We start from the raw sequence: 56,127 nt of genomic DNA on the forward strand, positions 1-56,127 counted from the left end.
GACAACCCTGGACCCCCCCCCACCCCCCACCTCCCCCCTGTCCCCCCCATCCCCGCAGCCCCCCACCCCCCGATTCCCGGGCCACGAGCCCGCCACCGACCACCTCCCCCAGTACGCGGCGCCCGGCCCGCCGGGACCGGGATACGACCCGTACGTCCCGGAGCACACGGCGCCCGGCCTGCTGCAGAGCCAGGCCGCGTACGCCCCGCGGCCCGCGGTGATCCGCACCCCGGGCGACGAAGGCGCATACGACCCCCAGCCCGACGCGTCACCCGGCGGCTGCTCCCCCCGACGCGCCCGGCGCAGGTCGCGACGGCGCCGCTCGCGCGGCGGGCGTGCCCTGCGGGCCGTCGGCTTCCTGCTCTCACTGGGCGTGCTCGGCGGGGCCGGTGCCTACGCCTGGGCGGACTCCCGGCTCGACGACGCGGTCGACCTGTCCGCGCTGCCGGGCCGGGCCACCCCCGGCAAGGGCACCAACTACCTGATCGTGGGCTCCGACAGCCGCGCGGGCCTCAGCGAGGAGCAGGCGCAGAAGCTGCACACCGGCTCCGGGATCGACGCCGAGGGCCGCCGCACCGACTCGATGATGGTGCTGCACACCGGCACCCACGGCACCACCATGACCAGCCTCCCGCGCGACTCCTGGGTCACCGTCCCCGCCTACGTCGACCCGAAGACCGGCATCCACTACAAGGCCGCCAGGAACAAGCTCAACGCGGCGTTCTCCCTCGGCGGCCCCGGACTCCTGGTCCGTACCGTCGAGTCGAGCACAGGGCTGCACATCGACCACTACACCGAGATCGGCTTCGCCGGGTTCGTCGGCATCGTGGACGCGGTCGGCGGCGTACGCATGTGCGTGGACCGGCACATCTCCGACGAGAAGTCCGGCCTCGACCTCACCCGGGGCTGCCACGTCCTCGACGGGCGGGAGGCACTGGCCTTCGTGCGCCAGCGCCACCAGGAGAAGGAGGGCGACCTCGGCCGCTCCCGCAACCAGCAGAAGTTCCTCTCCGCCCTGGCCGCCAAGGCGGCGTCCCCGGATGTCTGGCTCAGCCCGTCCGCCGTGTTCAGCACGGCCGGGGCGGGCCTGGACACCCTGATCGTCGACGCGTCCACCGGACTGCCCGAGCTGACCCGCCTCTTCAAGGCGCTGCGCCAGGTGTCGTCCGGCAACGGCAAACAGCTCAACGTCCCGGTCTCCGCCGTCGGTCTGGGCACCTCGAAGGGCAGCGTCGTCGTCTGGGACCGGGAGCTGTCACGCCGCCTCTTCGCCGAACTGCGGGCGGACCGCCCGGTCACCGTCGGCGGCTGAGGCGACCCCCGACGCCGGGCGGGCGGTCCGTACGGGCCGCCCGCTCAGGCGTCGGCCCGCTTGAGCCGGCGGCTCGCAGAAGCGCCCTGTCACCGGCCGCGGCTGGTGACAGGGCGCTGTCTTCGGCGCCGAAGGAGAGACGGCCAGCGCCGGTTCAGGTGCTGATCACCGCACGAGGACCACGGAGTTGATCGGCGTCATGTTGTACGGCGCGGATTCGCCCCGACCACGCACCACGTCGGAGCAGTTCGCACCGTTGTACCCGTAGCAGACCTGGAAGCCCGCGCCGCCGGTCTGGTTGTTGACCAGCACCCGCTCGCCGGTGACGTTCGACAGGTTGTGGGCGCCGTAGCTGTAGAAGATGTTCTTGCTCAGGATGTTGCCGTTCGTCTCACGGATACAGACCGCTCCGGACGGACAGGGCGTCGCCGCACCGGCGCTGGGCGCTGCGGCGAATCCGAGTCCCACGGCGAGGGCCAGACCTGCGGCGGATAACGCGATCTTGCGCATACCTTCCACCCCTTTTATCTCGATGTCTCCGGTATGGAGCACCTTGCATGTGAAAGTAGCTCATATCGATGAGTGGCATGAGGAAATCACCAAAAGTCGCCAATGCCCGTCCAGTTATGGGTCTGGACGCCCCGAGCGGCCGCTCCCTCCCCCGCTCCGTCGTGGAACAGATCGAGCGGTACGGAGTCCCGGCGAACTGCGGCGGCGCCTCGCCTCGGCGATTGCCAACCGGGATCGACACCGACAGCAACACAGCCCAGGCCATGCTCAAGATGATCACCGGGCAGGACCAATAGCCGATCTGCTCCAAGGAGTTCAGTGGTTCACGCGTCGAGCGTGGGTGCCGCTCCCCCACGGTCAGGCGCTGTCCGGTGCTGCGGATGCCAGTCGTGCCGCTGGTGGCAGCGGTGCGTGCTGCGGGCAGGCTTCGAACGCCTGGATCGCCAACCCTGCGAAGCGTCGGGAGGCGATGACCTGGGTGGCGACCGATCCGGTATGGATCCCCTTGTTGGCCATGAGGATGAGAATGAGGTCGTCCAGGACGAAATCGGACCGCAGATGCCCTGCGTCCTTGGCTCGCCGGGCCAGTCCGGCGACTGATCTCAGCGTGTATGCACGGCCCGCGACATCCAGCGCCCCCGGGAAGGTCGACATGAAGGCTTCGGTGAAACCCCGGTCCCGCGCGTGCAACTCACAGATCTTCTCGATCACCAGGCAAAAGCCACGCCACGGATCGGGATCGGCGCACCCCTCGTCGACGATGGCGCGGCACGCCCGCAACAGGTCCGCGAAGGCTTCGGCGACCAGCACCTGCTTGGTCGGGAAGCGACGGTACAAGGTGGCAGGCCCCACCCCTGCGCGCCGCGCGATCTCCCGCATCGGCACGTCCAATCCGTCGGCGGAAAACAGTGCTCGGGCCGCGTCGAGGATGCGCTCGCGGTTGTCCAGCGCGTCGGAGCGCAGGGTGTGAGGCAAACGGTCGGTCACGCTCTTACTTTACCTAAACGGACGGGGGCGTCCGTTACTGTTCAGGACGTAGCAGCTCACCGAGATCATCGGGGCGCGCAGCACCGGGACCGAACCCCGGCCGCGCCGTGAACCCCCCTCCCGCCGTCGACGGCGACCGGCGGCGGGTACTGAGCGCGACCGACTTTGATCGGCCCGAGAACGTGGGAGACGACATTGAAGGCAATCGCGATCCAGACGTACGGAGGTCCTGAAGGTCTGGCTGCTGTCGACCTGCCGGCTCCCGCACCTGCTGCCGGACAAGTGCTGGTCACCACCGAGGCCATAGGCGTCGGCGGGGTCGACACCACGATCCGAAGCGGGGCCCTGGCCGCCTACGGCTTCAAGGAAGGCCACATCCCGGGCGGCGAGGTGGCGGGCATCGTGACCGCGGTCGGTGACGGCGTCGACGCCTCGTGGATCGGCCGGCGGGTCTGGGCCTTCACCGGCAGAGGCGGTGGCTACGTCGAACAGGCCGTCGCGCCGGTCGAAGAGATCTTTCCCCTGCCCACGAAGCTTTCCGCAGTCGACGCGGTGACGCTCGGCGGTTCCGGCGTGGTGGCCCACTTCGGGCTCCGCCACGCTCACTTCGCTCCCGGGGAGACGGTCCTGGTACGTGGCGCGGCCGGCAGCATCGGCATCATGACAGTGCAACTCGCCGCTCGCGGCGGCGCCGCCGCAGTCGCGGTCACCACCTCCTCGGCCGAGCGCGGCGAGCAGCTGCGACGGCTCGGGGCGACTCACGTCCTGGACCGCTCCGGCGATGGAGGGGAACAAGCTCCCGCAGGCTATGACGTCATCATCGACGTGGTGTCCGGCAAGGACATGCCGTCGTTCTTCGACCGGCTCAACCCGAACGGCCGCATGGTGGCCGTGGGCGCCGTCGCGGGCCGGCCACCGGCGGACTTCGGCACGAAGATCATGGCGGCGTTCCAGAAGTCGATGTCCTTCGCCGCTTTCAGCGCAGCCACCGTCAACGGAGCCGACCGGCATGCCGTGCGCAGCGAGCAGTTCGCCGCAGCGAGCCGCGGAGAGATCGCAACAGTGGTGCACGAGGTGCTGCCACTGGACGCAGCCATGCTGGCGCACCAGAAGATGGACGCGGGCGAGGTCTTCGGCAGAATCGTGCTGACACCGTAGTCGAAGGCATCCACACCGAGCTTGCCGATTCCCTGCGCCGTCGGGGCGAGGGAGCCCAACGCCGGTGCGTGAAGGCAGAGTTGGACTCCCGCACGACCGCGCTCCACGTGAAGACCGAAGATCTACCGAAGGGGTCGGCGCGGTTCGGGCCATGGCAGCCGGCCGTGGCGCCCACCCGACGCAACAGCCGGGCCTTCAACGTGCCCCACCTCCGAGAAGACCGCACCTCACCAGCACAAACATCCGATGGGGCTGGAAGGAAGCCGCGCTGCTCAGCCCAGCTGACCAGCGGGAACGAAGAGTGTTTCTTCACAGGAGCGCCGAGTTGGTGCAGAACGACTTTGCGTCCTCGGCCGAACCAGAGTGGCGGTCTCGTCGACCTCCCGCGCCTGCACCCGCTCGGCCATGCCGAACAGTCTGGACCGAACGCGCCGGGTTCAGCCCAACTCGTGCTCGGGTGAGGACAACGGCGCGCCGGCCCATCGGTGCAGGGCGGCTTCGAGGGAGGTGACGGCGGCGATGTCGGTGGTGTCGGAGGCCCAGGCGACCACCCCGTCCGGGCGCACCAACACCCCGGCCGGCGTCGCGTGGCCGTCGGTCACGCTGCTCACGCGCCCGGCCCAGGCCGCGGCGAGGCGGACGAACGCGCCGTCCGCAGTGCGGTCGAGCAGCAGGAACCCGCCGCCGTGACCGTGGTCGACCAGACGGGAGCCGTCCCTCAGCCACAGGTCGGGGACGAACCGGCCGACCAGCGGATGGTCGCCGGGCAGGTCGATGCGCTGCGTGACGCCGGAGATCTTCTTGACCGCGTACGTCGTACCGTCACGGGTACTCAGCAGATCGGCGACGAACTCCCGGAGCGCGGCCGACTTCGCGTCCCCGCGCAGCACCCCGATCTGGGCCCGCGTCCAGTCCAGCACCCAGGCGCCAAGGGGACGACGCTCGGCGTCGTAGGTGTCGAGCAGCCCTTCGGGTGCCCACCCGGCGACCACCGCACCGAGCTTCCAGCCGAGGTTCATCGCGTCGCCGACCCCGAGATTGAGCCCCTGACCGCCGAACGGCGAGTGCACGTGCGCGGCGTCGCCGGCCAGCAGCACCCGCTCCGACCGGTAGGCCGCGGCCTGGCGGGCGTTGTCGGTCCAGCGGGTCGCGGCGCCGCGCAGCGCGGTCAGCGTGACGTCGGTGCCCGAGACCCGGCGCAGGCTGGTCTGCACCTCCTCAAGGGTGACCGGCGCCGAGCGGTCGGCGCGAGCACCGTCGAACTCCACGGTGACCACCCGTCCGGGCTGTGGCCCGCAGCGGTACGCCCCCCGGGTCGACCACGCCCATCCGTTCGCAAGCTTCTCCGGGTCGGCGATGTCAACGACCGCCAGGTGTCCGGTGAGTTCGGGGTCGGTGCCGGGGAAGTCGATGCCCGCGAGGCGGCGCACGGCGCTGCGCCCGCCGTCGCATCCGACCAGCCACCCGGTGCGCACCGTGCCGGCAGAAGTGCCGACGAGCACGCCGTCGCCGGTGTCTTCGAGCGCGGTGACCTCCACCCCGCGACGCACCGGTACGCCGAGTCGCGCGGCATGGCCGGCCAGCAACTCCTCCAGCTCACGCTGCGGCACCATTCTCGCTCCGGCGACCGCGGCGTGCGTGGCGAGGTCGGGATCGGACCAGTCCACGAGGCTGGCGTCGAGGACCATTCCCGCGAAATGCCCGGTGAACCGCGCCCCGCGCGCTCGCCGGCCGCCACCGGGCGGTTGATCGTCGGCCATGCGAGAGAACGGCCCCACCCGCTCGATCATCTCTCGCTGCACCTGTTCAGCGGCCGGCAGCAGGCCACGGCGGTCGAGTGCCTCGGCCGTCGGCACGTTGATCGCCCCCGCCTTCATCGCCTCGTCCGGCTCGGCCCGTCGCTCAAGTACCTGCACCGTCGCCCCGGAGAGCGCCAGCTCCGCGGCGAGCACGAGGCCCACCGGCCCGGCTCCGACCACGGTCACGTCCACATCCTGGTTCACACTCACATTCACGAACAGTGTTCTATTTACGAACGGCGTTCGTGTCAAGTTATAGTGGCCGGGTGAACCCGAGAGAACGACGCGCGGCGCGCCACCAGCCGCCGCCCCCCGACGCCGAAGCCGACCCCAGGCCGCGGCGCCGCAAGGCCCCGATCACCGTGCAGCAGGTCATCGACACCGCGCTGGACGTCATCGCCACAGAGGGCTACGAGGCACTGACCATGCGCCGCCTGGCCGGCGCACTCGGCACCGGACCCGCCTCGCTCTACGCCCACGTGGTCAACAAGGCCGACCTCGACGAGCTGCTCATCGGGCGGCTGTGCGCCGAGCTCGTCCTACCTGAGCCCGACCCCGCGGCCTGGCGGGAGCAGATCCGCGGCGTGTGCACCCAGATACGCGACCAGTACCTGAAATACCCCGGAATCTCCCGCGCCGCGCTCGCCATGGCCCCCACCGACCTCGAAACTCTGCGCGTCGCCGAAGGAATGCTGGCCATCCTGCTCGCCGGCGGCATCGCCCCGCAGACCGCCGCCTGGGCCATCGACACCCTCTTGCTGTACGTGGCCGCCTACTGCCTTGAGACATCGCTCGTGCGCCGTCGATCAGCACACGACGATGCTGCTTGGGTCCTCGACCGCGACGAACTGCTACGCCGGTTCACCGCCCTGCCTGCCGAGAGCTTTCCCCACACCACCCGCCACGCCGCCGAACTCACCGCCGGCGAGGGCCACGACCGGTTCGACTTCACCCTCACCCTGATGATCGACGGCCTCGCACACCGCTAGGCATTTTCGTTGGGGTCCGCGGGCCGTCGGTCTGAGGTGCCGTTGCCTGACGCACAGTGGGCGCGGATCGAGCCGCTGCTCCCGGGCCGGGCGCCGAAGCAGGGTGGCCGCTGGCGTGATCACCATGAGGTGAGCGACGTGATCGCCTTCAAGTTCCAGACCGGAACGCAGTGGGTTCACCTGCCGGAGAAGTACAGCAGTCGGCGAGGGCCTGAACTGGGCCGTGTCGATGGGCTCCACGACCGTGCGCGCTCACCAGCACGCGGCGGGGGCAGGCCACCGGCCTTAACGAAGAGTCGTTCGATCTGCTCCCACCGTGGACGACGGTGACCGCGAGGTCCTGAGTACATGTACTCAAGCCGGCACGTACGTATCCCACTCGTCATGATCTGAACGAGGGTCCCCAGCGATCCGCCCGCGGTCGTCCGTCGTCAGGTCCTGTTGCGAACCCTCCCGGGCTGATGAGGACAACAGGCCCTGGACTTGCCCGCGTTCGGGCGGGCTCAAGGTGTGCTATCGCCGGGTGACCGAGTGGATCCAGGCGAGTTGCTGGGAGATCTCCCCGGCCTCGGCGGTCTTCTCCCGGTCGGAGCCGTCGAAGACGCCGAGGAGGGTTTCGGTGCCGTGCGGGGCGATGCTCATCACCGGGCCTCCGGAGTCGCCGCCGGCGGGAATCCCGGACACCTTTTCCATGCAGAAATCCGAGCCGCCCGGTGCGGTGTGGCCGTCGCACCGGGGGTCGTCCGGCCGTACGACCCGCAGGTCCGACTGCTTGAGCACAGGAGACTGGCAAGTGTTTTCGTCACCGGTGCAGGTGGCGCCCCACCCGTACTGCCGTACGGCCTGGCCGGGTTGGACAGGGGCCGTGGCCAAGCGCGCCGTGCGGACCTTCATCGGCGGGACCTTGATGAGCATCATGTCGGCGTGCGCGCTTCCGGCGCGTCGGCCGGGCACCGGGTGGACCGTGGCGCCCTTCCGCATGTCGAGGTTGCCGACCCGGAACGAGATCCGCTTGTCGGCGACCGGCTGTCCCTGCTCGAAGAAGCAGTGCGAGGCGCTGATGATCCACTGGCGCGTGACCGCCGTCCCGGTGCACGCCGGTTTGCCGTCGACGAGCATGCGCACCGCCCACGGGCCGTAGGTGCTCTTCGATCCGCCGATGACGGCGGAGGCCGGCGCGGCCGACATCACCGCGCCCATCACCAGCAGTAAGGCGGTCAGCAGCAGGACACGAACTCGACGCACCATCCTGAACAGCTCCTCTCGTCGGGGCCTGGGCCGTACTGGTGGTGAGACACCGCGCCGGGCCAAAAAGTTCCGAAAGATACCGACGCGGGGCCGGCACCTGCTTCACCTGTGCCGTGCACAAGTACGCCCGCCCCAGCAGGGGACGACGCAAGACGTCGCCTGCCGGTCCAGCCCTTGGGCGAGAGCGGCTCACTACGTGCGCTTGCTGTCCTCGTTGGAGATGACGGCTCGAAGCGTTGGCGACGTGTCCCTGACCGCTCGGGCCTCAACTCTCATCCGGTCATGTCGAATCGGCCTCACCGAGCTGCGGTAAGTCCTGCTCCCGGCGTCGGGCAGCCTTTTCCTCTTCGGTCAGTCTTTTGTGCGGGCGCGGGAAATACCATCGCATTGGGCGCTTCACTCCCGAGGTTCCAGGACCTTGCCCATCAGGTCCCGATGAACCCTGTGGTCTTCCGCCGGTAATTCCCCGGCGGCCGGCCGAGCCGGAGGAGATCTCCGAGGCAATCGCCTACCTGGCCGGCGACGCGGCGAGCTTCGTCCACGGCGCCGTGCTGCCTGTGGATGGCGGCCGTACAACCGTCCGACTCACGCGGCCTGTCGGGCATCCCGGCCGCACAACGGCGGCCCGGGGCGTCCGGCGGGGCACCGTAAGTCAGGGGCTTCACATCCGTCCGTGCGGCAGGCAGCTACCCGTGTCTTCAACTGCCGCACTACAGCAGGGAATTGATCCATAGTCATTCTGCACGGAGGTCGTTCCGCCGGAAGATCTCCACTGAGCTACCGGGCTCGACCGTGGTGTTCTTGCGCGTCGGTCCGCGGCTCGTCTTGCCGGTAGCGGTCAAGTTCATCCGGATCATGGGCGGAGAAGATTTCGATCTGATCGCCATGGTCTTGGGCCAGTTCGCGCAGCCGGGCCTGATTGCGGTGGCGGGCCGGGCCATCGGCTTGGACCAGGGTCTGGAAGAGGGACAATCCTGGTGTGGAGCGTGGCGTGAGTGGATCGATCTCGCTCTGGGAGAAGTAGGCGTCCCCGGCGTGCAACAGCCAGTGGGGGCTGGTTGTGCTTTCCGTTTTCTCGTGGCGGCGCACGGCCACACCGGCGTGGCCGTGGGTGTGGCCAGGTAGCGGTATCAGCGCGATGTCGGCTGAGATTCCCCGGAGTTGCCGTACGGCCTCGAAGCCGAACCAGTGGTCTCCGTGGGTCGGGTGGTAGGTGACCCAGTCGGGACCATGGGCCCATTGGCCGGCTCGGTATCGGAAACGTTCCGTCCGTGTGGAGGCTCTTGTCGCGCTTTGGTGCTCGGTCGCGTGGAGGTGAACCTTTGCCTTGGGGAAGTCGGGCAGCCCGCCTGCGTGGTCGAGGTCCAGGTGGGTCAGGACGATGTGCCGGACGTCGTCGGCTGCGTATCCCAGCCCGGTCACCTGGCGCACCGCTGTCTCGGCGAGATCCAGGCGAGGACGGTTGAGGAGCAGGAATTCGCGGCCCAGGGATTTCCCGGGGTTGGCGATGTCGCGCAACCCGACCCCGGTGTCCACCAGCACCAATCCCTGGTCGGTCTCGATCAGTAGGCAGTGGCAGATCAGCCGAGCGGTCTGGAACGGCAGCCGGTTGCCGTTGATGAGCCGGCCGCCGACCGGCTGCATCGTGCCGCAGTTCAGGTGATGGATCCGCATCATGCGCCCCCTCCAGGTATGCGTGCGACGTCAGTGACGTATCGTCAATTCGCGTTGTGATGGGCAACTTGGTCCACCGGATGGCCATGCGTGGTCGGGCGAGCGAGTGCACCGCGGTGGTGTCGGCGTCGAGCTGGACAGCGACGCTTCACGTTAAACAGTGGAGTACGCTCCAAGGTCAAGCCATGATCCGACGGAGGGGCATGCGTATCGGCGAGCTGGCCGCACAAGCGGGCATCACGAAGGACGCCATCCGGTTCTACGAGAAACTCGGCCTCGTCACAGGTCGACGGTTGTCCAACGGCTATCGCGACTTCCCGCCCGGGACAGTGATCTGGCTGCATTACATCCGCACCGCGCAGACGCTCGGATTCTCACTGGCGGAGATCGCACGGCACGGCGAGGAACTGCGCGACGCGCCGAATGCCGCGGAGGCGCTGTCTGCGTTGTTCAAGGAAAAGATCCAAGTCATCGACGCACGTATGGCCGAACTCGCCGCCCTGCGAGCCGACCTTGAGGTGCGAGTCGGCACCGGATGCCCGTTGCAGGCGACTGATTGAGAAAACCTCGTAGAAGCAGTGCTGGTGACCGTGACGACTTGAACCTCACGCGGCGTGAGGATGCATCGTTGTTCCATGACTGTTTCTGCCACCTGGAAAGTGGGGCCGCTTGCCAAGGCCATTGGGCTGACGGTGCGCACGCTGCACCACTGGGACACCATCGGTCTGCTCAGCCCCTCCCAACGCACCGCGGGCGGGCACCGGGAGTACACCGAGGACGACCTCGTCCGCCTGTATCAGGTGCTGGCCCTGCGCGGTCTGGGGCTGAGCCTGGAGACCATCGCCGCCTGTCTGGACGCCGGAATCGACCCTGACCGCCTGGTCCGGGACCACTTGGCGGGCGTCGAGGCTTCCCTCGCCGCTCTCGACACGCTGCGGCAACGACTCCTGCGGCTCGGCGGAGAGTTGGCGGCTGACCGGGCCCCGTCGGCGACGGACTTGCTCGATGCCCTGCGGGCGATCGGCGGCACCGGTCCGGAGGGCGAGCACACGCTGCGCCGTCACCTGGACGCCGACCGGATGGAGGCGCTGACGAACCGTGCTGCGGCCCTGGGGCCCGCGAGGCATTACCTGTTGGAGATCGAATGGCCGGAGCTCTATCGCAGGGCCGACCGGCTCCGCACGGCCGGAACTCCTCCCACCGACCCGAAAGTCCGGCGGCTGGTTGCTCGCATGGATGAGCTGAGCACGTTGTTCACCGGCGGCGACGCCGGTATTTCCGCCGGAGTACGCGATGCCTGGCATGACGACCCGGCCGCCATGTCCGGAGCCCCGGTTTCCGCTGCCGACGACTGGCGGGAGCTGGCCGCATACCTGGACCGCGCCCGCGACAGCGCAGCCTGACAAGCCTCCGCCGTTGTCAACATGCCATCCACACGCACCGCAGGAGTCCCGCCCATGAGCCGTCAGACCCGTATCCGTATCCGTATCGCCCTGACCTCGACGTTCCCCACCCTCCGCACCGTTCCGCTCTGCTGCCTCCTTGCTGCGGTCAGCCTGATCCCGTGGGACATGCTTCTCGCCCTGCCGGTCGCACTCGCCGTGCACGCCGCCGTCAATTTCGCCCGCCTGCGACCGGGGCTCTCGGTCGTCAATTCCGGCCGCCCGGACTGAGGTTCCCCCGAGACACGGAGGAACCTCCCTGTGCCTACGGATCCGGGTGGGCACAGCGCCCGCCGACTGCGTTGGGCCGGCATCTGGGGCGACGGTGGCGAGGGCAGCCAACGGTGGCGACGAGACGGTGCCGACCGTCGTGGTGGCGGGCCGACCGCACGTCAACCCCGATCCAGAATGGGTACGCGGACAGCTGCCCCCCTCCACGTGATGGGGCGCGGTTCACCAGTTCCCGGGCCTGCGTTCCCGATGCCGGACACCCAGGGTGAGACGGCAATCGCCGTCGCTTCGCCGTCGAGGACGGACGCTGTCACGGTGCGATCGATCGCTGCGATGAGCGGCCGGATGGGGTCACTGGTGCCGACCGTCCCTGACGGCTTGAAGGACTGCACTCCGCCGAACAACACCGAGTACAGGTGGCTGTGTTCGCGACCCCATCGCCGGTATGCGGCGGCCAGTTCGTAGATGCCGGCGAGAGGATCCTCGGAGGCCGGCACCGCCGTCAGGGCCTGGAACAAGCCGGCGACGGCTCTGTCGCGTACCGCTCCGATCAGTCCTTCCTTGCCGCCGAACAGGGAGTACACCGCCGCCATTGACGTCTTGGCAGCCGTGGCCACGGCGCGGACCGTGACCGACTCCTGCGGACGGGTGGCGAGCAGCTCGGTCGTGCACTCCACGAGTCGCTCCGCGGCTGGTCGCTGGGCCGCACATCCCTCTTTTCACCCTCGCGCAGGGCAACGTTCGCCAGGACGCCAGCGTCTACAGTGACGTAGTCGGTCTACATTGCTGTAGACGATCCAGGTCGCGAACAGAGGACGAAGCCCCGGTGACAACCGCAGTACTGCATGCGGGCAGTGGACAGCGCCTGCTCGCTCAAGCCCAGCAACATCTCACCTGGGCCATGCCGGTCGCCTATGCGGCCGCGGCGGTGGTGCCGCAGGCCGGGCGATGGGCGCGGCACCTCACCTGTGGCACGCCGGCATTGCCGGGCGGTCAGGTGGCCCTGACGCCGCAGATACTGCTGCTGGCCTATGTGCTGTTCACCGCGGCACTGCAGGTGCGCGTACGGGAGCTGACGGTCCTTCTGCGAAGGCCGGGATTGCTGGTGGCCGGAACGGCGGCGAACACCGCCCTTCCGCTGGTGATCCTGGTTCTCCTGGCCGGGGCCTTCCTGCTCCTCCCGGATGCCGACGGTGGAAGCGGGCTCCTTACGGGACTTGCGCTGATCGCGGCGATGCCGGTCGCCGGCGGGGCCACCGTCTGGGGGAGCCGGGCCGGGGGCAATCAGACCCTGGTTGTGGGGCTGGTGATGTCCTCGACCCTGCTCAGTCCGGTCACCATCCCGCTCACGCTGGCCGGTGCCTCCGCCGTGACCAGCGGCGACTACTCGGCAGCGCTGGCCCGGATGGCGCATGTGGCGGGCGGGGCGCTCGCCGCGGCCGGCGTGGTGGCGCCGTGTGTGGCGGGGCTGGCCGTCCGCAGTGTGCTGCCCGAGCGCTGGGCCGGCGTGGCCATGCCCTGGCTGAAACTGCTCGCCCTGGCTGCCGCGCTCACCCTCACGTACGTCAACGCCTCCGGCGCCTTCACCGACCTCATCGCCCGCCCCAGGCCGGCGCTGCTCGCGCTCGCCACGCTGGCAGCGGCCGCGATGTGCGCGGCGTCCTTCCTCCTGGGCTGGTGCCTGGCGCGGGCCCTGAAGGCCGCTCACGCGGATACCGTCGCCCTGACGTTCACCTCGGGGATGAACAACAGCAGCGCCAGTGCGGTGCTGGCCACCACCAGGTTCCCTGACCATCCGCATGTGCTGCTGCCGATCCTGGCGTACAGCCTGCTGCAGAAAGTGCTCGCCGGGTTCGCGGACAGCACCCTGGCCGGGCGCGGCGGGCGGCGGACGGGCGGTCAGGAGGCGACCAGCAGGAAGCGACCGGGAATCGGGCAGAAAGCTCTCAGGTGAGGGACGTCGACGCGATCCGGCCGTTCCGGATCGGCGATGTCCTGCCCCGGCGGCTCGGCGGCTCGCCGCCCTGCGACCACCTCTCCCATGCTGTCCGTCGGCGGCGGGCCGGGACCGGGCGATGCCCTCCCCCGCCTACAGCTCGTCGAGCACGTCATGACAACCCCGCGCTGACCTGCCCGTCCACACCTGCCTCACCGTCGGAGAACCGGCACCGCACCAGCTCCCCATGTCAGCACCAAAAAGACCCGCCGGTAGGCTCATGTGCCGGTGTCGGCTGAGGGGGGCGGCCTTGGAAGGGCTGTGGCAGGAGGATCCGTCGCGGATCGGGGAGTTCGTCACGCTTGCGCGGCTGGATGGTGCGGCTGGGGCGCAGGTGGTGCCGGAGCGGCGTTATGTGGCGCGCAGTGCGGACGGGGCGCGGACCGTGCTGGTGAGTCTGCCTGCGGCGGGGGCCGATCCCGGGCGTTGGGCGGTCGAGGCGCAGGGGGCCGGGCGGCTGGTGCAGCCGGGGTTCTGGCCGGTGGCTCAGCTCGGTGGCACGGCGGCTTTTCCGTGGCATGCCTCGCCGTACCGTCCGGTGCTGCCGCTGCCGGCGGCGCTGGCCGCGTACGGCGGTCCGCTGCCCGAGGATGCGGTGCGGGCGATGGGCGCGGCGCTGGCCGAGACGCTGGCGTCGGCGCGTGTCCTGGGTGTCGTCCACGGTGGTGTCTGTCCTGCGTCGGTCTGGCTGACCGCGTACGGGCCGTTGCTGACCTGTTTCGGGGCGGTGCGGGCCGCGGCGCCCGAGGGTGTGCCGCGGGCCGGTCTGCCCGGTGTCGACGCGGGGTGTCTGGCGCCTGAACAGGCGGCGGGCGGGCCGGTCGGTGCGCCGGGTGAGGTGTATGCGCTGGGTGCGGTGCTGGCGTATGCGGCGACGGGGCACACGGTGCCGGAGCGGGCGGAGATCCCGGCCGGGTTGCGGGCGCTGGTCTCGGCGTGCCTGTCCCGTGACCCGGCCGCGCGGCCCGAACCGGCGCGGGTGTTCGCGGAGTTGGCGCCCGGCGCCGCGTACGGCACCCAGGCCGCGGGGGCGGAGCCGGTGGCGCTGCCCGGCCGGGTGGTCGCGGCGCTGTCCGAGCAGGCGGCGGGTGTGCTCGCCATGGAACTTTCCGCAGAGGTGCGTTGAAGCGATGCTGTCCGCTCTGGTTCACGACGATCCGCAGACCGTGGGGCCCTACCGGTTGCTGGCCCGGCTGGGTGGCGGTGGCATGGGCACCGTCCACCTGGCCCGGACGGCGGGCGGGCGCACCGTGGCGGTCAAGGTGCTGCACGGGCGTCTGGCGTCGGATACGGCGCTGCGGGCCCGTTTTCAGCTGGAGGCGGATGCGGCGCGGGTGATCGGCGGGCGGTTCGGTGCCGCGGTCCACGATGCCGATCCGTCTGCGGTCCGGCCCTGGCTGGCGACGGAGTACGTGATCGGTCCGCCGTTGGAGGACGTGGTGCAGGCCGGGGGTGCGCTGGGTGAGTCCGCCGTCCGGGCGCTGGGGGCGGGCCTGGCGGACGGGCTGGGGCAGTTGCACCGTTCGGAGGTGGTGCACCGTGACCTCAAGCCGTCCAATGTGATGGTGACGGCGGCGGGCCCGAAGATCATCGATTTCGGGATCGCGTGGGCGGTCGGCGAGGAGCGGCTCACCCATGCCGGCGGTGCGGTGGGCACCCCGGCCTTCATGTCGCCCGAGCAGGCTGCGGGGCTCGAACACGCGGCGGCGGGCGATGTGTTCGCGCTCGGCGGGCTGCTCGTCTTCGCCGCGTCGGGGCACGGGCCGTTCGGTGGTGGGCAGCCCGCTGATCTGCTCTACCGCGTCCGGTATGCCGAACCGGATCTCGGCGGGGTGCCGCCGGAGCTGGTGGGGGTGCTGGGCCGCTGCCTGGCGAAGGATCCGGCGGACCGTCCGGGGACGGGCGAACTGGCCGCCGCGCTCGCCGGGGGCGGCGGCCGTCGGCCGTTCGCCGAGGTGCTGCCGGATGCTGTGCTGCGGGAGATCGCGCGGCGCGGCGAGGAGGTGTGGCGGCAACCGCCGCCCCGGATGGTGCCGCCGCCTCCCGAAGCGCCGCCGGAGGCCGGCGTGGTGGGGCCCGGGGTGTCGCGGCGCCGGATGCTGGCGCTGGCCGGCGGCGGGATGGTTGTCGGGGCCGGTCTGGGAGGCGGCGGGGTGTGGGCCTGGCTCGGTACGCGGCCCGGCGCGTCCGGCGGGGGCGGTGCGGCGGCGGAGCCGGTGAAGGCGCCGTCCCGGCTGTGGACGTTCGCGTCGCGCCGTCCGGACAGTGGCGGGGATGTGCTGCTGACGGCGCACGGGCTGGCGATGCCGGCGGGCATCGTGCTGGCCGGCGTCAACCCCGAGAGCGGTGAGGGGACTTGGCAGGCGAACATGTCCGATGCCTGGCGGTGGGCCACCGACGGCACGAAGGTCTACGCGCTGCGCGAGCACGACGAGGGCAAGGCGCTCGCGGTGTGCACGATCGACCCCGCCGACGGCCGGTTCGGCAAACCGCTGGCCGAGCTGACGGACTTCGCCGGCGGCGAGGCACGTAACCAGCTGCTGTGTGTGGTGAAGGACAGCGCCTACGTGGTGGCGCGTGCGTCTTCGGGTGGCCGCTGGCATCTGCTGGCCGTCGATCTGCGCCGGGGCCGGGAGCGGTGGCGCAGTCCGGTGGAGGCGCCGGGCCGTGAGTACGCGCCGCCGATGCTGTGTGGTGCGGTCAGTGGTGAGCGGCTGGTGGTGTGCCGGGCCGATGCGGGCATCCATTTCCTCCGTCTGTCGGTGCATGCCGTCGCGGACGGGAAGAAGCGGTGGTCGCAGTCCGAGCCGTATTCCGGGGCGCCGCCGGGCCGGCTGGTACTCGACGGGCGCCATCTCTATCTCGGTGACGAGACGTTGGGCGCCAAGAAGCTGTCCGACGGGGGCATCGGGTGGCTCTTCGGTACCCAGCGCAATGTCGGCAGCAGTGCGGGTGAGAGCCGGCTGTACGGGGCACCTGCGCTGCGGGACGGGGTGGTCTACTGCACCGAGGGCGACCGCGGGGTGGTGGCCGTCGATGCCGTCACCGGCAGCATCAACTGGCTGGAGAAGGGCCTTGCGGGGCGGCGCCTGAACCGTGATGTGCCGCCGGTGGTCGGCAAGAAGTACGTCTACAGCCTCGACGACAAGGGGCTGCGGGCGGTGGATCTGCGCACCCGCAGCGCGGTGTGGACGTTCCCGACCGATGCGACCGTGCTGAGCGCCGATCACGCGCGGGGGCGGGTGTATGTCCGCGAGGAGCGGGCGACGTTCGCCCTGCCGCTCGCCTGACACCGCCCGCACCGCCTGCCCCGTGCCACCCGTCGGAAAGGACATCGTGTGAAACCGCTCGGCCCCGGAGACCCGCTCCGCCTCGGCCCGTACCGCGTGGTCGGGGTGCTCGGCGAGGGCGGCATGGGCAAGGTGTACTTCGGGCGGGATGCGGCGGGGCGGGCGGCGGCGGTGAAGGTGCTGCTGCCGGAGCTGGCGCACGACGGGCACCTGGTGGACCGTTTCGTGCGGGAAGCGCAGACGGCGCGGGTGGTGACCGGCGAGGGCGTGGCCCGGGTGCTCGGTGCGGAGCTGGAGTCGGGGCGGCCGTGGATCGCGTCGGAGTTCCTGGCCGGGCCGACGCTGGACGACGCGGTGCAGCGGCACGGGCCACTGGGTGACGGGCTGCTGCGGGAGACGGCCCGGTCTCTGGCCCTGACGCTCGCGGACATCCATGCCACCGGGCTGATCCACCGTGACCTCAAGCCGTCCAACGTCGTGCTGACCCTGCGCGGGCCGCGCATCATCGACTTCGGCATCGCCCGGCCCGAGCACGGTCTGACGCTCACCAGGACCGGTCAGATCCCGGTCACGCCGGGGTACGGGGCGCCGGAGCAGGTGCTGGGGCAGCGCGTCGGACCGGCGGCGGACGTCTTCTCGCTCGGCGCGGTCCTGGCCTTCGCCGCGGGCGGACGGCCGGCGTATGCGGGTGCGGAGGTCGCGTCGGTGCTCTACGAGGTGGTGCACGGCGCTCCCGATCTGGCGCTGGTGCCGGGTGCGTTGCGGTATCTGGTCGAGCCGTGTTTCGCGAAGGAGCCGGGCGCGCGTCCGCTGCCGGGGCAGGTGGCCGAGGCCGCGAGGGCGGCGCACCGTGCCGAACGCCTGTGGAAATCGGGGACGTTGGCCGATGAGATCCGCGAGCGGGAGGCCACGGCCCGGCGCCTGGTCGGGCAGGCGGGGCGGGTCGGCGCCCCGCCGCGCCGGGTGCCGGACACGGCGGCGGACGGCGCCCGTCCTTCGCGGCGGGGCCTGTTGCGGGCACTGGCGGGCGGCGGCGCGCTGGTGGCGGCGGGTGCGGGCGGCGCGGTGTGGTGGCTGGCGGACGGCGGAGGGTCGTCCGTGCTGTCCGATCCGTTCGACGTGCCGCCGGCCGCCCGCGTACGGCCGGCGGAGCTGGGCAGCGACACCGGGACGCCGGAGCCTTTGTGGGGGCCGCTCCAGGGCGCGGCCGACGCCGGGTCACCGCCGCCGCTGCCCGTACGGGACGTGGTGGTGTTCGCGGCGGCCGGCGGGGGCATCGCCGCGTACCGGGTCAGCAACGGCAGGGAGCGCTGGCGGGCCGAGGACGCGCACGCCGACGCGGGCTACCTCTCGATCGCCGGCCGGCTGGTGGCCACCGCGGACGCGGACGGGGTGCTGCGCACCTACGTCGCCTCGACGGGCGCGGCGCGGTGGACCGCCGATGTGGGGGCGAGCGCGCTGCTGGCCGCCGACGCCGGCCATGTCTACCTGCTGACGTCCGATGGCGACCTGCGGTGCGTGGCGACCGCCGATGCCCGGGTGCGGTGGACCCGCCAGCCTCCGCTGGCGCTGACCGGCAGGCGTCCGGCGGCGGCGCTCGGTGCCGGTGTGCTGGTGGTGTGCGGTGACAGCGGCGATGTGGTCGCGGTGCGCACGGGTGACGGGGCGAAGGCGTGGGTGCGCAAGGGCCAGGCCGCGGCCGCGCTGCCGCCGGCCATCGACGGCGGGACGGTCTTCCTCGGCGGCCACACCCTCGCGGCGGTCCGCGCGGGCGACGGCAAGGAGCTGTGGAGCCAGGGTCCGATGCAGCCCGTGCGGCAGGGGGTGTACGGCTTCGGGCCGCCCGCCGTCTCGGGCGGGGTGGTGTTCGTCCTGGACGGCGATGCGGTGCGCTCCCTGCGTCCGAACGGCGACCAGGCGGCCGACCCTGCGATGGTCGCCGGGGTGACTCCGCCCTGGCAGCCGCCGGTCGTGCAGGCGGGCAGCGTGTGGGTGGTGGAGAGCCGCGACACGGGAGTGAGCGGGCTGCCGCGCGCCGGACGGGGCATGGCGCAGACATATCCGCTGACGGGTGGTCAGGGCCGTACGGCCGCGGGTGAGGGGAACCGGCTGTTCGTCCTCAACGCGGGGACGCTGCTGGCGCTTCCGGTGTTCTGACGGTGCGGGCGGCGGGCGCGGCAGCGAGCGCGCGCCACGGTCACCGGGGCCGGTCCGGGGCGGGATCCTCGTCGAGGAACGGGCGGATGGCGCCCAGTACGGCACCGACGCACACGTCGCGCAGTTCGGCGCGGGTGCCCGGGAGAAGGCGCCATGGGCGCAGGCCCAGGGCGGCCACCGACCCTGCATCACCGCACAGCCGGCATCGGACCGGCGGTGGCCGGAGTCAGAGGGAGGCCGCCACCCCGGCACCCGCACCCCTCGTGGAGCCCCGCTCCGTCCCGCCCGCCGGGAAGGTGCGCCGGTACGCGAGCGGCGAGACGCCGACCGCCGCCTGGAGGTGCTGCCGCAGGGACGCGGCCGTGGCGAAGCCGACCTCGCCCGCGATCCGGTCGACGGACAGGTCGCTGCACTCCAGCAGGTGGCGGGCCCGGTCCACGCGCTGCTGGGTCAGCCAGCGGCCCGGACTCATGCCGACCTCGCGCCGGAAGCGGCGGGCGAACGTGCGGCCGCTCATCTGCGCCCGGCCGGCCAGCTCGGTCAGCGTGAGGGGCAGGTGGAGGTGGGCGAGCGCCCAGTTACGCGCCGGCGCGGTGCTCTCGGACGACGGGGACGGGACCGGGCGCTCGATGTACTGGGCCTGGCCACCGTCGCGCCAGGCGGGGACGACGCAGGCGCGGGCCACCTGGTTGGCGACCTTGCTGCCGTGGTCCTTGCGCACGAGGTGCAGGCACAGGTCCACGCCGGAGGCGGCGCCCGCCGAGGTCAGCACGTCGCCGTCGTCCACGAACAGCACGCCCGGGTCGATCCGCACGCGCGGGAAGCGGCGCCCGAACTCCTCCGCCATGTGCCAGTGCGTGGTCGCCGGGCGGCCGTCGAGCAGGCCGGCGGAGGCCAGTACGTAGGAGCCGGTGCAGATGGAGACGAGGCGGGTGCCGGGGCGGATCAGAGCGAGGGCCTCGGGGGCCTCGTCGGTGACCTCGGACGGCGGGATCACCACCGTGTCGGCCGTGGCGAGCACTTCCGGGCCGTGCTCCGTGGTGACGGTGAAGTCGGCGACGGTCCGCACGGGCCGGCCGTCCGCGCTGCACGTCAGCACCTCGTACAGGCCGCCCGCTGAGCCGAATATCCGGGCGGGAATGCCGAGTTCGAAGGGGTAGACGCCGTCGAGGGCGAGGACGACGACGCGGTGCGGGGCGGGCACGGAAACGGACATGGCACGATCTTATCGAAGGATGGCAATCATGCCATTTTCCCGGGCCGTACAAGAGGGCACGGTGGAAGCATGAGCGAAACGATGCGAGTGATCAGCCAGGACACCTACGGCGGCCCCGAGGTCCTGAAGGAGACCGAGCGGGAGCGGCCCGTACCGGGGATCGGCCAGGTCCTGGTGCGGGTGCGTGCTGCCGGTCTCAACCCGACCGACTGGAAGAACCGGAACCGGCGGACCACTGTGACCCGCCCGCTGCCCCTGGTACTGGGCTGGGACGTCTCCGGCGTGGTCGAGCAGGTGGGATTCGGCGTGACCCTGCACAAGCCCGGCGACGAGGTGTTCGGGATGCTGCCGTACCCGGACGGGGTCGGCGCCTTCGCTGAGTACGTACTCGTGCCCGCGCGGGCGCTGGTCCGCAAGCCGGAGAACCTGGACCACGTGCAGGCCGGCGCCCTGCCGCTGGCCGCGCTCACCGCGTGGCAGGCGCTGGTGGACGTCGCCCACGTAGGCGAGGGACAGCGGGTGCTGATCCACGCGGCGGCGGGCGGCGTCGGACACCTGGCGGTGCAGATCGCCAAGGCGCGCGGCGCGTACGTGATCGGTACCGCGAGCGAGGGCAAGCACGCGTTCGTGCGCGGGCTCGGCGCGGACGAGATGGTCGACTACCGCGCGGTGGACTTCGCCGAGACCGTGCGCGACGTGGACGTCGTCCTGGACCCCATCGGCGGCGACTACGGACCGCGTTCGCTGCGCACGCTGCGCTCCGGCGGCACGTATGTGACGCTCGTGTTCAGCGACGTCGAACTGGTCGCCGAGGCGGAACGGCGCGGCGTCAGGGCGGCGGCCATGGTCGTCGAGCACGACCAGCAGGGCATGCGGGCCATCGCGGAACTCGCCGCGACGGGGCGCCTTCACGCGGAGATCGCCGGGACGTTCCCGCTGGCCGACGCGGCCAAGGCCCACGAACAGGGCGAGACCGGACGCACCGCGGGGAAGATCGTCCTCACGGTGTGAGACCGCCCGCCACCGGACGGGCAGCAGGAAGCAGGACGTACGGGAGCGCGGCCGTGCCCAACACGGCCTGTGGCACGGGGTGTTCGACAGCGGCGGTCCGGGATCCGGGCCGCCGCGCCGGGCTGATGGCCGAGGGCAGGCGCGGCGGGACGGGTGCGGTCCGGCCGGTCCGTGATCACCTCGCGGCCCGTCCGGACGGGCCGCTCGTCGGCAGGACGACGGTGCCCCAAGGTCTGATACTGGTGTGGTGAGTCTTTCGCACACCAAGCCCCACCTGCGGTGTTTGCGCTGGTCCGCGGACGGGAGCGCGCGCCGTGAGCGGTTTCGTGCCGGTGAGGCGCTGATCGGTCCGGCGAGGTGGGCGGCACGGCCCCGCCGGCCGGACGACGTGGAACTGCTGCCGCTCGGCATCGGCCCGGTGTGGCTGGAGAAGCTGGCGGCGGAGGGCGGGGCCACGGGCCGGGCGGGGCTCGCGCCGCGGTTCCCTTCCGCCGATCCGTTGCCGGTGATGCTGCGGGAGCGGCTGGTGGCCGAGTACGCCGGTCCGGGCCCGGCCGATGCGTTGTCTGCGCAGTCGCTGGTGCAGGCGGCCGCCGCGGTGATCTTGCGCGTGGCCAACGAGGGCGGCGCCGTACCGGTCCGGGAGGGCGGGCTGCCGCCCTGTCGCCTTGCCGAGGTCGTGGACTTCATCCACGCGCACCTCTCCCAGCGGGTCACACCGGCGGATCTCGCCGCCGTCGCCGGGATCGGCGAGTCCCACTTCACCCGGGTGTTCAAGGTGTCGACCGGGCAGTCCCCGCACCGGTACGTGACACAGCGGCGGGTGGAGCATGCACGGCGTGAACCGGTGCGGACCCGCAGGGCCGATCGCGGACATCGCGGCGTAGGCCGGGTTCGCCGACCAGAGCCATCCGACGGGAATGCTGCGGCGCTACGAGGGGGCCACGCCGCAGGCCCTGCGCGACGGCGGCGGGTACTGACGGCCCGCCGGAAGCCGTGAGCGGTGTGTTCCCTCGGTGATCGGATCGTTCAAGATCGCCACTCGGTACTGGGGGGAAGCTGCTGGGCAGGGCGCGGCGTCCGGTGTCAGCCGGAGTCGTGCCGGCCCGGCCCGGTACTACGCAGGAGGCAGTCATGGCCAGCACCCCGGACAAGACGCTCAACGGCAAGGTCGCCTTCGTCGGCGGCGCGTCCCGCAACCTCGGCGGGCTCATCAGCACCACCCTGGGCGCGGAGGGCGCCTTGGTCGCGGTGCACTACAACAGCGACTCCTCACGGGCCAAGGCCGAGGACGTCGCCGCGCAGATCAACGCGGGACCTGGCGAGGCGTTCGCGCTTCAGGGCGACCTGACGCAGGTCTCCGAGGTGGAGCGGGTCTTCAACGAGACCGTCAACCGGTTCGGCAAACTCGACTACAGCATCAACACCGCCGGCATGGTGCTGAAGAAGCCGCTCACCGAGATCACCGAAGAGGAGTACGACCGCATGTTCGCGGTCAACTCCAAGGCCGCGTTCTTCGTCATGCGCGAGGCCGCCCGCCGGATCGAGGACGGCGGAAAGATCATCAACGTCGTCACCTCGCTGCTCGCCGCCTACACCGGCCTGTACTCCACGTACGCGGGCAGCAAGGCGCCGGTCGAGCACTTCACCCGGGCCCTGTCCAAGGAGTTGTACGGCCGCAACATCTCGGTCAACACCATCGCCCCGGGCCCGATGGACACCTCGTTCTTCTACCCCGCCGAGGACGACGGCGCCGTCGCCTTCCACAAGTCATCGGCGATGAACGGCGAACTCACCAAGATCGAGGACATCGTGCCCTGGGTCCGCTTCCTCCTCACCGACGGCTGGTGGGCCAACGGCCAGACGCTGCTCCTCAACGGCGGCTACACCACCCGCTGACCCGCACCGTCCCGCGGGCCGCCCGGCCGACGGCGGCCCGCGGAACGCCACTCCCCCGGCGTCCCGTGTACCCGCTCACTGCGTCCCGCTCCCCGTGGAGGCCGTAATGACCACCCAGCTCACCGACCCCGCCGTGGCCACCTTCGTCGCCGCCGTCAACGCCGGCGACAAGAACGCCTTCCGCGACGCCCTCACCGACGACGACGCCATGTCCGACGACGGCACCGGGCCGTGACCTCCGCCGTCTACCAACCAGGCGCGACAAGAACCCCCCACGTCACAAGAGGCACGACGGCCACCAAGCTGAAGCCCCACACCATCAGGCGGCGGAAGACCAGGTTTCTTTCGTCGTCGGATGCGTTCGCGGTCACCAGGGCGCCGCTGGTCGAGAAGGGGGAGGCGTCGACGACCGAGGCGCAGATCGCCAGTGCCGCGACGAGGGGGACCGCGGCGACCTGGCCGCTCAGGAGGAAGGGGACGGCCAGCGGGATCAGGGCGCCGAGGATGCCGGTGGTGGAGGCGAAGGCGGCGACGATGGCGCCGATGAAGCAGATGAGCAGCGCGGCCGGCAGCGGGGCGTGGATGGAGGCCACTCTGTCGCCGAGGTAGTCGATGGTGCCGATGCGTTCCATCAGGTTGACGTAGGTGACGATGCCGCAGACGAGCAGGACGGTGCTCCAGGCGCACATCTCGGCGGCGTTCTTGGCGTATTGGGGTGAGACGAGGGACAGCACCACGGCCACGCTGAGCGCCATCAGGCCGACGTCGAGGTCGAAGAAGAGCGCGCCGCAGACGAGTGCGAGCAGGCCGATGAGAGTGAGGGCGCGGTTCGCGTCGAGTTTCGGGGGCACTTCCGTGGCGGCGGCCTGGGTACCGCCTGCATCAGCCGGTGCCGGGACCTCGCCCCTGCGTCCCAGTAACTGCCGCCCGCCGAACAGGGCGAAGGCCGCGAGGTTCAGGAGGATGTTGAAGATGAGGGAGTAGAGGAAAAGAAGTGTGGGGCTGCCGGGAATGTGATTGCGGATGACGATGTCGTTGGTGATGGTGCCGAATACGCCGATGGGGGAAAAGCCTCCCGCGCTGCCTCCGTTGGCGATGAATATGCCCATGAGGAGCGGACTGATCCCGTACCGCCTGGCGACGCCCATGCCGATCGGGGCGATGATGCCGACGGCTGCGGGAACGACCGCGCCCACTCCGGCCAGGAGGGCTGTGACCAGGAACATCGCCCAGGGTATGAGCGCGGTTCTGCCTCCCACGGCTCTCATGCATCTGTGGACGAGCCAGTCCACGGTGCCGTTGTTCCTGGCGATGGCGAACAGAAAGGTCACGCCGACGAGGACGACGAAGAGATCTCCGGGAAATCCCGAGAAGATGCCGTCGGTCGACTTCCCGGCAATTGCCGTTCCCACCACGAAAGCGGCCACGAGGGCGAGTGCTCCCATGTGGACGGAGAACGCGGTGGCGACGACAAATACCAGTACCAGCACGATGATGGATATGACGTGATCTGACACGAGGCTTCCCCGCCTACGGTCGATGGTCATGTGCGGAACGGCTGGAGCGGCGGGCCGCGGTGGGAATCGCCGCCGGCTGGGCAGCAGGGAATGACTGCGCCCGCCTCACCGCCGTACTGCTACGCCCGGCGGGCATCGAACACTTCCGTAATGTGAAGTACGGATTTCGCAAGGGGAAGTATTGAGACCGCCGTCACGCGATGTCAAGGGGTCTGCCGCGGCGGGGCGTCACGAGAGGGACGGCCGCGTGAACTCCCCAGTGCGGCGCCGACCTTCGCCGCCGCCTCGCGCACCATCTCGCCGTGGGCCGCGCGGGAATCGCTGGTCACGCGGCTGGTCGGCACATTGACACTGATGCTGGCGACCGGCCCTCCCGGGCCGACGACAACGGCCGCGGCGACCGCGGAGACATCCGTGCGCCACTCCCCGTCGTTCGTCGCGTATCCACGCTCCCGGACGGCCGCCAGTTCGGCGCGCAGCCGACCGAGGTCGGTGATGGTCGTCCCCGTGAACTGCGGGAGTTCTTCGGCGAGATGGCGCTCGATGACGTCGGGGGCGCTCGCGGCCAGCACGGCCTTGCCGTTCGCCGAGGCGTGCAGCGGGAGGTCCTTGCCCAGCGGCAGGATGATGCGCACCGGCTGCGACGTCTCCAGCCGCTCGATCAGCACCACCTTGCCGCCTTCCGGCACGGCCAGGTGGACGGTCTCGTCGCTCTGCCGCCGCAGCTCCTCCATCACCGGCACTGCCACGTCGCGCAGGCCCAGTTCGCCGCTGCCGTGACGGCCCATGAGCAGCGGTTTGGTGGTCAGGATCCAGCGGGTGGCGCCGCCGCCGTCGGCCGGGCGGAGCCAGCCCGCGGTCTGCAGCGTGAGCAGGGCGCGCTGGACGGTGCTCTTGGGAATCCCCAGGGTGCGGGCAAGTTCGGCCACGCCGACCGGCTGCCGGGCAGCGACCTCGTCCAGTACGCGCAGCGCGTTGAGAACGTTCTGCATCCATTGACTCCTTCGGCAGGTGCTCCCTATGCTCCGGCGTGCCATCGTACGACACAGCGTGCCGTGATACGGCACAGATTAGGGGGTGGCTCGCATGACCCTTCACACCGGCCGTCACTTTCTGCAGATTCCCGGCCCAACGAACGTGCCCGACCAGGTACTTCGGGCGATGGCGGCGCCCACCATCGACCACCGGGGACCGGAGTTCGCCGAGCTGACGCTGCATCTGCTGGACGCGCTGAAGCCGGTGTTCGGAACGGCGGGCCCCGTAGTGATCTATCCCGCCTCCGGCACCGGCGCCTGGGAGGCGGCTCTCGTCAACACCCTGAGCCCGGGTGACCGTGTGCTGTGCTTCGAGACCGGCCACTTCGCCACGCTGTGGCAGAAGATGGCCACAGGGCTCGGCCTGGACGTCGACTTCGTGCCGGGAGACTGGCGCCACGGCGTGGATCCCGCACTCCTCGCACGGCGGCTGGCGGCGGACACCTCGCACTCCGTCAAGGCCGTGTGCGTCGTCCACAACGAGACATCGACCGGAGTGACCAGCAGGATCCCCGAGATCAGAGCGGCCATCGACACCGCGCGACACCCCGCACTGCTGTGCGTCGACACCATCTCCTCGCTCGGCTCGATCGATTACCGGCACGACGAGTGGGGGGTCGACGTCACGGTGGCCGGGTCGCAGAAGGGCCTGATGCTGCCCCCGGGGCTGAGCTTCAACGCCGTCAGCGAGAAGGCCGTCGCGGCCTCCCGCACGGCGGCCCTGCCCAGATCCTTCTGGGACTGGCACCCCGTCATCGAAGCCAACCGGCGCGGATTCTTCCCGTACACCCCGGCCACCAACCTGCTCTACGGCTTGAAGACGGCGCTGGAACTGCTCGAAGCCGAGGGGCTGCCCCAGGTCTTCGCCCGGCACGCCCGGCACGCCCGCGCCACCCGTGCGGCCATCCACGGCTGGGGACTTGAGGTGCTGTGCGCGGACGCACGCGAGCACTCCGGGGCGCTCACGGCCGTGCTCATGCCGCCGGAACACGACGCGGACAAGGTCAGGGAGGTCGTACGGGAGCGGTTCGACATGTCGCTCGGCGCGGGGCTCGGCAGGCTCAGCGGCCGCGTCTTCCGCATCGGGCACCTCGGCCACTTCAACGACCTCACCCTGGCGGGCACGCTCGCCGGAGTGCAGATGGGCCTGCGGCTCGCCGGGGCTCCCGTCGACGAGGGCGGACTCCAGGCCGCGCTGGACCTGCTCTCCGATGAACCGGCCCGGCCCGCCGGGGAAGGCGGGCGCGTATGACCGCGATCGGCGACGACGCCCCCGCGACGGGCGGCGCCGCGAGGCAGGATCTGGCACACCGGCTGCGCCGGGACCTCGACGGCGAGGTCGGGTTCGACGACTACACCCGGCACCTGTTCTCACGGGACGCCAGCATGTACGCGATCAGGCCGGCCGGTGTGGTCTTCCCCCGGCACGCCGGGGACGTCAGGGCGGCGGTGGCGGCGGCCGCCGAACACGGGGTTCCGCTGGTGCCCCGCGGCGCCGGGACGAGCCTGGCGGGCCAGACCGTGGGGCCGGGGCTGGTGCTGGACCTGTCCCGTCACATGAACCGGGTCCTGGAGATCGACGCGGGCGCCCGCACGGCGCTGGTCGAGGCCGGTGTGGTCCAGGACCAACTCAACCGGGAGGCCGCGCCGTTGGGCCTGATGTTCGGCCCCGACACCTCCACCAGCAACCGCGCCACCCTCGGCGGGATGATCGGCAACAACTCGGCCGGCAGCGGCTCCCTGCGCTACGGCATGACCATCGATCACGTCCGCGCACTCGACGTGGTGCTCTCCGACGCGAGCGAGGCCCGCCTGGCCCCGGTCGACGAGGACGAACGGGCGCGCCGGGCCGGGGAGGCGACCCTGGAGGGCAGTCTCTACCGGCACCTGCCACGGATCGTGCGCGAGAACGCCGGGGCCATCGCGGACGGCTTCCCGCCGTTCTGGCGGCGTGCCTGCGGCTACCGGCTGGACCGGCTCGCCCGCGAGGACGTCCCGTTCGACCTCGCGAAGTTCGTCGTCGGCTCCGAGGGCACACTCGTCGTCGCCACCCGCGCCCTGGTCGATCTCGTCCCCACACCGTCCCGCACGGTGATAGCCGTCGGGCACTTCACCTCGACGCAGGCCGCCATCGAGGCCACCGAGTCCGCGCTGAGCTGCGAGCCGGCCGCGGTGGAGCTGATGGACCGCACGATCCTGGACCTGTCACGGCAGCGGATCGAATACGCCGCGCTGGGCGCCATCCTGGAAGGCGACCCCGACGCCCTGCTGTTCGTCAGCTTCACCGGGGACGACGAGCCGGAACTGCTCGGCAGGCTGGAACGGCTCACCGCGCTGTGGGCCCGCCACGGGCACGGCTACCACACGCTCCAGGCGGTCACGCCCGCCCAGCAGTCGGCGCTGCTGAAGGTCCGCAAGGCCGGTCTGGGTCTGCTGATGGCGGCGAGCGAGGGCACCCGTCGGCCGCTGGCCTTCGTCGAGGACACCGCGGTCGACCCCGTCCATCTCGCCGACTACACCCGGCGGTTCAAGCGGGTGCTGGACCGGCACGGGCTGACCGCCGGCTTCTACGGACACTGCTCGGTCGGCTGTCTGCACGTGCGGCCCTTCATCGACCTCGCCGACCCGGCGCAGGAACGGACGATGCGGGCGGTGGCGGAAGAGGTCAAGGACCTCGTCAGGGAGTACGGCGGCGTCAACTCCAGCGAGCACGGCGACGGTCTGGCGCGCAGCGAGTTCAACCGGGAGATCTTCGGTGACGGGCTCTACGAGGCGATGCGGCAGGTCAAGCGCGTCTTCGATCCGGAGAACCGGATGAATCCCGGGAAGATCGTGGATGCCCCGTCGATGACGGAGAACCTGCGCGACGCGGCGCTGCCGGCCGCCGGTCCGCTGCGTACCCGGCTCTCGTTCGAGGTCATCGGCGGGATGCGCGGCGCCGCGGACCGCTGCATGAACATCGGGGTGTGCCGCAAGAGCGGCAGCGGCGCCATGTGCCCGTCGTACATGGCCACGCGCAAGGAGGAGGACTCCACCCGCGGCCGTGCGGGCGCGCTGGTCAAGGCGCTCTCGGAGCCGGATCCGCGGCAAGCGCTGGGCGATGCGCGGCTGCACGAGATCCTCGACCTGTGTCTGATGTGCAAGGCGTGCAAGAGCGAGTGCCCGCTCGGCGTGGACATGGCGACACTCAAGAGCGAGGCCCTCTCGCACCACCACGACCTGCACGGCACTCCGCTGCGCTCACGGCTCTTCGGCGCGATCCGGCTGCTGAACCGGCTGGGCTCCGGGACCGCGCCGCTGTCCAACCTGCCCGGACGCATCCCGCTCCTGCGCAGGCTGCTGGAACGGTGGCCGGGCATCACGCGGGAGCGGCCGCTGCCGGTCTTCCAACGGCGCAGCCTGGTGCGGTGGTTCCGCCGCCGCACCGCCTCGGCAGGGCCTGCCGCCCAGGGCACCGTCACCTTCCTCGCGGACTCCTTCACCAGCTACACCGAGCCGGACATCGGCCGTGCGGCGATCGAGCTGCTGGAGCGCGCGGGCTGGCGGGTGCGGCTGGAGAGCCGTGGCTGCTGCGGCCGTTCGAGCCTGTCCAAGGGCCTGGTCGACGACGCGAAGGCGAAGGCATCCACGCTCGTCCGCCTGCTCGCAGGGGAGACGGAGCCGGGCTCGCCCATCGTGGGCTGCGAGCCGTCCTGTCTGATGACGCTGCGGGACGAGTACCGGGCGCTGCTGCCCGGCGATCCGATGGTCGAGGACGTCGCGGGCCGGGTCCGCCAGGTCGAGGAGCTGCTCGTCGAGGCGATCGACGACGGCCGCCTGCGCCTGCGGGAGGACTCCTGGCCGGCCGGCCGCAGGCTGCTGTACCACGGGCACTGCCACCAGAAGGCGGAGGTCGGCACCGCCGCGACCGTCGCCCTGCTCCGCCGCATCCCCCACGCCCTGGTCGAGGAGGTGGATGCCGGATGCTGCGGCATGGCGGGTTCCTTCGGCTTCGAGTCCGAGCACTACGACGTCTCCATGACCGTCGGCCAGGACCGTCTCTTCCCCGCGGTCGACGCCGAACCGCCGCAGACCGTGGTGGTGGCGACCGGAGTCTCCTGCCGTCAGCAGATCCTCCACGGCACCCAGCGCGAAGCCTGGCACCCCGTGCAACTGGTGCACGCCGCGCTGGCACCCGGCGACGGCCGCCGGTGAAACGCAATCAAGCAGCTCTCACCCCGCTGCTCTGCGGCGCCCCAGGTGTTCCCCGAGCGCGTCACGGCCGGCCGACGTTCCACCGGGTCGCCCAGAGGGACGCACAGCACCAGCCCGCACACGCACCCGGCCTGACATACCGTCACCACCAACGCTGCGGTGCCGGAACTCGTCCCGAACCGCTGGGCCATGGTGTCGAGCAGCGGCTGAGCGAAGTAGTTCCCGGCCACGGACAGCCCGGTGGCGGTGGCCATCAGCAGGAGCGTGGCACGTGTGAGGACGGCGGCGGCATCACGACCGGTGTCCTGTAGGGCAGGACGTCGGCTGGTGGGGGGCTGATTCGGGGAGGCCGGGTTCGTTCAGGCGGCGCAGGAGGAGCCAGCCGACGGCGGGCATGACGATCAGTGGTGCGAGGGCGGTGTGCAGGGAGGTGGCGTCTGCGAGGGCGCCGATGAGGGGGCTGGCGAGGCCGCCGATGCTGACCGTCAGGCCCAGGGTGACGCCGCTGGCGGTGCCCATGCGGCGGGGCAGGTAGTCCTGGCCGAGGGTGACGTGCAGCGAGAAGGGCACGTACAGACCGGCCGAGGTGAGGGCGACCAGGGGATACAGCATCGGTCCTGGAACGAGGACGAGGCCGGCCACTGCGGGGACGGTCAGCGCGTAGGACCACCGGATGACGGGGAGGCGGCCGAAGCGGGTGGCGAGGCGGCCGCCGGCCACGGTGCCGACCGCGCCGCCCAGGTAGAGGACGAAGAGCGCGACGGCGCCGGCGGCGTCCCCTCCCCCGGTGCGTTGGCGTACATACAGGGAGATGAACGCGCTCAGGCCGACGAAGACGATCGAGCGGCACATGATGGCGCCGGACAGTTTCACGAAGGAGGCCCAGTCGTCCCGGGCGGCGCGGTGGCCGGGTTGGGCGGCCGATGCCGCGGCGGGAGGTGCTGTGATGCGGGGCAGCGCGGCCAGGCACAGTGCCGTGCCGGCGAGGGCGGGGACGATCAGCAGCGGGGAGGCGTGCAGCCCGCCGGTGGCGATGACGGCGGAGACCATCAGCGGGGCGGCGGCGAAGCCGAGGTTGCCGCCGAGGGAGAACCAGCCCATCGCGGTGTGGCTGCCGCGGCTGGCGCCCCGTGCCACGCGGGCGGCTTCCGGGTGGTAGGCGGCGATGCCGATTCCGGACACCGCGACGAGCGCCAGGGTCAGGGCGTACGAGCCGGTGAGGCCGGCGAGTGCGACGCCGGTTCCGGATGCCAGGGTGCCGGCCGGCAACAGCCAGGGCATGGCCCACTTGTCGGTGAGCGCCCCGAACAGTGGCTGGACCACTGAGGACAGCAGGGATGCGGCCAGGACGATGCCGGAGGCGGCGGCGTAGGTGTAGGCCCGTTCGGAGACGAAGAACGGCACCAACGCGGCCACTGCGCCTTGGTAGATGTCCACGCAGGCGTGTCCCAGGGACAGCAGCGTGATCGGGCGGCCGGTGCGGGAGGTCTGGTCGATGGGCACATGACCATCGTCGCCCTGCACGGTGTGGCGCGCTTCCGATAAAGTGCCAAAGCATGCCGGATATCCGCCACACCCGCGAGGCGCCCACCCGCGCCAAGGTGCTCGCTCCGGGCGAGAGCATCGACGCGCACCGGCACGACGAGCACCAGATCGTCTATGCCGGCTCCGGTGTCCTGGCCGTCACCACCGCCGCCGGCACCTGGTTCGCCCCCGGCACCCGCGCCATCTGGGTACCCGCCGGCTGCGTCCACGCCCACCGCGCTCACGGCCACCTCGACCTGCATCTCGTCGGCCTGCCCGCCCGCATCAACCCCCTCGGCCTGCACGTCCCCACCGTCCTGGCCGTCAGTCCCCTGCTGCGCGAACTCATCCTCAGCTACACCCGCAGCCCCCTCAGCGACACCCCCGAGCGGCGGCGGCTGCGCGCCGTCCTCCTCGACCAGCTGCGCGCCTCGCCGCAGCAGCCCTTCCGGCTGCCCGCCCCGGCCGACCCCCGGCTGGCCGCGGTCTGCGATCTCCTGCACCGCAACCCCGCCGACCCGCGAACCCTGGCGTCGCTGGGCGCCGCCACCGGCGCCGGCGAACGGACCCTCAGCCGCCTTTTCCGGCGGGAGCTGGGCATGACCTTCCCGCAGTGGCGCACGCAGCTGCGCCTCTACCACGCGCTGCGCCTGCTGGCCGACGGCGTACCGGTGACCGGCATCGCCCATCGCTGCGGCTGGTCCTCCGCCAGCGCCTTCATCGACGTCTTCCACCGCGCTTTCGGCTACACCCCCGGCACGCACAACCACCGTCCCTGAACGGCCGGTTCGGCGACGCCGCAGACGGCGGTGGGCGCTGCGGCGGCGGCTGCCGTGGGTCCGGCGGCTCATTCGTCAGCGGTGATCCTCATGGGCCGGTCCGGTCCAGGGTGTGGCGGGAGGAGGTGACAGGTGCGGTGAGCAGGCCGACGATCGCGTCGGTCAGGGCGTCGGCGGTGTGCTCCCACGAGGAGTGCAGCGGGGCGGTGCCCTCGGCCAGGGCACGCTCCCGTTCCGCGCAGGTATGGGTGATCAAGTGGCGGGCCATGTCCCCGCGTTCGGCACGTATCCGGGCGGGCAGCGCGTCGAGGCAGCGGCCGAGTCCGTCGAGGGTCTGCCGCAGATGCTTCCTGGTCAGGGCCTCGTCCGTGACGAGGGCGCGCATCATGGGGTCGGTCATGACCTGGACGGCGAAGCGGGCGTGCCAGGAAGGGCTGCCGAGCGAGCCCAGATGCTCCGGTACGGGACGCACCAGGCAGCCGACCCAGTCCCGGATGTCGTGGCTGTCGCCGACGTCCGCCAGGTGCTGCTGCCTGATCTGTTCGATCTCCTCGCCGTGCTTGGTCATGATGGCGCGCACCAGACCGGCCTTGGCACCGAAGTGGTAGCTGACGGCCGTGACATTGCCCTGGCCCGCCGCTTCGCCGATCTGACGGCTCGACACGGCGGACAGGCCGTGCTCGGCGAAGAGCCTTTCCGCGGACGTCATGATCACCTCGCGCGTCCCGGCGGCACGGTCGGCACGCACGGCTCCGCCTCGCACGCCGCTCACCACGTCACCGGCAGTTCACGCAGCGGGGCGGTCAGCAGCCCCTCATGGCGCCGCAGATCCTGGGCGGCAACGCCGAGATCGAGGGTGGGCAGCCTGCGCAGCAGCACGGTGAGAGCCGCCTGCAACTCCGTGCGGGCCAGCGGCTGCCCCAGGCACGCGTGCGGGCCGGAGCCGAAGGTGAGGTGCGGATTGGGGCTACGGCTCACGTCCATGTCGTCCGCCGCGTCCCACGCGCGCTCGTCGCGGTTGGCCGCGGCCATGCTGCACACCACGGTGGTGCCGCGGGACACCGTGCCGCCGGAAAGCTCCGTGTCCTCGTGCACGTAGCGGAGCATGCCGAAACCGCTGCCGTTCGGGTCAAACCGGAGCGCCTCTTCCACGGCCGGGCGGATCAGCGCCGGATCGGCCAGCAGCCGTTCCCAGCGCCTGCGGTCGGACAGCAGGTGGGCCACCATCATGGCGATGAAGCCCGCGGTGGTCTCGTGCCCGGCGAGCAGCAGCGCCTGCCCGGTGGCCACGAGCCCGGCCTCGGACATCGGCTCGCCGTCGGCGTCCGCGCCGCCCAGGAGAAGGCTGAGGAGGTCGTCTCCCGGCTGTGCGCGCTTGCCCGCTATCAGGCCGGACATGTACTCCGCGAACTCCTGATGTGCCGCGTCCGTCTCGTCCCGCGTGTACCGGGTCATGTTCAAGAAGGTGTCCGACCAGCGCTTGAACCTGTCCCGGTCACTCTCCGGCACGCCAAGCATCCGGCAGATCACGAACACCGGGAGCGGGAAGGCCAGTTGCGTCACCAGGTCCGCCGACTTTCCGTGCTTCAGCATTTCGTCGACGAGCTGATCGGCCATGGCCTCCATGCCGGGCCGCAGCGCCGTCATCCGCTTCGCCGTGAACCACTTGCCGACCATGCGCCGCCACCGCCCGTGCCCCTCGGCGTTGAGCGCCTTCGCCATCGGGCTGCTGAATATGCCCTCCGAATCACCGGCCGCCACCCGGGCGGCGTCGGGCAAGGCCACTCCCTCACGGCTCAGACGCGGGTCGGAGAGCGCCGCCCTCACATCCTCGTAGCGGGTCAGCAGCACCGCCTGATCGCCACTCGGCAACGTCACCGGCGCAACCGGGCACGTACGCCGGAGATCCGCCCACTGCCGCGGCGGCTCCAGCACGGCCGGAGCGGCGATCGGGTAGCTCATGGACTCGGCGTCCTGGACATCGGTCACCAGCGGCCTCCCGACTCAAGGGTTCGTGCAAGCAGTAAAACCCCGCACTCACGATTAAGTCAACCGATTGAATGAGGAGTTGGGTGATGCTCCGAGGACGGACCGGCACGGCCCAACCCGCCTACGGGGAAGGGGAATACCGTGATCATCCGGCGCGCTGGGATGTGTGGCCGACCGCCCACGAGACTCAGCACACCACGGAGCCATCCGCCATGAATGAACCGCTCTCCCCCGCCCAAGCTCCCGCCGGTCCCCCCGGAGCGGGGACTCTCCACGGGCGCACAGTCGTCCTGATCGGCGGCGGCTCGGGCATCGGTCTCCGCGTCGCCCATCAGGTGATCGCGGCCGGCGCCCGCGTCGTCCTCGGCGGACGCACCCGCGAACGCCTCGCCGCAGCGGCACAGGAGTTGGGCGACCGTGCCACCTGGCGGACCGTGGACACCACGGACCGCTCCTCGCTCGCCGCGTTCTTCGCGGAACTCGACAGCATCGACCACCTGTTCACCTCCGCGGCCTCCTACCGCGTGGGCCCCCTGCGGGAGTTGAGCGACGAAGACGCCGAAAGCCCCTTCGTCTCCAAGTTCTGGGGCCAGTACCACGCGGTCAAATACGCCGCGCCCAAGCTGACGCAGGACGGCTCCGTCGTCCTGATGTCCGGCGCCGCAGGGGCCCGCCCGCCGGCCGCCGCGCCCGCCTACGCGGCCTGCAACGCCGCGATCGAGGGTCTGGGCCGGGGCCTGGCCGTGGAGCTGGCGCCGGTCCGGGTCAACGTCGTCTCGCCCGGCACCATCGACGGAAACCTGTGGGCGCACCGGCCGGATGAGGACCGGGAGGCGGCGTTCGCGCAGTACCGCAGGGACACCCTGCTCCGCCGGCTCGGGACGGAGGACGAGATCGCCCAGACCGTGTTGTTCCTCTTCACCAACGGATTCACCACCGGCGCGACCCTGTATCCGGACGGCGGCTACACCCTGCGCTGAATGTCCTGCCCGTGGGTGACAACGGCGCCGGATCGGCGCGTAGGGTGCCCGGATGGCCTGGACGACCGAGATCCCGGAGACGTTCTCGCGGAGCACCATCGAGCGCGAAGGAGAGCCCGGCGCGGCGTGGCTCGCCGAACTGCCGGGAATCGTGGAGGAGTTGCTGGAGCGCTGGGGGTGCATTCCGGACGGCGAGGTCATGCATGGGGGTGTCGGGGTCGTCGTCCCGGTGGTGCGGCGGGCCGAGGGAACCGCTGCGCTGAAGGTGTCCTTTCCGCATCCGGGCAACGTCCACGAGCCGGACGCCTTTGCGGTTTGGGGCGGACGCGGGGCCGTGCTGCTGCACGCACGCGACGACGAGCGTTTCGCGATGCTGCTGGAGCGGGCCCGAACGTCGACCCTGGCGGAATCCGAGGACGGCGATGAGGCGGTGACGATCGCGGGGCGGCTCAGTCGCCGGCTGGCCGTCCCCGCACCGCCCGGCCTGCCCCGCCTACGGCAGCAGGCCGCCGCCTGGGAGAAGCAGCTCCGCAAGGATGCCGACGAGCTGACGCACGCCCTGTCGCCCTACGTGGTGGACGCTGCCGTGGCGACCGTCCGCGAACTGGCCACCATCCAGCCCGACACCCTCATCCACGGCGATCTCCACGCCAGAAACATCCTGCGCGCCGACCGGGAGCCGTGGCTGGCCGTCGACCCCAAGGGGTACGCGGGAGACCCTGCTTACGACAGCGGCACGCTGCTCAAGTCGCGCGCCCTGACACTCATCGAAGCGGACGACCTGCGCAAGGCCGCCCACCGCACCCTGGACGTCTTCGCCGAAGCCGCGGAACTCGATCGCGAACGCGCCCGGCGCTGGGCTCAGCTCCATGTCGTCCAGGCCGCGTTCTGGGGACGCCGCCACGGTTTCCGCATCACCCGCGGCGGTTCGCGCCTGGACCGGCTCACCGTATTCGTGGACGACCTGGCGGAGGTGCTCACGGAGCGCGTCCGGACCCGACGGCAGACGCCCTGAGGCGTCAGCTCAGTGTCTGGGTGAGTTCGCTACGGGTCGAGGTGTGGACGAGCCGGGCGCGCGCTCCGTTGACGAGGGGCAGGTAGGGCGGGACGTGGCCGCACTCGACGTCGGCGATGACGGGCAGGTTCAGGGGGCCGAGTGCGTCGATGACGGCTTCGTGCTGGGTGAGCGAGTCCGTGTCGGGGGCGGAAGTGCGGCCGACGAGTACCGCGTTCGCCCGGTCGAAGACCCCGGCCAGCCGCATCCCGTGCAGGTTCCGGCAGATGGTGAAGGCGTCGTCGTCGGACGCTTCGAGGTATACGAGCAGCCCGCCCGGAGCCTCGTCCCGCGCGAAGGACGAGACGTCGAGGTAGGGCGTTCCCGCGAGGTTGCACAGCACCTCGATGCAGCCGCCGATCAGGCGTCCCTCAACGTCCACGGCACCGTCGGCGTCCAGCCTGGTCCACCCGCCGGAGGTGTCGAGCGTGTACGTGGACGCCTCGGGGTGGGTGCGGTAGTCGTCCCAGCCCGAGGAGCGGTGGCGGCCCGGCGGGGTCTGCGTGAAGCGGTGTCCCGGTGGCGCAGCAGCGATGTCGAGCCAGGACACCAGGCCGTCGGGCACCTGGTACGGGGTGTCCATGAGGTTGTTTCCGTGCACGGTCGCCATTCCGGCGAGGAGTGTCAGCGGCGTGATGACGGAGCACATGTCGGAGTAGCCGACGAGCCAGGTCGGCTCCGCCGCACGCAGCCGCTCCCAGTCCAGCAGCGGCAGCAGATCGATCGCCGTCTCACCTCCCCACGGCGGCACCACGGCCCTGATGTGCGGGTCCGTCAGCATCGACATCAGCTCGGCCGCCCGGTCGGACGCCGGGGCGCTGACATGCCCGGCGCCGTCCATGCAGCGGCCGACGACCACCTCGTACCCCCGGGCCTGCACGGCGCGGATCGCCACGTTGAGGCGCGCGTCCAGCTCCTTCGCGACTCCGCTGGAGGGAGACGTGATGCCTATGCGGTCACCGGGGCGCAGGGGGCGCGGGTAGCGGATGGTCATGCGCCGGATTCTGGCACGGGCGTCGGTGACGGGACATCGAGTTGTGCCCGGGGCCTTGGGCAACACCGGCCGCCGCGGGGGAAGTCGGAGCCGGTGTCCGAACCCCGCTCGCCCGGCCGGGGTTCGGACGCCGGCTCTCAGCGCATGCAGGCCAGGTATTCGTCCTGGCAGCCGGGCCAGAGGTACTCGTGGACGGAGGAGACGGCGTGGTAGACGCCGGCGCGCAGGGCGCCGCCGTCGGGGGCGTCCTCGGCCGCGTCGCATTCCGCCTGGTAGCGCTCGGCCCAGTAGGCGTTGACCGGCCGGATGATCCACTCGGGGACGTCGTGGCGGTGGACGTCGCGCAGGGCCTCGTCGAGGTGCGCCCGCTCGGCCGGCCGGGCAGCCCGCCCGCGCAGCGCCTCCAGGGCTTCGAGTACGCCGTGGTGGCCGCGGTCCAGCATCCTCCAGTAGGCGTCGCCGCCCTTGCGGAGGCGGGCCGCTGCCTGCTCGTAGGTGAGCGGCGTACCGCTGCGGGCGGCGACACCGGCGGTGAGGGGATCCTGCGCTTTGGCTGGTGTGGTCATGGCGCGGATTCTTCCGTGCGCGGTGGCCCGGACGGTGGCTGACGAAGCCGGCTTCACCAGACCGGGGCGGGCTGCGCGGGGTCTCTTGATGCAGTTGGCGCTACGGCCGGCGGCCGGTCCCTGCCGTGCCGCCGCCGCGCCCGGGGCCGTCCGCCCGTTGGGCTCTACGGGTGCCGGGTGGCAGCTGCACCTGGATCCGCCGGGCCGTACGGGGGATCGTCGGTGTCATGGACGATTCTTCCGCCACGGCACTGGTCACCGGCGCCAACAAAGGCATCGGCAAGGAAATCGCCCGGCAGCTCGTGGCCGCCGGGCTCACCGTGTACGTCGGTTCGCGCGACGCGGAGCGGGGGCGGCGGGCGGTCGACGAGATCGGGGGCGGCGCCCGGCTGCTGCTGCTCGACGTCACGGATCAGGCCGGTATCGAAGGCGCCGCGCAGCAGGTCGGTGACCTGGACGTGCTCGTCAACAACGCCGGGATCATGGCCGACAGCGCCACGGCGGCCGAGTCCGGCGTCGACGCGTTCCGTCGTACCTACGAGACGAACCTGTTCGGGGTCCTCGCGGTGACCAACGCGTTCCTGCCGGCGCTGCGCCGGTCCGCGCGTCCCCGGATCGTGAACATCTCCAGCGGGACCGGGTCGTTGGCGTGGAGCACGGGGCCGGATGCGCTGTTCTCCACGGGTGGTGGGGCCGCTTACCGGTCGTCGAAGACGGCGCTGAACGCGCTGACGGTGTGCTACGCCCAGGCACTCGCCGAGGACGGCTTCAAGGTGAACGCGCTGGCGCCAGGACTGCGGAAGACCGGCCTCAACGCGCGCGCCGCCGCCAGCGAAGGGGATCCGGCTCAGGCCGCGGCGGGCGCGGTGCGTCTGGCCCTGCTGCCGGATGACGGGCCCAACGGCGCGTTCCTCTCGTGGGACGGGACCACCGTGCCGTGGTGAGGGCGGGGCGCCGGGCCCGGGTGTCCGGGCCCGTGCCTCCTCCTTGCGAGGGTCAGTGCCGGGCCTTGGGGGTGACGGTGAACCAGGTGGCGCGGGACTTCTTCCACTCGTCGTGGGGGAGGTCCTTGGCCTCGGTCCCGTCGCCGTAGAGGTCGGCGGAGCCGTCGTCGGTGATGAGCTGGGCGCGGGCTCCCGGGGTGGTGAGGTCGGGCACGTCCACCACGGCTTCCCAGCCGCCCGCGTCGTCCGTCGGCAGGGACTGCACCTTGACGGGGGCGTGCCCGGCGACGCCGTCCCACGAGTAGAGGGTGTAGGGGTCGCTGTTGTCGTCGGCGGCCCAGGAACCGGCCACGATCAGGTACTGATCGGCGGCGTTCTTGCGGATGTCGCGGATGCTGAGGCCGCCGAGGTCCAGTTCGATGGCCTTTCCGAAGGTGGCGTGCGCGCCACCGATGACCTTGTCGATGTTGGTGACGGGCACCAGCAGCGCCTTGCCGCCCTTCTTCGGCGGTACCAGCGGGGCACGGAAGCCGACGTAGGCGGTGGTGGTGGAGCCCGGTGCGAACTCCAGCCCCTCCACGTTGAACCCGTCGATCTGCTTGGGTACCTGACCGTCGGCGGTACCGTCCGCGAAGCCGTACTTGTCGTCGTGGTCCTGGTCCCAGGCGACGAGGTCCTCGCGCAGCTTCTTGTACGAGCCGCCGAGCGAGAGGCTGGTGCCGGCGCCGGATCCGCTGATCTTGGTGGTGAAGAGCGTGCCGCGGTCGGGGTGGTAGGTGCCCTTCTTGTTGTTGCCCATCGAGCCGGTCCAGTAGACGGTGTTGCCGACCCTGGCCGCGGCCTCGATGTCGATCTCCTTGGAGACGCCGAGCTTCGAGCTGAAGTCCCAGGTCTTGACCGGGCCGCCCGAGGCGCGGCGGTCGTAGAGGCGCAGCACGTTGGACTCGTCATCGGCGACGATGACGTAGCCGTCCCCGGCGTCCACGGCGGCAGAGGCGTCGCTCGACCCCGTGAAGTAGCGGGTGTCCGCGGCGTGTTGGACGTCCGCGGACGCCGCGTAGTGCAGCGTCTTGGTGGCGGATGCGCCGCCGCGGCCGGTGACCTTGAGCTTGAGGTCGGTGTAGCCGACGCCCCGTGCGGCGACCGTGAGCGTGCGCTTGGCGCCGCTCCCGCTGACGGTGACGTCGCCGGTGCCGGCGACCGACGGCTCGGAGCTGGATTCCGCCGTGACGGTGAGGTCCGATGCGTCGCCGCCGCTCTGGGACACGGTGACGGTGACGGAGGGGTCGCCCGTGGCGCCCACGGCGCCGGAGAGGTAGCCGGCCGACAGCGAGATGTCCGGCGGGTCGGCGGCTGCGGCGAGTGCGGGACCGCCGACGCCGAGCGCGCCGAGGGCGAGGGCCGCGCCGGCGACCAGCGGTATCCGGCGGGTGGAGGGGGAAAGACGCTTGCGCACGAGTTGTGCCCTTCGACGGCTCCGGTGTCGCGCAACAACTTCCAGGGCCGCCACCAACAGCGTCTGCACACCCGGGTGTACGACGGGTGAACAGCGGTGGGCGGCCCCGGCACACCATACGGAGCGGCGGCCCGGTACCGCCACGGCCGGGAGGCATGGATGTGGCGATCCGCCGGATGAACTTGCTGTCGGTAAGCAGGAGTTGGACACGCCGCGGCCCCCGGCGGCCGTGCCGGCGGCCCCCGGTCGCCGACCGCAGTGCCCTCGTGGACGAGGTGATGGCAGGCGGACGGTTCCCCCGGCCGGCGCGGCGGGGCAACACGGTGGAGCGGGCCCGCAGCAGCCCGGGGGTGCACGCGCTGCTGCGGCATTTCGAGCGGGTCGGCTTCCCCTGGCGCCGCCGTACCTGGGCTCCACGCCCGACGGCACGCGGGACGTACTCGGAACCCGCCGGTCCCGGGCGGTCTCCTGGGGCCCGCGGACCGCTCGCCAATTCCTTTGCCCCGTGCCGTCCGGAGCGTTAGCGTGGTGCGCGGTCCTGTTGTCTCCGATTGAGGTGGACGTTGCGCATCTGAGGTTCGCGATCACCGCGCCGTACGGCTTTCGCCGTACGCCCGTCACGCCGCAGCGGCTTCCCATGCCGTCCGTGACCTGCGTGGATGCGACCTCGGTGCCCGAGCCGTCCCTCATCCTGCCGGACCCTGGCACCTTCTTCCTCCTGGCCTGGTCGCCGCGTGGTGTTCGCCTGCGAAGCCCCCGCCCACCGCGCTCACGACTGCGAGAATCTCCATGGCGACACCCGTCACCCCCAGCGCTTCCCTCACCTGCTCCGACCTGACGTTCCGGTGGCCGGACGGCACCACCGTCTTCGACGGTCTTTCCCTCGGTATCGGCCGGGGCCGCACCGGGCTCATCGGCACCAACGGCACCGGAAAGTCCACCCTGCTGCGGCTCCTGGCCGGCCGCCTGCGCCCCGCCCAGGGGTCGGTGACCGTCAGCGGCAGCCTCGCCTACCTGCCGCAGAACCTCACCCTCGACACGGAGCTCTGCGTCGATACGGCCCTCGGCATCGCCGAGCGGCGCGCCGCGCTGCGCGCCATCGAGGCCGGCGACGTGCACGAGCGGCACTTCGAGACGGTCGGCGACGACTGGGACGTGGCGGAACGCGCGCTGGCGACGCTGGGCTCGCTCGGCCTCGGCGGCATCGAACTGGACCGTACCGTCGGCCAGTTGTCCGGCGGGGAGACCGTGCTGCTGCGGCTGGCCGCGCTCCTACTCGAACGTCCCGACATCCTGCTGCTGGACGAACCGACCAACAACCTCGACCTGTTCGCGCGCCGCCGTCTCTACGAAGCCGTCGACTCCTGGCGCTCCGGCGTCCTGGTCGTGGTCAGCCACGACCGGGAACTCCTGGAGCGGGTGGACCGGATCGCCGACCTGCGTTCCGGGTCCGTGCGGTGGTACGGAGGCGGCTGGTCTGCCTACGAAGAGGCCCTGGCCACCGAGCAGGAGGCGGCCGGGCGGACGCTGCGGGCGGCCGACGCGGACGTGCGCAGGCAGCAGCGCGAGCTGGAGGAGACCCGGGTGAAGCTGGCCCGCCGCCGGCGGCACAGCAAGAAGATGGACGCCCAGCGGCGGGCCCCGAGGATCGTCGCGGGCGAGAAGAAGCGCTCCGCGCAGGAATCCGCCGACAAGCTCCGTGGCCTCCAGCAGGACCGGCTCGGCGAGGCACGCGAGCGGCGCGACGAGGCCGCCGGAGCGATCCGGCAGGACGCCGAGATCCGGGTGAGCCTGGCGCACACCGCCGTGCCCGCGGGCCGCACCGTCCTGCGCCTGGAGGCGCTGCGTCCCGCGTTCGGCTCGCTGGTCCAGGGCGACCTGCACGTGCACGGGCCCGAGCGGATCGCCCTCGTCGGCCGCAACGGCGCGGGCAAGACCACCCTGCTGCGCACCCTCACCGGAGAGCTGGCGCCGCGGTCGGGCCGGGCCGAGACGTTCGTGCCGCTGCGATTCCTGCCGCAGCGACTGGACTTCCTGGACGAGGAGTTGAGCGTCGCGGCGAACGTGGCGCGGCTGGCCCCCGGCCTCACCGACAACCACATCAGGTCCCAGCTCGCGCGCTTCCTGTTCAAGGGCGCGCGGGCGGAACAGCCGGTGGGCACCCTCTCGGGCGGCGAACGCTTCCGCGCCACGCTCGCGGCCGTGATGCTGGCCGCGCCCGCCCCGCAGCTCCTGATCCTGGACGAGCCGACCAACAGCCTCGATGCCTCCGGCGTGCGGCAGTTGGCGGGCGCCCTCGGCTCCTACGAGGGCGCCCTGCTGATCGCCGGCCACGACCTGCCGTTCCTCTCGTCCGTCGGCATCACCCGCTGGCTGCTGCTGGGCGACGAGCTGCGGGAGACGACGGAGGAGGAGGTCCGTGAGCTGCCGGCGGCGCCGGAAGCGGGCTGACCGGCGGCCGGGTCAGCTCAGCGTGCGCAGCATCGCGGGGTCGAACGGCAGGAGTTCGCCGGTGCGGCCTTCGAGGATCTTGGCGGCCCACCGGGGGTCGCCGAGCAGGGCCCGTCCGACGGCGACGAGGTCGAACTCGTCACGCTCCATCCGGTCCAGCAACCGGTCGATGCCGACGACGCCGCCCCGCTCCATGCCCGGCCCGCCGATGAACTCCTTGTCGAGGCCGACCGATCCGACGGTGACCGTCGGCCTGCCGGACAGCTTCTTGACCCAGCCGGCGAGGTTGAGGTCCGCGCCGTCGAACTCCGGCAGCCAGTAGCGGCGGGTCGAGCAGTGGAAGGCGCTGACCCCCGCTTCGGCCAGCGGCGCCACGAGGGCATCCAGCTCTTCCGGTGTCTCGGCGAGGCGGGCCTGGTAGTTGTTCATCTTCCACTGGGACATCCGGAACAGGATCGGGAAGTCCGGCGTTACCGCTGCCCGGCAGGCCGCCACGATGTGGGCGGCGAAGCGGGTACGGGCGGTGAGGCTGCCGCCGTATGCGTCGGTGCGCCGGTTGGTGCGCGACCAGAGGAACTGGTCGATCAGGTAGCCGTGCGCGCCGTGCAGCTCGATTCCGTCGAAGCCGAGGCGTTCGGCGTCGGCTGCCGCGCGGGCGAACGCCGCTATGACGTCGTCGAGGTCGCCGCGCGTCATGGTGTGCCCCGCGGGGGTGCCGTCGATGGCGAGCCCGGACGGGCCGGAGGGCGGGGCGTCGGGGAACGGCGGCGCGCCTGCCGTGCGGGCCATGCCGACGTGCCACAGCTGCGGCATGATCGTCCCGCCCGCCGCGTGCACCTCCGTCACGACGCGTCCCCAGCCGGTCAGCGCGTCGTCGCCGTGGAAGCGGGGGACGGCGCCACTGGTTCCGGCGGCCGGGTGATCGACGTACGTGCCCTCGGTGATGATCAGGCCGACGCCGCCTGCGGCGCGGCGCGCGTAGTAGTCCGCGACATCGGCGCCCGGGACGCCGCCCGGCGAGAACTCACGGGTCATCGGCGCCATGGCGATCCGGTTCGGCACGGTGAGCCCGCCCAGGCTGAAGGGACGGGACAGTACCCGGGCCGTCCGTGCGGCGGATTCGCTGGTGTTCACGTGTGGGTCTCCTCGTATCGGAACGTGGGCACAGAACGCCGCCTCACATGGGCGTTCGACGTATCACTGTGCGCAACGCGGGACGGGCGGCGGCGTCATCCGCCTTCCGCTGTCTTCTGCGCCACAGTCGCGGTCCGGCGCGGGCCGGTGCGGGGCGCCGGTGCCCGGCGGACCCGTCGTTCAACGCACCGTCCAGATCCAGCCCAGCGGGACGAGCCCCAAGGCGCGGGCCACCGACTGCGAGGCGTGGTTGGCGGCGGTGGTGCTGTAGAAGAGGAGCTGTTTGTTGCGGCGTTCGCGCTGCCACCAGGCGGCGGCGACCGCCGGGGCGAGGCCACGGCCGCGGAAGTCCGCGCGGGTCCAGGTACCGGCCTCCGCCGCGAGCGCGTTCGAGGCCGGCGAGAAACAGATCGACACGGGGGTGTGGTCGTGCACGGCCATCGCCCACTCCCCCACCGCCCCCGAGATCAGCTCCGCCCACTCCCCCGGCTGCCAGTTGTCCGGCCGGACCAGGTCCCGTGCCGCGAGCCGCCCGGCCCCGTCCGAGGCGATGACGGGCAGCGGGGCCGGCGCCCGGGGAGCGAGCCGCTCGGGAAAGAGGAAGCTGGGCCCGCCTTCGACGGAAACGGCTCCCTTCCCCAAGTCCGCCGCATTCGCGGCAAGTTGGGACAACACGCGCGGCGGCTCACCCGGCACGTACTCCTGCTCCCTTCATCGACGCACCCCAGGCCCTCGGCATCCGCCCCCAGAGCGAGCAGCCGCGCGCGGGGCGACCAGGCGAACACGGCCCGGACGGACGGATCCCTGACGGTCGCCGGGGCGCCGGCCGCCCCCTCTTCGAGGCCGTGAATCGCATCCACCTCAAGCGCGAGGAGTTCCCTCTCGGCCCTGTTCATTCCCCGAGCCCAGGGCGGTCGGGCCGGGAGAAAGGCCGGATTGTGTGCGGCCCGGAGCAGCGGCGAATACCCCGCGTATACGGTGATCGTGACCCGGTCCACCCGCCTGCTCGCCGACTCGTCCATCCATCCCGACCCGCTCCCCAACCCGGAGGTTTCGCATGACGACAGCTCCCCGGATCCTCAGTGAGACCGATGTCCTGCGCGCCCTGCCGATGGCCGTGGCCATCGACGCGTTGCGCACCGCCCTGCGCGAGGGAACGGATCCCGCGGCGGACCCGCCCCGCACCATCGTGCCCGTCGAACACGGCCAGCTGCTCCTGATGCCGGCCCACCAGCACCGGTACGCGGGAGTCAAGGTCGCCACCGTCGCGCCGGACAATCCGGCCGCCGGACTCCCCCGCGTCCAGGGCCAGTACCTGCTGTTCGACGCGGCCACGCTCGCTCCGTTGGCGCTGCTCGACGGCATCGCGCTGACCACCGTACGGACCGCCGCCGTTTCCGCCCTGGCCGCTGACCATCTCGCCGCCCCCGACGCGAGCCGCCTGGTCGTCTTCGGCGCCGGCCCGCAGGCGCGCGGACACCTCGACGCGCTGCGCGCGGTCCGCCCGCTCACCCATGTCACCGTCGTGGGGCGCACTCCCGAACGGGTCGAACGGTTCGCCGAAGCCGCCCGCCGGGACACCGGGATCACCGTCGAACCCGGCGATCCGTCCGCCGTCGCGACCGCCGACCTCGTCGCCTGCTGCACCACCGCCCGCACGCCCCTGTTCGACGGCACCCAGCTCGCGCCGCATGCGACGGTGATGGCGGTCGGCTCCCATGAACCCGACGCACGCGAGGTCGACGACGCCACCGTCCGCGGCTCCACCCTCGTGGTCGAGTCCCGTGCCGCCGCCGCCCGGGAGGCGGGCGACCTCATCCCGGACCTGGAGAGCGGCCGCCTCGACCAGGACGCCCTGATCCCGCTCGCCGACCTGGTCACAGGGCGCGCGACCGCGGACCCGGCGCGCCCCCGGTTCTTCAAGAGCGTCGGCATGGCATGGGAGGACCTCGCTGTGGCCGGCGCCGCGTACGAGGCCGAGCAGGAAGCGGGCTGACGGGCATCGCCCCTGCCCGAAGGCCCGGTTTCCTCCGGGGCCTTCGGGCAGGCGGCAGCGGTGCGGGATGAGCGGATTGCGCCTGCCTGGCGGGGCGGCGGTCGTCCTGGCCTCGAACGAGGACGGCCTGCGGTTCGCGCGGTCGCTGGGGTTCAGCGAGTTCGAGCGCCATGTGCTGCCGGGTGACAGCGTCCCCTTCATCACGTTGCGGCTGGGATGAGGCGGAGCCCCCGTGCAATGACCAGGCGTCACCGGTAGCCGTAGCGGGCCCAGTTGTCGATGACGTACTGCTGGAGGCTGCGGGGGTAGGAGGTGCGGAACGAGGCGGTCGAGCCGTGGGTGGTTCCGTGGAACTGCGCGGGTTGCAGGCAGCTGATCACCGCCTTGCCGCCGCGTCCTTCGGCGGCTTCTTCGGGCGTGAGGTAGGGGACCATCGGGATGCCGGGGGCGTGAGGGAAGCCGTACTCGCCGGTGCCGGGGTGGTAGCGGGTGGCCATCGCCCAGACGACCTGGTCGATGTCGGTGATGTCGATGTCGTCGGCGACGAGGATCACCTTGGGCACCAGCCAGCCCGGGTGCGAGGCGAACAGTACGTGGGCGACGCTGTCCACCAACTGACGCTGCGTCAGGCGCAGTTGGGCCAGTCGTTGGATGTCTATGGCGAGGACGATCCAGCAGGTGGCCGCCTCGTAGGAGCACCAGGCGAAGTCGACGGGCAGGCCGGCCGAGCGGAGCAGGTCGAGGCTCGCGGCGGAGATCATCGTCCCCCAGATGGTGTGGTTCTCCTCCGGCGGCAGGCCGGCCGCGCAGACGGGCAGAACCGGATCGTCGCGGTGGGTGAGCGTCTCGACGTGGAAGACGGGCTGCCGCTTGCGCTCCGCGAAGGCGTAGCCGTGGTACTCCCCCATCGGCCCCTCCCACCCGGTTTCGTCGGGGCTGATGTGACCCTCCAGAACGATCTCCGCGTTGGCCGGCACGTACAGGCCGTGGGTTTCCGTCCTGACCACTTCGACCGGGCTGCCGGTGAGCGCGCCGACGTAGCCGTCCTCGCTGACGTGGGCGGGGAGCGGCATACCCGCGGCGGCGAGCGCGGCCGGCGGGGCGCCGAAGACCATGGCCCACGGCGTCGGCAGCCCCTGGGCCCGCCACATCTCGTGGATCATGCCGAGGTGCTGCTGGGGCATGGCGGGCCCGACCAGGGTGGTGCGGCCGTGCAGCATGGTGCGGGCGACCGACCAGCTCGTCCAGGTGCCGTCGGGGCTGCGTACGACGTGGAATCCGTAGGTGCCGAGGTAGCGGCCGCCGTCCTCCTGGTGCAGCAGGGGGACGGGCAGGGACTCCAGGTCGACGGCGTCGCCGGTGCGGATGTTCTCCTTGCAGGGCGCGTGGGTGGTGACGGTCGGCGGCAGTGGCGTGGCGTGCATGGCTTCGATCAGCTTTTCCACGATGTCGCGCGGGGTGCTGTGCCGCGGCAATCCGAAGTGGGCCGCGAGCCTGCCGTACTCCCCCTTGCCCGGAGTGCTCAGTCCTGCGGGCGCGCCCAGGATGCGGAATCCGGGTACGGAGCCGGGGAGCGAGGCGAAGAGCGGGGCGGGTGCCCTGGTCTCGTAGACCCGGCGGGTGATGGCGCCCACCTCAAGTTCGGGGTCGACGGGCACGTCGATCGCCACCGCGTCGCCTGCGGTGAGGAGGTCGTCGAGGAAGTCGCGGAAGTTCAGTGCGGGGCCGTGCTGGGTCATGGGGCGGGGCTCCTTTCGGGGTCCGGACCGGTGCGGGGGGCGGACCGGACGGCCGGAGTGCGGCAGAGGCGCCGGGCCGGCCGGACGCATTTTCGGTCACGGATCGGGGCGGGCGGCCGGTCGGCGGACGGCGGTTCTGCAGACGGTCGCTCGTGTTGAATGCGGTACGGTCGCCTGCTTCGTGACCCACGCTACGGACGGATCCGGGCCGTCCGGCGTATGCCGAGGACGAGATATGTGCAAAAACCGACAGGCCGCAATCGCGGACGTCCCCTTCCCTGCCTCCCCGGGCGGCCCGCCGGGAGTCGAGATCACCGGCCTCGCGGGGCTGTCCTCGCTCGCGCGCGGTACGGGCGCCGACGCGTACGCGCCATTCCGGCCGGCCTTCCATCTGCTGATCACCGTGCGGTCCGGCTTCGTGCTCTGCTCCGTGGATCTCGTCGAGTGCGTGGTGAGGCAGGACAGCTGGCTGTGGGTGCGGCCCGGCCAGGTACTCCGGATCGGCTCCGATCTCGGTGCGGCCGAGGGGACCGCGGTGTTCTTCCAGCCGAGCTTCCTCGGTACGGCCACCGTCGCCGCGGCGCGGCTCGACCGGCGGGCCTGGCGGCTGCCGCTGACGCCGGCGGGCGCTGCCGAGCGCCCGGTGCGGCGCGCCCTGAGCATGCTGGAGGACGAGTACCGGCGGCTCGCCGACCTGCCGCTCGACGTCCATGTCGAGGTCGTCCGGCACCTGTTGGCCGTTCTCGTCCTGCGCCTGGCCCACCTGCCCGGCGGGCAACGGCGCGAGGCCGCGGGGAGCGAGGCGTTCCGCCGCTTCCAGCGGGCGGTGGAACGCGACTTCACCCGCACCCACCGCGTCGAGGACTACGCCGCCGCGCTGGGCTACAGCGTGCGTACCCTCACCCGTGCGACCGACGCGGCCATCGGCTGCGGCGCCAAGCGCTTCGTCGACGACCGGGTCCTGCTGGAGGCGAAGCGGCAGTTGGTGCACACCGATCTGCCGGCCGGTGCGGTCGGTGAACGTCTCGGCTTCCCCTCGGCCGCGGTCTTCACCCGGTTCTTCCGCCTGCGGACGGGTGAGACGCCGACCGCCTTCCGCGCCCGCACCCGTGGCGAGGGGCACGGGGGCCGCCCTGCCGGATGAGCTGGTGCCGCCTCGTCAGCCGCGGATCCGGTGCGGCACCTGCCGCCGCGGCCGGCGACCGGTCGGTCCGGCGACGGGGGTGGTCACCTGAGGTGTTCTTCCTCGTCGGTGCGGGGCCGGTTCTCCGCCGAGTTGCGGAAGCCGAACAGGCCGTAGACGACGAGCCCGATGACCATCCACACGGCGAAGCGCAGCCAGGTCACCGTGTCCAGATTGCTGATCAGCCAGAGCGAGAAGGCGACGCCGACGGCCGGCACCAGCGGTACCAGCGGGGTGCGGAAGGCGCGGGGCAGGTCGGGGCGGGTCCTGCGGAGCACGACGACGGCCACGGCCACCACGGCGAAGGCCACCAGGATGCCGATGTTCGTCAGGTCGGCGGCTTCCCTGATGGGCAGGAATCCGGCGATCAGCGCCGAGCCGACACCCACCGGCCGGATGACCCGGGTCGGGACGTGCCGCCGGGGGTGGTTCCTGGCGAAGTAGCGGGGCAGCAGCCCGTCGCGGCTCATGGAGTACCAGACCCGGGACACCGCCATCATGTTGGCGAAGGCGGAGGTGGTGATGCCGATGATGGCGCCGACGGCGACGACGATGCCGAGGCCGCCGAGGCCCACCGCGCCGAGCGCGCCGGAGAACGGGCTGTGCACGTCGATGTCCCGGTAGTTCTGCATGCCGAGCAGCACCAGACAGACCAGCAGGTAGATGACGGTGGCGATGCCGAGCGAGATCATGATCGCCTTCGGCAGCACCTTCTTCGCCTCGGCGCTCTCCTCCGCCGCCGCGCTCATCGCGTCGTATCCGTAGACGGCGAAGAAGGCGGTGGCGGCGCCGGTGAACGCGCCGCCGATGCCGAAGGGCAGAAACGGGCTGTAGTTGCCCGCGGAGAGGTGGAAGGCGCCGGCGACGACCACCAGGGCGATGATGCCGAGTTTCACGACGACCAGGACGGTCTCGAAGCGGGCCGACTCCTTGGTGCCGCGGGAGAGCACGAAGGCGAGCAGCAGACACAGCAGGGCGGCGAACAGGTCCACCTTGTGGCCCGGTCCTGTGCCGGGTGCGCCGAGCATCCAGTTCGGCAGGTCGATGCCGATGCGCTCCAGGATGTAGGAGAAGTAGCCGGATACGGCGATGGCCACCACGGCGACGATGGCGGTGTATTCGAGCAGCAGGTCCCAGCCGATGGCCCAGCCGACAACCTCGCCGAGTGCCGCGTAGGAGTACGTGTAGGCGGATCCGGCCTTGGGGATGGTGCCGGCGAACTCCGCGTAGCACAGCGCCGCCGCGCTGCTGGCGATGATCGCGATGAGGAAGGAGAGCATGACGCCGGGTCCTGCGTCGTCGTGGGCGACGACGCCGGCCAGCGAGAAGACGCCCGCGCCGACCAGTCCGCCCAGGCTGAGGGCGACCAGTTGCCAGAGCCCCATGGTGCGGCGGAGCCCGTCGGCGGATTCCGCCTCGGACGAGTCGACGGGCTTGAGGCGGAAGACTCCTGCCCGGGAGAACAGCCCGCGGGCGGTGGGGGCGGCACGGTCACGGGGGATTACCGGGGACGAACGGGACATGGCGGTCCCTCCAGGTGAGTGCGGATGACTGCCGAGGGGGCCAACTCCCTTGGGGGGCAGGGCTACGCGTGACGGTGACGGCGCCCCAGGCCGTGTGCGACGGGTTCCCGGGGCGTCGCGGCGGCCCTTCGGTCGCGTCCTAGAGCACGAATCCGTGCGGGAACGGATCGGCGGGGTCGAGCAGGTAGGTGGCCGTGGCGGTGATCCAGGCCCGGCCGGTGAACTCGGGGACGACGGCCGGCAGGCCGCCCGCCCGGGTGGTGCCGACCAGGCGTCCGGTGAACCGGGTGCCGATGAAGGACTCGTTGACGAACTCGGTGTGCAGCGGCAGTTCGCCGCGCGCGTGCAGCTGTGCCATGCGGGCGGAGGTCCCGGTGCCGCACGGGGAGCGGTCGAACCAGCCGGGGTGGATGGCCATGGCGTTGCGCGAGTGGCGTGCGTGGGAGCCCGGTGCGAGGAACTGCACATGCTTGCAGCCGTTGATCAGCGGGTCGACGGGATGGGCCGGGCGGCTCTGCGCGTTGACGGCCCGCATGATGTCGAGCCCGGCGGCCAGGATCTCGTCCTTGCGCGCCCGGTCGAAGGGCAGCCCGATCCGGTCCAGTTCGACGATGGCGTAGAAGTTTCCGCCGTACGCCATGTCGTAGCGGACCGTCCCGAGGCCCGGGACGTCCACCGTCGCGTCCTGGGCGACGGCGAAGGAGTCCACATTGCGCAGGGTGACCTGTTCGGCGACGCCGTCACGGACCGCCACCCGTGCCTCGACCAGTCCGGCCGGGGTGTCGAGGCGCACGGTGGTCTCCGGCTCGGTCACCGTGACCATGCCGGTCTCCACCAGGACGGTGGCCACGCCGATGGTGCCGTGGCCGCACATCGGCAGGAAGCCGCTGGCCTCGATGTAGAGGACGCCCCAGTCGGCGTCGGGGCGGGTGGGCGGCTGGAGGATCGCGCCGCTCATCGCGGAGTGTCCGCGCGGCTCGTCGACCAGGAAGCGGCGCAGCGGGTCCAGGTGTTCCACGGCATGCCGGCGGCGTTCGGCCATGGTGGCGCCGGGGATCGGGCCGACGCCTCCGGTGATCACGCGGGTGGGCATGCCCTCGGTGTGGGAGTCGACGGCGCTGACCGTCCGGGCCGCGCGCATCAGACGGCCCGGCTGTCGAGTGCGGCGACGGCGCGGGCCATGTCGTCCGTGACCCGGGCGTGCTGATGGGGCGTCAGCGGTCCGCGCGGCGGGCGGCAGGGGCCGCCGAAGCGGCCGACCTGTTCCATGCCGAGCTTGATGGCCTGCACGAACTCGACGCGGGAGTCCCAGCGGAAGGCCGCGACGAGTGGTTCGTACAGGGCACGGGCCGCTGCCACCTCGCCGGATGTGGCGAGTGCGAAGAGGCGGGCCGATTCCGCGGGGAAGACGTTCGGGAAGCCGGCGAACCAGCCGGTGGCCCCCATCAGCAGGCTTTCCAGCACGACGTCGTCGGCGCCGCTGATGATCTCCAGGCCGGGTGCCCGTTCCCTGATCTCCAGCACCCGCCGCACGTCGCCGGAGAACTCCTTGACGGCGACGACGTTGTCGATCTGCGCGATCTCGGCGAGCAGGTCAGGAGTCAGGTCGACCTTGGTGTCGATGGGGTTGTTGTAGACCATCACCGGCAGGCCGACGGCTGCCACCGTCTCGTAGTGGGCGAGGATCTCGCCGCGGTTGGCCCGGTACATGGTCGGCGGCAGGCACAGCACGCCGTCCGCGCCGTCCTCGGCCGCGGCCTCGGCCCACCGCCCGGCCTGGTGCGAGCCGACGCCGTGCACGCCGACGACGACGGTGCCGGAGCCGCCGACGGCGTCGATGGCGGTACGGGCCACCGCGCGGCGCTCCTCGTCGGTCAGCGACGAGTACTCGCCGAGCGAGCCGGTCGGGCCGACGCCGTGGCAGCCGTTGTCCACCAGCCAGCGGCAGTGCTCGGCGTAGCGGTCGAGGTCCACGGCCAGGCCGGCGGGCGCGGACGCCTTCTCGTAGTAGGGCAGTGCGGTGGCCACGACGACTCCGCCGAGCCCGCTGGTCCGCTGCGTGGTGGCGCTCATGAACTGCTCTCCTTCTTCGGGGGAGTTCGCGGTGCGTGGTGCGGGAGTGGTTCGGGTGGGGCGGCGAGTTCGCCGAGGCGGATGGGCTGGGCGATCGGGCGGCGGTGCGGTCCTGCCACCGGCAGGCCGTCGGCCGGATCGCCGCTCAGCCTGGTGTGGAGTTCGGCGACCGTGGGGCCGCAGACCCGCGCCTGGCAGGGGCCGAGGCCGGCCCGGGTCGCCAGCTTGGCGACCCGGGGGGACGCGCCCGCCGGGTCGCACGCGGCCCGGCACAGCGAGGCGTAGTCGGTCTCCTCGCAGCGGCAGATGACGGTTTCCGGGCGCAGCCATCCGGGCCAGGCGGCGCCGATGGGGTGGGCCCGTGCGAGGCGTTCGGCGAAGGCCCGGCCCTGGTCCCGGCTGCGGCGCAGCCGTCGCACGGCGGGCGCGGCCGGGTCGCCGCCGCCCGCGATCCATCCGGCGACGGCGCCTTCGGCCCGCGCCGCGGGGGCGCCCGCGATGCCGGTGATCTCGCCTGCCGCGTACACCTCGGGGCGGCTGGTGCGCTGGTCGTCGTCGGTGTCCACGAACGGGCCCGCGGCGGTGGTGCGGAGTGCGCAGCCGGCGGCCAGCGGGAGTTCGAGCTGCGGGCTGAAGCCGTGGGTGACGCACAGGGCGTCCGCCGCTGTGGTGTGTTCGCTGCCCGGCACCACCGACCAGTCGGGGCGCAGCCGGGCGCTGACGACCTCTTCCACGCGGCCGTCGCCGCGCGCCTCGATGACCGTGCGGCCGGTGCGGTAGGGCACCCGGTGGCGGAGCAACGCGGAGGTGTAGATGGCGAGTTCGCCGGTCTTGCCGGCCTGTGCGGCGAGTTCCCAGGGGCGCCGGGACCAGCCGCGTGCCACGGTGGACGGCGGGTTGGCCTCCAGAACCGCCGACACCCGGGATCCGGCCTCCAGCAGTGCTGCGGCCACCGGGAGCAGGAACGGTCCGCTGCCGGCGACCGTGACGTGGTCGCCGACGACCACCCGCTCCCCCTTGGCCAGCGCCTGCGCCGCGCCTGCGGTGAACACGCCGGGCAACTCCCAGCCGGGGAAGGGCAGTACGCGGTCGTGCGCGCCGACGGCGAGCAGCAGCGCGTCGGGGTCCAGGGTGTGGCGGGTGCGTCCGGCGCCGTCGGCGGGGCCGCGCAGCAGGTGGAGCCGTGGCGGCCCGGTCTCTTCGGGGGCCGGTCGCTCCAGCGCCCACACCGTGGTCTCGGGCAGCCAGGTGCAGTGCGGGTGGGCCAGCACCCGTCGGCGGCGCCGGTCGAAGGCGTGCCAGCCGTGCTGGAGGCGCTCGGGGTGTGCGGCGTCGTAGGCATCGGGCAGCATCCGGTGGTACTGGCCGCCGGGCTGCTCCGCCGAGTCGATCAGCGTCACGCGGGCGCCGGCGCCGAGCGCGGCGTCCGCAGCGGCGAGGCCCGCGGGTCCGGCGCCGACGACGGCGACGTGCCGGGGCACCCTCGTGGTCATCGCTCCTCCGTTCCGGGCGTCCCGTCCGCCGTCGGCGGCGGGTTGCGGTCCGTGTGCCGGGACTGGGTGGTGACCTCGTCGCCGTCCTGGGCGCGGCGTCGGCAGGCGCGTACGTCGCGTTCCGCGTTGACGGTGACCAGGCAGTCGAAGCAGACGCCGATGCCGCAGAACACTCCGCGGGCGGCGCCGGACGGCCCGCGGCGCCAGGCCAGGCGGCCGGCGGCGAGCAGCACTCCGGCGAGGCTCTGGCCGGCGATCCCGTCCGCCGGTTCGCCGTCGACGGTGATCCGGAGCGGCCGGTCCCGCCGTCCGGTGGCGTCGGACCCGGCCGGGACGCGTCGGGGGCTCATACCGTCTCCTCACTGCCGGGATGTGCGGCGGCGTTCAGTACGGCCGGGCGGTCCACCCGGAAGGGGGCCGGGTCGATCTCCGTAGGCCGGCCCAGCATCAGGTGGCGCACCAGGCGTGCGGTGCCCACCGAGAGGCCGATGCCGGCGCCTTCGTGGCCGCTGACGTGCCAGAGTCCTGGCAGGCGGGGGTCGGGGCCGATGACGGGCAGGTGATCGGGGACGTAGGGGCGGAAGCCGCCGTAGGCGCGCATCACCGGGACGCCCGCCAGGCCGGGGAACAGGCGCAGCGCCTTGGCGGCGACGGCCGACAGCACGTCGGGCCGCAGCCGGTCGTCGAAGCCGACGCGGCGGCGTGAGGAGCCCAGCAGGACGCTGCCGGCCCGGGTGGATTCCACCACCGCCGAGGTCTGGAGGTCTTCGGAGCTGCTGCCGACCGCGCCCACGTAGTCGGCGTCGTAGACCTTGTGGAAGACCGTCGGGGGCAGCGGGGTGGTGACCAGGACGTCGCCACGCCGGGGCCGGACGTCGACCGGTGCGCCGAGGCGGGCGGCGAGGTCGCCCGACCACGGCCCGGCGGCGTTGATGCACAGGTCCGTGCCGAGGCGTCCTGCCGTGGTGTGTATCCCGGTGAGGCGGCCGCCCCGGGTGAGTGCGCCGAGCACTTCGCAGCCGGTCCGCAGGGTCGCTCCGGTCGCGAGTGCGTCGGCGAGCAGGGCGGTGGCCGCCGCGGCGGGCTGTACCTGGGCGTCGTCGGGGTAGTGCAGGGCCGCGGTGTGGTCGCGGGTGACGAAGGGCTCGGCGTCGGCGAGCGCGTCGGCGTCGAGGACGTCGGCCCGCACGCTCGCCGTGCGCTGGGCGGCGGCGAAGGCGGACAGTTCCCGTGCGCCCGCTTCGGTGGTCGCAACGACGATGCCGCCCTTGGGTTCCCACTCGACCGCCGCGGCCGCTTCGGCGCCGCGGGCGGATCCTTCGGCGATGGCGGCCAGTACTTCGGGCCAGAGCCGCCGGGAGAGCTGGGCGAGTTGGAGTTCGGGGCCGGGGCCCTTGTCGGAGACGAGGACGTTGCCCTCGCCGTGCGAGGTGGTCGCGGCGGCGGCGCCTCCCCGGTCGACGACGGTGACGTCGAAGCCGGCCTGTGCCAGTTCGCGGGCGCAGGCGGCGCCGACGATGCCGGCGCCCAGCACGGTCACGCGCGTTCCGTACATCGACTCCCCATTCGTTCGCTTTAACGAACGCGATGAGGCTATGGCGGGGCCCGGTACGTGTCAATGGTCCGCACGGGAATGCCGCGAGGGCTCCGGGAGGCCGCTATTCCGGGGTGCCGGGCACCGCGTGCGGCGCCTTCCGATGCAGTTGCTGATCCGCTCGGTACTCCAGCAGGAGGACCGAGCGGACGGCGCCTTCGGGTGCCGCGTAGGTGTGCGGCAGGGCGGCGTCGAAGCCGACGTAGTCGCCGGGGCTCAGCTCCACCTCGTGCCCGTCCACCGTCACGCCGAGTCTGCCGGCCTGCACGATGGTGTGCTCGGTGCCGACGTGGCCGAGCGAGTCCCGCCGGCTGCCGTCCTGCACCTGCTGGTCGTAGATCTCGATGATGGCGTCGCCCGACTCGATCCGGTGCAGCGGGCGCAGGTCGACGCCCTCGCCGCTGAGCACTTCGACCTGGTCGGCGCGGACCACGGTCAGGCCCCTGGGCGGGCGGGTGTCCAGGAGGTCGGAGACCGGCACTTCGAGGGCGCGGGACAGGTTGAACACCGTCTCGATGGTGGGGTTCCCGGTGCCCGACTCCAGTTGGGACAGCGTCGCCTTGCCGATCTTGGAGCGCCGGGACAGCTCGGAGATCGACAGCCCTCGCTGGGTTCTGGCCCGTTTGAGGTTGGCTGCCACCATGTCCCGGACCGAGCCGTCGGGAACGCTCACATCGCTCTCCTTCATTTCCCTGCCGTTCGGTTTAACGAACACTCTTCCTGGAGAGAGCGTTCGCTTTAACGATCAGTGTTGAGCCTCGCGCCCCCCGGTGCAACCAGCGCCGGCGTCGTCCCCGCCCGTCCCGCGCGTGATAAATTTGTATACAAGGTGTATGCACACGGGGATCAGGAAATGGGGAACGGTGCAGTCGGGGCGAGAGAAGGCGTACGCGTATCTCAAGGATGTCGTGCTGACCGATCCGGAGATGCAGGACCGGTTTCTGTCCGAGCAGGACATCGCGGACCGGATCGGCGTCTCGCGCACCCCGAT

General features: G+C 71.7%; 51 protein-coding genes and 2 pseudogenes (1 of these 53 only partly in view). 27 read left to right on the forward strand and 26 right to left on the reverse strand.

Going from position 1 to position 56,127, the window contains the following annotated elements; translation table 11 throughout:
• The coding region (locus LIU39_RS16165; RefSeq protein WP_372463921.1) for an LCP family protein at positions 1 to 1,312 on the forward strand (1,312 nt) is incomplete at its 5' end.
• Positions 1,313 to 1,477: 165 nt separating this feature from the next.
• On the opposite strand, the gene LIU39_RS16170 is transcribed toward LIU39_RS16165, so the two are convergent.
• The gene (locus LIU39_RS16170; RefSeq protein WP_227047411.1) at positions 1,478 to 1,822 is read right to left on the reverse strand and encodes a hypothetical protein; all 345 of its coding nucleotides are present in this window, start codon (positions 1,820 to 1,822) and stop codon (positions 1,478 to 1,480) included.
• 357 nt (positions 1,823 to 2,179) lie between these two features.
• Positions 2,180 to 2,809, reverse strand: coding sequence for a TetR/AcrR family transcriptional regulator (locus tag LIU39_RS16175; RefSeq protein ID WP_227047412.1), 630 nt, complete (start codon positions 2,807 to 2,809; stop codon positions 2,180 to 2,182).
• A 195-nt stretch (positions 2,810 to 3,004) separates the two neighbouring features.
• On the opposite strand from LIU39_RS16175, the gene LIU39_RS16180 reads away from it, so the two are divergent.
• Positions 3,005 to 3,967 (forward strand): zinc-binding dehydrogenase, encoded by a 963-nt coding sequence (locus LIU39_RS16180; RefSeq protein WP_227047413.1) that lies wholly within the window; start codon positions 3,005 to 3,007, stop codon positions 3,965 to 3,967.
• Positions 3,968 to 4,404: 437 nt separating this feature from the next.
• Here the strand turns inward: LIU39_RS16180 and LIU39_RS16185 are convergent, their stop codons facing one another.
• Complete coding sequence (locus tag LIU39_RS16185; RefSeq protein ID WP_227047516.1) at positions 4,405 to 5,958, reverse strand: FAD-dependent oxidoreductase; 1,554 nt, start codon at positions 5,956 to 5,958, stop codon at positions 4,405 to 4,407.
• Positions 5,959 to 6,032: 74 nt separating this feature from the next.
• On the opposite strand from LIU39_RS16185, the gene LIU39_RS16190 reads away from it, so the two are divergent.
• Complete coding sequence (locus LIU39_RS16190) at positions 6,033 to 6,755, forward strand: TetR/AcrR family transcriptional regulator (RefSeq protein ID WP_227047414.1); 723 nt, start codon at positions 6,033 to 6,035, stop codon at positions 6,753 to 6,755.
• A 36-nt stretch (positions 6,756 to 6,791) separates the two neighbouring features.
• Positions 6,792 to 7,085, forward strand: coding sequence for a transposase (locus tag LIU39_RS35600; RefSeq protein WP_227047415.1), 294 nt, complete (start codon positions 6,792 to 6,794; stop codon positions 7,083 to 7,085).
• Between the two features lie 183 nt (positions 7,086 to 7,268).
• On the opposite strand, the gene LIU39_RS16200 is transcribed toward LIU39_RS35600, so the two are convergent.
• The gene (locus LIU39_RS16200; RefSeq protein WP_227047416.1) at positions 7,269 to 8,003 is read right to left on the reverse strand and encodes a S1 family peptidase; all 735 of its coding nucleotides are present in this window, start codon (positions 8,001 to 8,003) and stop codon (positions 7,269 to 7,271) included.
• A gap of 359 nt (positions 8,004 to 8,362) precedes the next feature.
• On the opposite strand from LIU39_RS16200, the gene LIU39_RS35605 reads away from it, so the two are divergent.
• Positions 8,363 to 8,737, forward strand: coding sequence for an SDR family oxidoreductase (locus LIU39_RS35605; RefSeq protein ID WP_372463925.1), 375 nt, complete (start codon positions 8,363 to 8,365; stop codon positions 8,735 to 8,737).
• 43 nt (positions 8,738 to 8,780) lie between these two features.
• On the opposite strand, the gene LIU39_RS16210 is transcribed toward LIU39_RS35605, so the two are convergent.
• Positions 8,781 to 9,680, reverse strand: a complete 900-nt coding sequence (locus LIU39_RS16210; protein ID WP_227047417.1) for an MBL fold metallo-hydrolase — start codon at positions 9,678 to 9,680, stop codon at positions 8,781 to 8,783.
• Between the two features lie 200 nt (positions 9,681 to 9,880).
• Between LIU39_RS16210 and LIU39_RS16215 the strand changes: the two genes are divergently transcribed.
• The 3 genes from LIU39_RS16215 (at position 9,881) to LIU39_RS16225 (ending at position 11,350) form a co-directional block, all read left to right on the forward strand.
• Entirely contained in the window at positions 9,881 to 10,237 is a 357-nt protein-coding gene (locus tag LIU39_RS16215) for a MerR family transcriptional regulator (protein WP_227047418.1), read from the forward strand.
• Positions 10,238 to 10,312: 75 nt separating this feature from the next.
• Complete coding sequence (locus LIU39_RS16220; RefSeq protein WP_227047419.1) at positions 10,313 to 11,080, forward strand: MerR family transcriptional regulator; 768 nt, start codon at positions 10,313 to 10,315, stop codon at positions 11,078 to 11,080.
• A 54-nt stretch (positions 11,081 to 11,134) separates the two neighbouring features.
• On the forward strand, positions 11,135 to 11,350 hold the full coding sequence (locus LIU39_RS16225; RefSeq protein ID WP_227047420.1) for a hypothetical protein: 216 nt from the start codon (positions 11,135 to 11,137) through the stop codon (positions 11,348 to 11,350).
• A 161-nt stretch (positions 11,351 to 11,511) separates the two neighbouring features.
• On the opposite strand, the gene LIU39_RS16230 is transcribed toward LIU39_RS16225, so the two are convergent.
• A complete protein-coding gene (locus LIU39_RS16230; RefSeq protein WP_227047421.1) occupies positions 11,512 to 12,027 on the reverse strand; it encodes a TetR/AcrR family transcriptional regulator in 516 nt (171 codons plus the stop codon).
• A gap of 149 nt (positions 12,028 to 12,176) precedes the next feature.
• Between LIU39_RS16230 and LIU39_RS16235 the strand changes: the two genes are divergently transcribed.
• The 4 genes from LIU39_RS16235 (at position 12,177) to LIU39_RS16250 (ending at position 18,793) form a co-directional block, all read left to right on the forward strand.
• Entirely contained in the window at positions 12,177 to 13,304 is a 1,128-nt protein-coding gene (locus LIU39_RS16235; protein WP_227047422.1) for a bile acid:sodium symporter family protein, read from the forward strand.
• A gap of 292 nt (positions 13,305 to 13,596) precedes the next feature.
• Complete coding sequence (locus tag LIU39_RS16240; protein WP_227047423.1) at positions 13,597 to 14,472, forward strand: protein kinase family protein; 876 nt, start codon at positions 13,597 to 13,599, stop codon at positions 14,470 to 14,472.
• Positions 14,473 to 14,476: 4 nt separating this feature from the next.
• Positions 14,477 to 16,636 (forward strand): serine/threonine-protein kinase, encoded by a 2,160-nt coding sequence (locus LIU39_RS16245; protein ID WP_227047424.1) that lies wholly within the window; start codon positions 14,477 to 14,479, stop codon positions 16,634 to 16,636.
• Positions 16,637 to 16,684: 48 nt separating this feature from the next.
• Positions 16,685 to 18,793 carry a serine/threonine-protein kinase gene (locus LIU39_RS16250; RefSeq protein ID WP_227047425.1) on the forward strand — a complete coding sequence of 703 codons (2,109 nt, stop codon included), beginning with the start codon at positions 16,685 to 16,687 and terminating at the stop codon, positions 18,791 to 18,793.
• Positions 18,794 to 18,833: 40 nt separating this feature from the next.
• On the opposite strand, the gene LIU39_RS16255 is transcribed toward LIU39_RS16250, so the two are convergent.
• Both LIU39_RS16255 and LIU39_RS16260 read right to left on the reverse strand, forming a co-directional pair.
• A complete protein-coding gene (locus LIU39_RS16255) occupies positions 18,834 to 18,971 on the reverse strand; it encodes a hypothetical protein (protein WP_372463930.1) in 138 nt (45 codons plus the stop codon).
• Between the two features lie 48 nt (positions 18,972 to 19,019).
• Entirely contained in the window at positions 19,020 to 20,009 is a 990-nt protein-coding gene (locus tag LIU39_RS16260; protein WP_227047426.1) for a GlxA family transcriptional regulator, read from the reverse strand.
• 69 nt (positions 20,010 to 20,078) lie between these two features.
• On the opposite strand from LIU39_RS16260, the gene LIU39_RS16265 reads away from it, so the two are divergent.
• From LIU39_RS16265 to LIU39_RS16280, 4 genes and pseudogenes are all read left to right on the forward strand, one after another.
• Positions 20,079 to 21,020: an NADP-dependent oxidoreductase gene (locus tag LIU39_RS16265; RefSeq protein ID WP_227047427.1), complete on the forward strand. Its 942-nt coding sequence runs from the start codon at positions 20,079 to 20,081 to the stop codon at positions 21,018 to 21,020.
• 247 nt (positions 21,021 to 21,267) lie between these two features.
• Positions 21,268 to 22,020 carry a helix-turn-helix domain-containing protein gene (locus tag LIU39_RS16270; protein WP_227047428.1) on the forward strand — a complete coding sequence of 251 codons (753 nt, stop codon included), beginning with the start codon at positions 21,268 to 21,270 and terminating at the stop codon, positions 22,018 to 22,020.
• 134 nt (positions 22,021 to 22,154) lie between these two features.
• Positions 22,155 to 22,919: an SDR family oxidoreductase gene (locus LIU39_RS16275; protein ID WP_227047429.1), complete on the forward strand. Its 765-nt coding sequence runs from the start codon at positions 22,155 to 22,157 to the stop codon at positions 22,917 to 22,919.
• Positions 22,920 to 23,025: 106 nt separating this feature from the next.
• A pseudogene (locus tag LIU39_RS16280) lies at positions 23,026 to 23,145 on the forward strand (nuclear transport factor 2 family protein); the annotation flags it as partial.
• 19 nt (positions 23,146 to 23,164) lie between these two features.
• On the opposite strand, the gene LIU39_RS16285 reads toward LIU39_RS16280, so the two are convergent.
• Together LIU39_RS16285 and LIU39_RS16290 are read right to left on the reverse strand one after the other, a co-directional pair.
• Complete coding sequence (locus LIU39_RS16285) at positions 23,165 to 24,436, reverse strand: SLC13 family permease (protein WP_227047430.1); 1,272 nt, start codon at positions 24,434 to 24,436, stop codon at positions 23,165 to 23,167.
• Positions 24,437 to 24,639: 203 nt separating this feature from the next.
• The gene (locus tag LIU39_RS16290) at positions 24,640 to 25,428 is read right to left on the reverse strand and encodes an IclR family transcriptional regulator (RefSeq protein WP_227047431.1); all 789 of its coding nucleotides are present in this window, start codon (positions 25,426 to 25,428) and stop codon (positions 24,640 to 24,642) included.
• Between the two features lie 169 nt (positions 25,429 to 25,597).
• Between LIU39_RS16290 and LIU39_RS16295 the strand changes: the two genes are divergently transcribed.
• Positions 25,598 to 26,722 (forward strand): pyridoxal-phosphate-dependent aminotransferase family protein, encoded by a 1,125-nt coding sequence (locus tag LIU39_RS16295; RefSeq protein WP_372463934.1) that lies wholly within the window; start codon positions 25,598 to 25,600, stop codon positions 26,720 to 26,722.
• Complete coding sequence (locus LIU39_RS16300; protein WP_227047433.1) at positions 26,719 to 29,664, forward strand: FAD-binding and (Fe-S)-binding domain-containing protein; 2,946 nt, start codon at positions 26,719 to 26,721, stop codon at positions 29,662 to 29,664. Before LIU39_RS16295 ends, LIU39_RS16300 begins: the two co-directional genes overlap by 4 nt.
• A gap of 291 nt (positions 29,665 to 29,955) precedes the next feature.
• Here the strand turns inward: LIU39_RS16300 and LIU39_RS16305 are convergent, their stop codons facing one another.
• The gene (locus LIU39_RS16305) at positions 29,956 to 31,167 is read right to left on the reverse strand and encodes an MFS transporter (RefSeq protein WP_227047434.1); all 1,212 of its coding nucleotides are present in this window, start codon (positions 31,165 to 31,167) and stop codon (positions 29,956 to 29,958) included.
• 53 nt (positions 31,168 to 31,220) lie between these two features.
• On the opposite strand from LIU39_RS16305, the gene LIU39_RS16310 reads away from it, so the two are divergent.
• Positions 31,221 to 31,967: an AraC family transcriptional regulator gene (locus tag LIU39_RS16310; protein ID WP_227047435.1), complete on the forward strand. Its 747-nt coding sequence runs from the start codon at positions 31,221 to 31,223 to the stop codon at positions 31,965 to 31,967.
• Between the two features lie 88 nt (positions 31,968 to 32,055).
• Here the strand turns inward: LIU39_RS16310 and LIU39_RS16315 are convergent, their stop codons facing one another.
• Both LIU39_RS16315 and LIU39_RS16320 read right to left on the reverse strand, forming a co-directional pair.
• Positions 32,056 to 32,715: a TetR/AcrR family transcriptional regulator gene (locus LIU39_RS16315; protein WP_372463936.1), complete on the reverse strand. Its 660-nt coding sequence runs from the start codon at positions 32,713 to 32,715 to the stop codon at positions 32,056 to 32,058.
• Positions 32,716 to 32,735: 20 nt separating this feature from the next.
• Positions 32,736 to 33,929, reverse strand: coding sequence for a cytochrome P450 (locus LIU39_RS16320; protein WP_227047518.1), 1,194 nt, complete (start codon positions 33,927 to 33,929; stop codon positions 32,736 to 32,738).
• A 239-nt stretch (positions 33,930 to 34,168) separates the two neighbouring features.
• Between LIU39_RS16320 and LIU39_RS16325 the strand changes: the two genes are divergently transcribed.
• Together LIU39_RS16325 and LIU39_RS16330 are read left to right on the forward strand one after the other, a co-directional pair.
• On the forward strand, positions 34,169 to 34,936 hold the full coding sequence (locus LIU39_RS16325; RefSeq protein WP_227047436.1) for an SDR family oxidoreductase: 768 nt from the start codon (positions 34,169 to 34,171) through the stop codon (positions 34,934 to 34,936).
• Between the two features lie 52 nt (positions 34,937 to 34,988).
• A complete protein-coding gene (locus LIU39_RS16330; RefSeq protein WP_227047437.1) occupies positions 34,989 to 35,951 on the forward strand; it encodes an aminoglycoside phosphotransferase family protein in 963 nt (320 codons plus the stop codon).
• A gap of 4 nt (positions 35,952 to 35,955) precedes the next feature.
• On the opposite strand, the gene LIU39_RS16335 is transcribed toward LIU39_RS16330, so the two are convergent.
• Entirely contained in the window at positions 35,956 to 36,984 is a 1,029-nt protein-coding gene (locus LIU39_RS16335) for a S66 family peptidase (RefSeq protein WP_227047438.1), read from the reverse strand.
• 137 nt (positions 36,985 to 37,121) lie between these two features.
• A complete protein-coding gene (locus LIU39_RS16340) occupies positions 37,122 to 37,550 on the reverse strand; it encodes a hypothetical protein (RefSeq protein WP_227047439.1) in 429 nt (142 codons plus the stop codon).
• A gap of 227 nt (positions 37,551 to 37,777) precedes the next feature.
• On the opposite strand from LIU39_RS16340, the gene LIU39_RS16345 reads away from it, so the two are divergent.
• Positions 37,778 to 38,494: an SDR family oxidoreductase gene (locus LIU39_RS16345; protein WP_227047440.1), complete on the forward strand. Its 717-nt coding sequence runs from the start codon at positions 37,778 to 37,780 to the stop codon at positions 38,492 to 38,494.
• Between the two features lie 52 nt (positions 38,495 to 38,546).
• On the opposite strand, the gene LIU39_RS16350 is transcribed toward LIU39_RS16345, so the two are convergent.
• Positions 38,547 to 39,950: a DUF3616 domain-containing protein gene (locus LIU39_RS16350; RefSeq protein WP_227047441.1), complete on the reverse strand. Its 1,404-nt coding sequence runs from the start codon at positions 39,948 to 39,950 to the stop codon at positions 38,547 to 38,549.
• A gap of 789 nt (positions 39,951 to 40,739) precedes the next feature.
• Between LIU39_RS16350 and LIU39_RS16355 the strand changes: the two genes are divergently transcribed.
• Positions 40,740 to 42,401, forward strand: a complete 1,662-nt coding sequence (locus LIU39_RS16355) for an ABC-F family ATP-binding cassette domain-containing protein (RefSeq protein WP_227047442.1) — start codon at positions 40,740 to 40,742, stop codon at positions 42,399 to 42,401.
• 12 nt (positions 42,402 to 42,413) lie between these two features.
• On the opposite strand, the gene LIU39_RS16360 is transcribed toward LIU39_RS16355, so the two are convergent.
• Both LIU39_RS16360 and LIU39_RS16365 read right to left on the reverse strand, forming a co-directional pair.
• Positions 42,414 to 43,535, reverse strand: a complete 1,122-nt coding sequence (locus tag LIU39_RS16360; protein WP_227047443.1) for an NADH:flavin oxidoreductase — start codon at positions 43,533 to 43,535, stop codon at positions 42,414 to 42,416.
• A gap of 180 nt (positions 43,536 to 43,715) precedes the next feature.
• Positions 43,716 to 44,177 (reverse strand): GNAT family N-acetyltransferase, encoded by a 462-nt coding sequence (locus LIU39_RS16365; RefSeq protein ID WP_227047444.1) that lies wholly within the window; start codon positions 44,175 to 44,177, stop codon positions 43,716 to 43,718.
• A gap of 415 nt (positions 44,178 to 44,592) precedes the next feature.
• Between LIU39_RS16365 and LIU39_RS16370 the strand changes: the two genes are divergently transcribed.
• Positions 44,593 to 45,531, forward strand: a complete 939-nt coding sequence (locus tag LIU39_RS16370; RefSeq protein WP_227047445.1) for an ornithine cyclodeaminase family protein — start codon at positions 44,593 to 44,595, stop codon at positions 45,529 to 45,531.
• Positions 45,532 to 45,631: 100 nt separating this feature from the next.
• Positions 45,632 to 45,751: pseudogene (locus LIU39_RS16375) on the forward strand (GNAT family N-acetyltransferase); the annotation flags it as partial.
• A 28-nt stretch (positions 45,752 to 45,779) separates the two neighbouring features.
• On the opposite strand, the gene LIU39_RS16380 reads toward LIU39_RS16375, so the two are convergent.
• Entirely contained in the window at positions 45,780 to 47,270 is a 1,491-nt protein-coding gene (locus LIU39_RS16380; RefSeq protein WP_227047446.1) for a UbiD family decarboxylase, read from the reverse strand.
• A 235-nt stretch (positions 47,271 to 47,505) separates the two neighbouring features.
• Between LIU39_RS16380 and LIU39_RS16385 the strand changes: the two genes are divergently transcribed.
• A complete protein-coding gene (locus LIU39_RS16385; RefSeq protein ID WP_227047447.1) occupies positions 47,506 to 48,414 on the forward strand; it encodes a helix-turn-helix domain-containing protein in 909 nt (302 codons plus the stop codon).
• Positions 48,415 to 48,497: 83 nt separating this feature from the next.
• Here the strand turns inward: LIU39_RS16385 and LIU39_RS16390 are convergent, their stop codons facing one another.
• The 7 genes from LIU39_RS16390 to LIU39_RS16420 form a co-directional block, all read right to left on the reverse strand.
• On the reverse strand, positions 48,498 to 49,976 hold the full coding sequence (locus LIU39_RS16390; protein ID WP_227047448.1) for an amino acid permease: 1,479 nt from the start codon (positions 49,974 to 49,976) through the stop codon (positions 48,498 to 48,500).
• A gap of 139 nt (positions 49,977 to 50,115) precedes the next feature.
• Positions 50,116 to 51,117 carry a proline racemase family protein gene (locus tag LIU39_RS16395; RefSeq protein ID WP_227047449.1) on the reverse strand — a complete coding sequence of 334 codons (1,002 nt, stop codon included), beginning with the start codon at positions 51,115 to 51,117 and terminating at the stop codon, positions 50,116 to 50,118.
• The gene (locus LIU39_RS16400) at positions 51,117 to 52,049 is read right to left on the reverse strand and encodes a dihydrodipicolinate synthase family protein (RefSeq protein WP_227047450.1); all 933 of its coding nucleotides are present in this window, start codon (positions 52,047 to 52,049) and stop codon (positions 51,117 to 51,119) included. The genes LIU39_RS16395 and LIU39_RS16400 overlap by 1 nt, the downstream gene beginning before the upstream one ends.
• Entirely contained in the window at positions 52,046 to 53,542 is a 1,497-nt protein-coding gene (locus LIU39_RS16405) for an NAD(P)/FAD-dependent oxidoreductase (protein ID WP_227047451.1), read from the reverse strand. Before LIU39_RS16405 ends, LIU39_RS16400 begins: the two co-directional genes overlap by 4 nt.
• Positions 53,539 to 53,892 carry a (2Fe-2S)-binding protein gene (locus LIU39_RS16410; protein ID WP_227047452.1) on the reverse strand — a complete coding sequence of 118 codons (354 nt, stop codon included), beginning with the start codon at positions 53,890 to 53,892 and terminating at the stop codon, positions 53,539 to 53,541. The genes LIU39_RS16405 and LIU39_RS16410 overlap by 4 nt, the downstream gene beginning before the upstream one ends.
• Positions 53,889 to 55,097 (reverse strand): NAD(P)/FAD-dependent oxidoreductase, encoded by a 1,209-nt coding sequence (locus tag LIU39_RS16415; protein ID WP_227047453.1) that lies wholly within the window; start codon positions 55,095 to 55,097, stop codon positions 53,889 to 53,891. Before LIU39_RS16415 ends, LIU39_RS16410 begins: the two co-directional genes overlap by 4 nt.
• A 103-nt stretch (positions 55,098 to 55,200) precedes the next feature.
• On the reverse strand, positions 55,201 to 55,809 hold the full coding sequence (locus LIU39_RS16420) for a helix-turn-helix domain-containing protein (RefSeq protein ID WP_227047454.1): 609 nt from the start codon (positions 55,807 to 55,809) through the stop codon (positions 55,201 to 55,203).
• Positions 55,810 to 55,999: 190 nt separating this feature from the next.
• Between LIU39_RS16420 and LIU39_RS16425 the strand changes: the two genes are divergently transcribed.
• Positions 56,000 to 56,127: the 5' portion of a GntR family transcriptional regulator gene (locus LIU39_RS16425; RefSeq protein ID WP_227047455.1), read on the forward strand. 499 nt of this gene lie beyond the right edge of the window; 128 of the gene's 627 nt are visible here — the first part of the coding sequence; it begins with the start codon at positions 56,000 to 56,002; its stop codon lies beyond the right edge, outside the window.

The sequence above is a fragment of the Streptomyces pinistramenti genome, from assembly GCF_020564935.1.
In the GTDB taxonomy this organism is placed as follows: domain Bacteria; phylum Actinomycetota; class Actinomycetes; order Streptomycetales; family Streptomycetaceae; genus Streptomyces; species Streptomyces pinistramenti.

Excerpts from the sequence above, each read along its gene's own strand:
- LIU39_RS16170 (WP_227047411.1), bottom strand. The coding sequence starts at position 1,822 with ATGCGCAAGATCGCGTTATCCGCCGCAGGTCTGGCCCTCGCCGTGGGA.
- LIU39_RS16200 (WP_227047416.1), bottom strand. The coding sequence starts at position 8,003 with ATGGTGCGTCGAGTTCGTGTCCTGCTGCTGACCGCCTTACTGCTGGTG.
- LIU39_RS16210 (WP_227047417.1), bottom strand. The coding sequence starts at position 9,680 with ATGATGCGGATCCATCACCTGAACTGCGGCACGATGCAGCCGGTCGGC.
- LIU39_RS16215 (WP_227047418.1), top strand. The coding sequence starts at position 9,881 with ATGCGTATCGGCGAGCTGGCCGCACAAGCGGGCATCACGAAGGACGCC.
- LIU39_RS16220 (WP_227047419.1), top strand. The coding sequence starts at position 10,313 with ATGACTGTTTCTGCCACCTGGAAAGTGGGGCCGCTTGCCAAGGCCATT.
- LIU39_RS16225 (WP_227047420.1), top strand. The coding sequence starts at position 11,135 with ATGAGCCGTCAGACCCGTATCCGTATCCGTATCGCCCTGACCTCGACG.
- LIU39_RS16245 (WP_227047424.1), top strand. The coding sequence starts at position 14,477 with ATGCTGTCCGCTCTGGTTCACGACGATCCGCAGACCGTGGGGCCCTAC.
- LIU39_RS16260 (WP_227047426.1), bottom strand. The coding sequence starts at position 20,009 with ATGTCCGTTTCCGTGCCCGCCCCGCACCGCGTCGTCGTCCTCGCCCTC.
- LIU39_RS16265 (WP_227047427.1), top strand. The coding sequence starts at position 20,079 with ATGAGCGAAACGATGCGAGTGATCAGCCAGGACACCTACGGCGGCCCC.
- LIU39_RS16275 (WP_227047429.1), top strand. The coding sequence starts at position 22,155 with ATGGCCAGCACCCCGGACAAGACGCTCAACGGCAAGGTCGCCTTCGTC.
- LIU39_RS16290 (WP_227047431.1), bottom strand. The coding sequence starts at position 25,428 with ATGCAGAACGTTCTCAACGCGCTGCGCGTACTGGACGAGGTCGCTGCC.
- LIU39_RS16295 (WP_372463934.1), top strand. The coding sequence starts at position 25,598 with ATGGCGGCGCCCACCATCGACCACCGGGGACCGGAGTTCGCCGAGCTG.
- LIU39_RS16300 (WP_227047433.1), top strand. The coding sequence starts at position 26,719 with ATGACCGCGATCGGCGACGACGCCCCCGCGACGGGCGGCGCCGCGAGG.
- LIU39_RS16310 (WP_227047435.1), top strand. The coding sequence starts at position 31,221 with ATGCCGGATATCCGCCACACCCGCGAGGCGCCCACCCGCGCCAAGGTG.
- LIU39_RS16320 (WP_227047518.1), bottom strand. The coding sequence starts at position 33,929 with ATGAGCTACCCGATCGCCGCTCCGGCCGTGCTGGAGCCGCCGCGGCAG.
- LIU39_RS16325 (WP_227047436.1), top strand. The coding sequence starts at position 34,169 with ATGAATGAACCGCTCTCCCCCGCCCAAGCTCCCGCCGGTCCCCCCGGA.
- LIU39_RS16330 (WP_227047437.1), top strand. The coding sequence starts at position 34,989 with ATGGCCTGGACGACCGAGATCCCGGAGACGTTCTCGCGGAGCACCATC.
- LIU39_RS16335 (WP_227047438.1), bottom strand. The coding sequence starts at position 36,984 with ATGACCATCCGCTACCCGCGCCCCCTGCGCCCCGGTGACCGCATAGGC.
- LIU39_RS16340 (WP_227047439.1), bottom strand. The coding sequence starts at position 37,550 with ATGACCACACCAGCCAAAGCGCAGGATCCCCTCACCGCCGGTGTCGCC.
- LIU39_RS16345 (WP_227047440.1), top strand. The coding sequence starts at position 37,778 with ATGGACGATTCTTCCGCCACGGCACTGGTCACCGGCGCCAACAAAGGC.
- LIU39_RS16355 (WP_227047442.1), top strand. The coding sequence starts at position 40,740 with ATGGCGACACCCGTCACCCCCAGCGCTTCCCTCACCTGCTCCGACCTG.
- LIU39_RS16370 (WP_227047445.1), top strand. The coding sequence starts at position 44,593 with ATGACGACAGCTCCCCGGATCCTCAGTGAGACCGATGTCCTGCGCGCC.
- LIU39_RS16380 (WP_227047446.1), bottom strand. The coding sequence starts at position 47,270 with ATGACCCAGCACGGCCCCGCACTGAACTTCCGCGACTTCCTCGACGAC.
- LIU39_RS16385 (WP_227047447.1), top strand. The coding sequence starts at position 47,506 with ATGTGCAAAAACCGACAGGCCGCAATCGCGGACGTCCCCTTCCCTGCC.
- LIU39_RS16390 (WP_227047448.1), bottom strand. The coding sequence starts at position 49,976 with ATGTCCCGTTCGTCCCCGGTAATCCCCCGTGACCGTGCCGCCCCCACC.
- LIU39_RS16395 (WP_227047449.1), bottom strand. The coding sequence starts at position 51,117 with ATGCGCGCGGCCCGGACGGTCAGCGCCGTCGACTCCCACACCGAGGGC.
- LIU39_RS16400 (WP_227047450.1), bottom strand. The coding sequence starts at position 52,049 with ATGAGCGCCACCACGCAGCGGACCAGCGGGCTCGGCGGAGTCGTCGTG.
- LIU39_RS16405 (WP_227047451.1), bottom strand. The coding sequence starts at position 53,542 with ATGACCACGAGGGTGCCCCGGCACGTCGCCGTCGTCGGCGCCGGACCC.
- LIU39_RS16410 (WP_227047452.1), bottom strand. The coding sequence starts at position 53,892 with ATGAGCCCCCGACGCGTCCCGGCCGGGTCCGACGCCACCGGACGGCGG.
- LIU39_RS16415 (WP_227047453.1), bottom strand. The coding sequence starts at position 55,097 with ATGTACGGAACGCGCGTGACCGTGCTGGGCGCCGGCATCGTCGGCGCC.